Annotated in this window: 47 protein-coding genes and 7 pseudogenes (2 of these 54 only partly in view); 33 read left to right on the top strand and 21 right to left on the bottom strand. The window is 39.1% G+C overall.

The window, feature by feature from the left end; translation table 11 throughout:
• Nucleotides 1-232 (bottom strand): annotated as a pseudogene (locus tag VSAL_RS20955) (ABC transporter ATP-binding protein) (its annotated part extends 434 nt beyond the left edge of the window); the annotation flags it as partial.
• Between the two features lie 239 nt (nt 233-471).
• Here VSAL_RS20955 and VSAL_RS20950 point away from each other — a divergent pair.
• Complete coding sequence (locus VSAL_RS20950) at nt 472-732, top strand: hypothetical protein (protein ID WP_231850943.1); 261 nt, start codon at nt 472-474, stop codon at nt 730-732.
• Here the strand turns inward: VSAL_RS20950 and VSAL_RS20945 are convergent.
• Nucleotides 725-1,612, bottom strand: a complete 888-nt coding sequence (locus VSAL_RS20945; RefSeq protein WP_012552198.1) for a DMT family transporter — start codon at nt 1,610-1,612, stop codon at nt 725-727. The genes VSAL_RS20950 and VSAL_RS20945 overlap by 8 nt on opposite strands.
• 124 nt (nt 1,613-1,736) lie before the next feature.
• Here VSAL_RS20945 and VSAL_RS20940 point away from each other — a divergent pair.
• Together VSAL_RS20940 and VSAL_RS20935 are read left to right on the top strand one after the other, a co-directional pair.
• Nucleotides 1,737-3,154: pseudogene (locus tag VSAL_RS20940) on the top strand (aminotransferase-like domain-containing protein).
• A gap of 105 nt (nt 3,155-3,259) precedes the next feature.
• Nucleotides 3,260-4,057 (top strand): RecX family transcriptional regulator, encoded by a 798-nt coding sequence (locus VSAL_RS20935; RefSeq protein ID WP_012552197.1) that lies wholly within the window; start codon nt 3,260-3,262, stop codon nt 4,055-4,057.
• 160 nt (nt 4,058-4,217) lie between these two features.
• Here the strand turns inward: VSAL_RS20935 and luxN are convergent.
• The 5 genes and pseudogenes from luxN to VSAL_RS20910 form a co-directional block, all read right to left on the bottom strand.
• Nucleotides 4,218-6,796: pseudogene (gene luxN / locus VSAL_RS20930) on the bottom strand (quorum-sensing autoinducer 1 sensor kinase/phosphatase LuxN).
• A 433-nt stretch (nt 6,797-7,229) separates the two neighbouring features.
• Nucleotides 7,230-8,453 (bottom strand): HlyD family secretion protein, encoded by a 1,224-nt coding sequence (locus tag VSAL_RS20925; protein ID WP_012552196.1) that lies wholly within the window; start codon nt 8,451-8,453, stop codon nt 7,230-7,232.
• Nucleotides 8,446-8,799: an MFS transporter gene (locus VSAL_RS20920; protein ID WP_012552195.1), complete on the bottom strand. Its 354-nt coding sequence runs from the start codon at nt 8,797-8,799 to the stop codon at nt 8,446-8,448. The genes VSAL_RS20925 and VSAL_RS20920 overlap by 8 nt, the downstream gene beginning before the upstream one ends.
• A 130-nt stretch (nt 8,800-8,929) precedes the next feature.
• On the bottom strand, nt 8,930-9,940 hold the full coding sequence (locus VSAL_RS20915; RefSeq protein WP_012552194.1) for an AraC family transcriptional regulator: 1,011 nt from the start codon (nt 9,938-9,940) through the stop codon (nt 8,930-8,932).
• Nucleotides 9,941-10,175: 235 nt separating this feature from the next.
• Nucleotides 10,176-10,466, bottom strand: a complete 291-nt coding sequence (locus VSAL_RS20910; RefSeq protein ID WP_012552193.1) for a hypothetical protein — start codon at nt 10,464-10,466, stop codon at nt 10,176-10,178.
• 274 nt (nt 10,467-10,740) lie between these two features.
• On the opposite strand from VSAL_RS20910, the gene VSAL_RS20905 reads away from it, so the two are divergent.
• Nucleotides 10,741-11,211, top strand: a complete 471-nt coding sequence (locus VSAL_RS20905) for a YhcH/YjgK/YiaL family protein (protein ID WP_012552192.1) — start codon at nt 10,741-10,743, stop codon at nt 11,209-11,211.
• A gap of 80 nt (nt 11,212-11,291) precedes the next feature.
• Here VSAL_RS20905 and bcsG read toward each other — a convergent pair whose 3' ends face one another.
• Genes bcsG through bcsE form a run of 3 tightly spaced genes read right to left on the bottom strand, consistent with a single transcriptional unit; the run spans nt 11,292 to nt 14,642 of the window.
• The gene (gene bcsG, locus VSAL_RS20900) at nt 11,292-12,917 is read right to left on the bottom strand and encodes a cellulose biosynthesis protein BcsG (protein ID WP_012552191.1); all 1,626 of its coding nucleotides are present in this window, start codon (nt 12,915-12,917) and stop codon (nt 11,292-11,294) included.
• Nucleotides 12,914-13,090 carry a hypothetical protein gene (locus tag VSAL_RS23695; RefSeq protein WP_012552190.1) on the bottom strand — a complete coding sequence of 59 codons (177 nt, stop codon included), beginning with the start codon at nt 13,088-13,090 and terminating at the stop codon, nt 12,914-12,916. The genes bcsG and VSAL_RS23695 overlap by 4 nt, the downstream gene beginning before the upstream one ends.
• Nucleotides 13,091-13,094: 4 nt before the next feature.
• Entirely contained in the window at nt 13,095-14,642 is a 1,548-nt protein-coding gene (gene bcsE / locus VSAL_RS20890) for a cellulose biosynthesis protein BcsE (protein WP_012552189.1), read from the bottom strand.
• A 280-nt stretch (nt 14,643-14,922) separates the two neighbouring features.
• Between bcsE and VSAL_RS20885 the strand changes: the two genes are divergently transcribed.
• From VSAL_RS20885 to malF (VSAL_RS20850), 8 genes and pseudogenes are all read left to right on the top strand, one after another.
• Nucleotides 14,923-15,159: a hypothetical protein gene (locus VSAL_RS20885; RefSeq protein ID WP_012552188.1), complete on the top strand. Its 237-nt coding sequence runs from the start codon at nt 14,923-14,925 to the stop codon at nt 15,157-15,159.
• Nucleotides 15,159-15,929 (top strand): cellulose biosynthesis protein BcsQ, encoded by a 771-nt coding sequence (gene bcsQ / locus VSAL_RS20880; RefSeq protein WP_012552187.1) that lies wholly within the window; start codon nt 15,159-15,161, stop codon nt 15,927-15,929. Before VSAL_RS20885 ends, bcsQ begins: the two co-directional genes overlap by 1 nt.
• Before the next feature lie 4 nt (nt 15,930-15,933).
• On the top strand, nt 15,934-18,552 hold the full coding sequence (gene bcsA / locus VSAL_RS20875; RefSeq protein WP_012552186.1) for a UDP-forming cellulose synthase catalytic subunit: 2,619 nt from the start codon (nt 15,934-15,936) through the stop codon (nt 18,550-18,552).
• A complete protein-coding gene (locus tag VSAL_RS20870; protein ID WP_044583606.1) occupies nt 18,543-19,022 on the top strand; it encodes a cellulose biosynthesis cyclic di-GMP-binding regulatory protein BcsB in 480 nt (159 codons plus the stop codon). The genes bcsA and VSAL_RS20870 overlap by 10 nt, the downstream gene beginning before the upstream one ends.
• A 77-nt stretch (nt 19,023-19,099) precedes the next feature.
• The gene (tnpA, locus tag VSAL_RS20865) at nt 19,100-19,414 is read left to right on the top strand and encodes an IS66 family insertion sequence element accessory protein TnpA (RefSeq protein WP_012548925.1); all 315 of its coding nucleotides are present in this window, start codon (nt 19,100-19,102) and stop codon (nt 19,412-19,414) included.
• Nucleotides 19,411-19,758, top strand: coding sequence for an IS66 family insertion sequence element accessory protein TnpB (gene tnpB / locus VSAL_RS20860; RefSeq protein WP_012548924.1), 348 nt, complete (start codon nt 19,411-19,413; stop codon nt 19,756-19,758). The genes tnpA and tnpB overlap by 4 nt, the downstream gene beginning before the upstream one ends.
• A 71-nt stretch (nt 19,759-19,829) precedes the next feature.
• Nucleotides 19,830-21,317: an IS66-like element ISVsa2 family transposase gene (locus VSAL_RS20855; protein ID WP_012549818.1), complete on the top strand. Its 1,488-nt coding sequence runs from the start codon at nt 19,830-19,832 to the stop codon at nt 21,315-21,317.
• 22 nt (nt 21,318-21,339) lie between these two features.
• A pseudogene (gene malF, locus VSAL_RS20850) lies at nt 21,340-22,287 on the top strand (maltose ABC transporter permease MalF); the annotation flags it as partial.
• 5 nt (nt 22,288-22,292) lie between these two features.
• On the opposite strand, the gene VSAL_RS23085 reads toward malF (VSAL_RS20850), so the two are convergent.
• The 5 genes from VSAL_RS23085 to VSAL_RS20830 form a co-directional block, all read right to left on the bottom strand.
• Nucleotides 22,293-23,299 (bottom strand): IS630-like element ISVsa8 family transposase gene (locus tag VSAL_RS23085; RefSeq protein WP_085941784.1). Its coding sequence is split into 2 segments (ribosomal slippage): nt 22,293-22,921 and nt 22,921-23,299, totalling 1,008 coding nucleotides; the frame shifts between segments, so codons are not numbered across the junction.
• Nucleotides 23,300-23,400: 101 nt separating this feature from the next.
• Nucleotides 23,401-23,724 (bottom strand): hypothetical protein, encoded by a 324-nt coding sequence (locus VSAL_RS23080; protein WP_083799323.1) that lies wholly within the window; start codon nt 23,722-23,724, stop codon nt 23,401-23,403.
• A 55-nt stretch (nt 23,725-23,779) separates the two neighbouring features.
• Nucleotides 23,780-24,658 carry a hypothetical protein gene (locus tag VSAL_RS23075; protein WP_083799322.1) on the bottom strand — a complete coding sequence of 293 codons (879 nt, stop codon included), beginning with the start codon at nt 24,656-24,658 and terminating at the stop codon, nt 23,780-23,782.
• A 6-nt stretch (nt 24,659-24,664) separates the two neighbouring features.
• Entirely contained in the window at nt 24,665-26,641 is a 1,977-nt protein-coding gene (locus VSAL_RS23070) for a T6SS effector BTH_I2691 family protein (RefSeq protein WP_083799321.1), read from the bottom strand.
• A gap of 388 nt (nt 26,642-27,029) precedes the next feature.
• On the bottom strand, nt 27,030-28,223 hold the full coding sequence (locus VSAL_RS20830; RefSeq protein WP_044583605.1) for an acetate/propionate family kinase: 1,194 nt from the start codon (nt 28,221-28,223) through the stop codon (nt 27,030-27,032).
• Nucleotides 28,224-28,534: 311 nt separating this feature from the next.
• Between VSAL_RS20830 and VSAL_RS20825 the strand changes: the two genes are divergently transcribed.
• Both VSAL_RS20825 and VSAL_RS20820 read left to right on the top strand, forming a co-directional pair.
• The gene (locus tag VSAL_RS20825) at nt 28,535-29,518 is read left to right on the top strand and encodes a response regulator (protein WP_012552184.1); all 984 of its coding nucleotides are present in this window, start codon (nt 28,535-28,537) and stop codon (nt 29,516-29,518) included.
• The gene (locus VSAL_RS20820) at nt 29,515-30,483 is read left to right on the top strand and encodes a sensor domain-containing diguanylate cyclase (protein ID WP_012552183.1); all 969 of its coding nucleotides are present in this window, start codon (nt 29,515-29,517) and stop codon (nt 30,481-30,483) included. The genes VSAL_RS20825 and VSAL_RS20820 overlap by 4 nt, the downstream gene beginning before the upstream one ends.
• 215 nt (nt 30,484-30,698) lie before the next feature.
• Here the strand turns inward: VSAL_RS20820 and malG are convergent, their stop codons facing one another.
• Together malG and malF (VSAL_RS20810) are read right to left on the bottom strand one after the other, a co-directional pair.
• Complete coding sequence (malG, locus tag VSAL_RS20815) at nt 30,699-31,589, bottom strand: maltose ABC transporter permease MalG (RefSeq protein WP_012552182.1); 891 nt, start codon at nt 31,587-31,589, stop codon at nt 30,699-30,701.
• Between the two features lie 23 nt (nt 31,590-31,612).
• Nucleotides 31,613-32,206 (bottom strand): annotated as a pseudogene (gene malF, locus VSAL_RS20810) (maltose ABC transporter permease MalF); the annotation flags it as partial.
• 107 nt (nt 32,207-32,313) lie between these two features.
• Here malF (VSAL_RS20810) and VSAL_RS23065 point away from each other — a divergent pair.
• Nucleotides 32,314-33,320, top strand: a protein-coding gene (locus VSAL_RS23065) for an IS630-like element ISVsa8 family transposase (RefSeq protein WP_085941784.1) whose coding sequence is annotated in 2 segments (ribosomal slippage) — nt 32,314-32,692 and nt 32,692-33,320 — 1,008 coding nt in all. Because the reading frame shifts where the segments join, the coding sequence is not laid out codon by codon here.
• Between the two features lie 22 nt (nt 33,321-33,342).
• Nucleotides 33,343-34,074, top strand: coding sequence for a hypothetical protein (locus tag VSAL_RS20795; RefSeq protein WP_012552181.1), 732 nt, complete (start codon nt 33,343-33,345; stop codon nt 34,072-34,074).
• A 221-nt stretch (nt 34,075-34,295) separates the two neighbouring features.
• On the opposite strand, the gene VSAL_RS20790 is transcribed toward VSAL_RS20795, so the two are convergent.
• The gene (locus VSAL_RS20790; protein ID WP_012552180.1) at nt 34,296-35,231 is read right to left on the bottom strand and encodes a LysR family transcriptional regulator; all 936 of its coding nucleotides are present in this window, start codon (nt 35,229-35,231) and stop codon (nt 34,296-34,298) included.
• A gap of 236 nt (nt 35,232-35,467) precedes the next feature.
• Here VSAL_RS20790 and VSAL_RS20785 point away from each other — a divergent pair, with 236 nt between their 5' ends.
• From VSAL_RS20785 to VSAL_RS20715, 15 genes and pseudogenes are all read left to right on the top strand, one after another.
• Nucleotides 35,468-36,655, top strand: coding sequence for an MFS transporter (locus tag VSAL_RS20785; RefSeq protein WP_012552179.1), 1,188 nt, complete (start codon nt 35,468-35,470; stop codon nt 36,653-36,655).
• 78 nt (nt 36,656-36,733) lie between these two features.
• Nucleotides 36,734-37,831, top strand: coding sequence for an alkene reductase (locus VSAL_RS20780; protein WP_012552178.1), 1,098 nt, complete (start codon nt 36,734-36,736; stop codon nt 37,829-37,831).
• Entirely contained in the window at nt 37,821-38,354 is a 534-nt protein-coding gene (locus VSAL_RS20775) for an outer membrane beta-barrel protein (protein WP_012552177.1), read from the top strand. The genes VSAL_RS20780 and VSAL_RS20775 overlap by 11 nt, the downstream gene beginning before the upstream one ends.
• Before the next feature lie 243 nt (nt 38,355-38,597).
• Nucleotides 38,598-40,193 carry an ABC-F family ATPase gene (locus VSAL_RS20770; RefSeq protein ID WP_017021398.1) on the top strand — a complete coding sequence of 532 codons (1,596 nt, stop codon included), beginning with the start codon at nt 38,598-38,600 and terminating at the stop codon, nt 40,191-40,193.
• 205 nt (nt 40,194-40,398) lie between these two features.
• Nucleotides 40,399-41,295, top strand: a complete 897-nt coding sequence (locus tag VSAL_RS20765; RefSeq protein ID WP_012552175.1) for a helix-turn-helix domain-containing protein — start codon at nt 40,399-40,401, stop codon at nt 41,293-41,295.
• Nucleotides 41,296-41,439: 144 nt separating this feature from the next.
• The gene (locus VSAL_RS20760) at nt 41,440-43,590 is read left to right on the top strand and encodes a TonB-dependent siderophore receptor (protein WP_012552174.1); all 2,151 of its coding nucleotides are present in this window, start codon (nt 41,440-41,442) and stop codon (nt 43,588-43,590) included.
• A gap of 129 nt (nt 43,591-43,719) precedes the next feature.
• Nucleotides 43,720-44,487, top strand: a complete 768-nt coding sequence (locus VSAL_RS20755; protein WP_012552173.1) for an ABC transporter ATP-binding protein — start codon at nt 43,720-43,722, stop codon at nt 44,485-44,487.
• Nucleotides 44,481-45,424, top strand: a pseudogene (locus tag VSAL_RS20750) (ABC transporter substrate-binding protein). Before VSAL_RS20755 ends, VSAL_RS20750 begins: the two are co-directional and overlap by 7 nt.
• Entirely contained in the window at nt 45,417-47,432 is a 2,016-nt protein-coding gene (gene fhuB, locus VSAL_RS20745; protein WP_012552172.1) for a Fe(3+)-hydroxamate ABC transporter permease FhuB, read from the top strand. The pseudogene VSAL_RS20750 and the gene fhuB overlap by 8 nt, the downstream one beginning before the upstream one ends.
• Before the next feature lie 76 nt (nt 47,433-47,508).
• Nucleotides 47,509-48,276: a DUF3450 domain-containing protein gene (locus tag VSAL_RS20740; RefSeq protein WP_012552171.1), complete on the top strand. Its 768-nt coding sequence runs from the start codon at nt 47,509-47,511 to the stop codon at nt 48,274-48,276.
• 1 nt (nt 48,277) lies between these two features.
• Nucleotides 48,278-49,639, top strand: coding sequence for a MotA/TolQ/ExbB proton channel family protein (locus tag VSAL_RS20735; protein WP_012552170.1), 1,362 nt, complete (start codon nt 48,278-48,280; stop codon nt 49,637-49,639).
• Entirely contained in the window at nt 49,639-50,172 is a 534-nt protein-coding gene (locus VSAL_RS20730; protein ID WP_012552169.1) for a MotA/TolQ/ExbB proton channel family protein, read from the top strand. Before VSAL_RS20735 ends, VSAL_RS20730 begins: the two co-directional genes overlap by 1 nt.
• A complete protein-coding gene (locus tag VSAL_RS20725; RefSeq protein WP_012552168.1) occupies nt 50,169-50,573 on the top strand; it encodes an ExbD/TolR family protein in 405 nt (134 codons plus the stop codon). The genes VSAL_RS20730 and VSAL_RS20725 overlap by 4 nt, the downstream gene beginning before the upstream one ends.
• Complete coding sequence (locus VSAL_RS20720; protein WP_012552167.1) at nt 50,573-51,196, top strand: energy transducer TonB; 624 nt, start codon at nt 50,573-50,575, stop codon at nt 51,194-51,196. Before VSAL_RS20725 ends, VSAL_RS20720 begins: the two co-directional genes overlap by 1 nt.
• Nucleotides 51,193-52,410, top strand: coding sequence for a tetratricopeptide repeat protein (locus VSAL_RS20715; RefSeq protein WP_044583604.1), 1,218 nt, complete (start codon nt 51,193-51,195; stop codon nt 52,408-52,410). Before VSAL_RS20720 ends, VSAL_RS20715 begins: the two co-directional genes overlap by 4 nt.
• An 88-nt stretch (nt 52,411-52,498) precedes the next feature.
• Here VSAL_RS20715 and VSAL_RS20710 read toward each other — a convergent pair whose 3' ends face one another.
• Together VSAL_RS20710 and VSAL_RS20705 are read right to left on the bottom strand one after the other, a co-directional pair.
• Complete coding sequence (locus VSAL_RS20710; protein ID WP_012548955.1) at nt 52,499-53,692, bottom strand: IS91-like element ISVsa9 family transposase; 1,194 nt, start codon at nt 53,690-53,692, stop codon at nt 52,499-52,501.
• 200 nt (nt 53,693-53,892) lie between these two features.
• Nucleotides 53,893-55,783 (bottom strand): annotated as a pseudogene (locus VSAL_RS20705) (fructose-specific PTS transporter subunit EIIC).
• Between the two features lie 214 nt (nt 55,784-55,997).
• On the opposite strand from VSAL_RS20705, the gene VSAL_RS20700 reads away from it, so the two are divergent.
• Nucleotides 55,998-56,297, top strand: a complete 300-nt coding sequence (locus tag VSAL_RS20700) for a PTS fructose transporter subunit IIB (RefSeq protein WP_044583603.1) — start codon at nt 55,998-56,000, stop codon at nt 56,295-56,297.
• A complete protein-coding gene (locus VSAL_RS20695) occupies nt 56,294-57,085 on the top strand; it encodes a PTS sugar transporter subunit IIA (RefSeq protein WP_012552165.1) in 792 nt (263 codons plus the stop codon). The genes VSAL_RS20700 and VSAL_RS20695 overlap by 4 nt, the downstream gene beginning before the upstream one ends.
• 64 nt (nt 57,086-57,149) lie before the next feature.
• On the opposite strand, the gene manA is transcribed toward VSAL_RS20695, so the two are convergent.
• On the bottom strand, nt 57,150-57,671 hold the end of the coding sequence (manA, locus tag VSAL_RS20690) for a mannose-6-phosphate isomerase, class I (protein ID WP_331386584.1). 678 nt of this gene lie beyond the right edge of the window; the window shows 522 of its 1,200 coding nt (coding positions 679-1,200); the start codon falls outside the window, past its right edge; its stop codon occupies nt 57,150-57,152.

Here is a 57,671-nt window from a genome sequence, read left to right as displayed (position 1 = left end):
GCATTAACTCAGCATGTTGGTCGATGGGGTGTAACCCATTAATGCGAATATCACCTTGATAGCGGTGTGCGCCGAGCAAGGCATTAATCAGTGTCGATTTTCCTGCCCCATTGTGGCCGAGTAAGCCTAAGACTTGCCCTGCATTAAGATCAAAGCTGATGTCATTAATCGCTTGCTGACTTGAGTCAGAATATTGTTTAGATACGTGCTTTACATGAACAAGAGAAGTCATTTTGTGCCTTTCATTGTTGAAGTTGCTTACTGCTATGGAGTAGCAATACCATGATAAGTTCCGTAAATAAAGGGATGGATGGTAATTATCAGTATTTCAAAAGGGTAGAACCTCTATTTAGCATCCTTGTTTCGGATCTCGTTTCTATGTGCTAATCATTACTTAATCGGTTTATGGCAAAGTAGTGAGACATGTTAAACAGCACGAGTACTTTGGTCGTTAATATGACCAGTTCATTTATGAGTAATAATAATTATAAAATCAAACGGTTTGCAGACCGACTACAAAAAACCTACCAACGTTTTGGCTACGTGTCACTCGATTCAATCGTAAAAAGCTATTATGAACACCGAACTGAATATTCAAATTTCACACCATTTAAACAACATGATTATGTGACCGTTAGTTATCATAAAACGGCGATTTCTCCTCAGCGATTGGACCAAATGCTGTCTTCATTAGAGAAAGCAAACGCGGCCAAGAAATCCCAATTTATTTAATGGCTTCCACTAAGTGTACTTTGGGTTTTCTTATTACTAAATAGACCGCAATAGCCGCAAGCGCGAACCCTACTGCCCCTTGCGTATCAAAGTGTTCACCAAAGATTATCCATGCTTGAAATGCCGTCATTGGCGGAATGAGGTAAAAGGTAGAAGCCACACTTGAAGAATCACCTTGTTTGATCATATAAAGCAACAATAGAATAGCCGTAACTGAGACAACTAACACTAACCACATTAATCCAAAAATGAATTGCGCATTCCATGTCACTACCATCGTTTCATTTAATAACGCGACAGGTAAAAAAACCAATGAGGCAGCGCTGTATTGCCACACCATACTGCCAATGAGATCTGAATTCTGGCAGTATTTCTTTTGATATAACGTGCCAAAAGTAATACCAATTAAGGCAATGAAGGCAAAAAGATACGCTGTGTATTGATTGCTTGTGTCTTGCCATTCCATGTTACCTTGCAGTACCAACGTGATCCCTAGTAAGCCAAGGAATAGACCGACCCATTGCAGGGGAAGTAAACGTTGTTTACCAAAATTAACCAACAATACAGCGGTAAGAATAGGCTGAATACCCACTAATAACGCACATAAGCCAGCCGACATGCCAAGAGAAATCGCTTGGTAGGTGCCACCCAAATAGAACCCATGAATTAATACGCCAGCAATCAAAGAGTGAATGGCTTCTTTTCCTCTTGGAAGGTGAGATTTGAATATGAATAACAGAGCAATGAAAATGATAATATTCGCGATCATTCTAAGAAGAAGGAAAGTTGCAGGCTCTGCAAACTGTAGTCCATACTGAGCACCGATAAAACCAGTACTCCATAAGGCAACGAAGATAAAAGGGACGTATTTAGTTAGCATGAGGATTCCTATTCATTGGTGTCTTTTGCGTACTTTAACTAGGCACAGCTATTGAGGTAAGAGACAGTTTCCTTTATTTTATTGGGTACAGATTGTGGGTTATATTGGGGATCAGGCAGGGACGATGAAAAAATACCAGCAAGTGAAAGCGCATATTCTACAAGGTATTGAAAAAGGATTGTATCTTTCAGGAGATAAACTGCCCTCCATTCGAGAGTTAAGTGAAACGTTGTCGGTAGGAAAAAACACGGTTATTCGAGCCTATGAAGAGCTTGAAGCAAAGCAGGTGTTGGTAGCTCGTGATCGCTCTGGCTATACCGTGGCAACTATTAATTTTCATCGAGAATTTCAAGCAAAGACGTTAAATGCGCCGTCTGACATTGATTTATTATCTCTTAGCAAGGCCATTTTAAGTCAACCGAATGAACATAATTTATTATCAATGGGCTCTGCTCATCCTGATATTGATTTCCCTGCGATACGAACTTTATACGCAGAGATTGGCCGTCACAGCCGTCAACAAGCGAATATTCCAAGTTGCTATCAAATGCCTCCGGGTAATGCCTCTTTACTTAAATACATTGCGAACATCACTCAGGATTTGGGTATTTCTGTATCGACTCGTGACGTGTTGATTACGCACGGTGCTCAGCAAGCCATCAGTTTAAGTTTGCAAGCGCTAACAAAGCCTGGAGACATTGTTCTTGTTGATTCTCCCTGCTATTTCGGTTCATTGTTATTGCTTGAATCATTGGGATTAAAAGTGATAGAGATTCCAAACCATTTTAATTATGGGTTAGATATTGAGGCAGTAGAACAAGCGATAAAAACGTGGGATGTGAAGGCGATTTTAATCAACCCTACGTATAATAATCCTACGGGTTATACGCAATCTGAATCTGCTCGCAAAGCCTTATTAAAAGCGACAACGGGCATTCCTTTTATCGAAGAAGATGTGTTTGGTGGGTTATCTTATGAAGGGACGGTAAAAACGTTCAAAGAATTGGATACCGAAGATCGAGTGATTTATTGTAATTCATTATCTAAAACTCTCGATTCACGGTTACGGATCGGGTGGATCCTCGCTGGGAAGTATCAAGCCAAAGTAGAAAAGCGATTGATGTCTGAAAATATGGGCAGTGTAAATCTGATTCAATCTGCGGTGAGTGATTTCTTGAAAAAAGGCAAATATAAGCAGCATATCCATAGAGCACAGCGCAGCTATAAAAGTAATCAAAAGCGAGTGTATCAACAATTAACAGAAGCTCTGGATAGCTATGCGAAAGTAAAGCAGCGTTATTATCTTTCTCAACCTGAGGGGGCTTTTTATGTTGGTTAACCTTGCCGCTTGGAACCGATGGTACAGAGATTTACCAACAAGCGTTGGGTGAAAAAATCAGTGTACTACCGGGAACCATGTTCTGTACTCAAGATCAATTTAAGCATTGCATCCGTATTAGCTTTGCCTCTTATCGCGATAATGAAAAATGGAACAACGGGATAAAGACATTGGCTAAAATTATTGCGGAACACTGTAAATAAATCCCCTTAACCATCATCTATGACGTAATTAGCGTAATAGATGGCATCTTAGTTTGAGATACGTTAGATTCGGTTCTCATTAGCTCACCAAAGTCAGAGGTTACCATGTTCAGTCAACGTCCCGTTAAGCCAGCTAAAACCATTGATAATGTCTATGGCAGCGCCTTTTATCACCTTGAAGCTAAAGATCGAACCATAAACGAATTACGAAAGAAATTGATTGCGAAAACGGATAATCAAGAATGGATTGATACGGTTCTGAATGACTTAGTTGAACGCGGTTATTTAAAACCAGATAACGATTTTGCCATTAAATTTGTTGAGATGGCTTTTAGTTCTGAAAAAGGCAGTCAGTTCATTTTGTCTAAGTTGAGAGAAAAAGGGATCAATGAATCGATTGTTAACGAGGCGATTGCTTATGTGACTAATCGCGATGAAATTTGCGAAGTGACTTTACTTAATAATCGATTAGCGGATATGAATTTAGAGTCACTCTCTAGTGATAAATTGTACGCAACCTTAACCAAATATGGGTTTAAATCAGCAGACGTTCGAGAAGCGATAAAATCTCACCCAGTGGCGTCAACGTTGTCATCAAAAATGCAAATTAAAGCCGATAAAGCTGACATTGTAAAAGAAATAGAAAAGCTGGCTCGTAAGCTAAAAGGTAAGTCAATTATCAAACGAGAGCTAAAACAAAAACTGATTGATATATCGAATTTTGATGAAGAAATTGAAAAGTTAGAATTGGATGGAACCATTGATTTCTACGAGAACTGCCAAGCTAGATTGGATAAAAAACGCTTTGATTTAAGTAAATCAAAAGAAAAAAGCAAAGCGTATGCCTACCTTTATTCTCATGGTTTTAGCTCTGATGAAATCAAAGAAACCCTTTCTAGCTAAGACTAGAGGTCATTGAATAACCGTAAAAAGACAGATTTATAATGGTAAGTCGTTAAATACTTAATAATCTATAATGAAATGCGTCACATTTAAGTTTGGGAATGACGATACCAAATCAAGTGTATAAAAAAAGCCAAGTGCACGCACATTTAGCTTTCAATTAAAAATCGTCAACGTATTTTAGGAGGAGACCCCCACTCTTCACTTGAAAAGCGTTGGCGGGTGCTTCTCTATTCAACCAAGTGTCGAGTACACGTCGCAGTGTATGTAATGAGATTGGCTTATCTAGACGGTCATCCATAAAATTGTTAATCATATCTAGTTCACGCTCTCCTGACTCCCCTGATAATGCAATGATGGGGGTTTTGGGAGAATACGCTTTAATTATTTTACTCGCATCAAAGCCATTCATTATCGGCATTTGTACGTCCATCAAGATCAAGTCTACCTGGTTCATTTTAACGATTTCTACGGCATGTTCACCGTTGTTTGCTTGTAAGCTATTAACGCCAAGTTGGTTTAGATAGATTTGAACAAGTGTCCGTTGTACTTCTTTATCATCGACGATGAGCACTGTGGGAGCTTGGTTTTCTATTTGTATATTGGTTTCGGTTTTATGTTCATTATTTGTTTGGTTTTGCATCCTGTCGTTGATATAAGACGTATGGAATGTTTCTGCTTTTGGAGCATTGTGCACAACAGGGAAGTACAAGTGGAACTCAGTAAACTCACCAAGCTTAGATTTACACTCAACTCTGCCGCCAAATGAACGCATTACGCGTTGGCAATATCCTAGCCCTAAGCCGCTACCCCCGCTTTTTTGGTAAGAGAAAAAGTCATCGAAGATCTTATGAGAAATGGTTTCATCAATACCTGGGCCAGAATCTCGGAATATTAAAACATTTTCATAGATGTCTGTTTTGGTGCTAATTTCAATTTGACTGTTTGGATAGGAGTCAAAATAGTAGATCGCATTGCGTATCAGATTAAAAATAATGAAGTTGAATAAGGTTTCATTCAGTTTTACAACAAAATCAGCGAGTTGTGGTAGGCTAATTCTCTCAATAATAGTTTCATTTTCAAAGCCGTAATGACTTACTGCCTGATTCACTGCTTTATGGATTGAGGTCATGGAAATTGCGCCATGCATAGGCGAACTATCACTGACTTCTCGCAAGATGATATCAATTAACTGTCGTCCGCGTTGAATTGCCGCTTGACCATTCTCAATATCAAGTTTGATCTGTCTTACTGGTGCCTGATCATCAATGTGTCGTTTTAAATATTCAAAATACAATTGTACTTGAGCAAGCGGATTACGCATTTCATGAGCAATAGAATTAGCGAGTGCACGGCTTTGATGGATGCGTTTATCTGCGTCAATGGTACTTTGTATCTGAGTTAACAAGGTCTGTAGCGCAGAGATTTCTTCATAAGAGAACATTTTTTATTGATCTTATGCGGCGACACTAATAAATGCGTGAGCGATTTTCCTTGGCTGAACAAAGGCAAGACCAATGCTGTGTCGCTAGAATTCATCTTGTCATAAAGTGTTCTCATTGAGTGTTTAGTTGAAACTTTGTTATCCGATTCTTCTGAAAGCTCATCAAACAAGATCACGGATTTGTTCGATGAAAGGTAATCTTCGTAGAAGATCTCACTGTAGTTACTGCTGACGAGACGCAGCTTGTCGTTTGGGATTTGTAATAGGTTTCCTAAATGGCGTATTCCATCATCAATCGATAGTTTGAAATCTTCTTCTAATGCTAGAATTTTCTGAACTGGTGTTTGATTACTTCCATAAATCAAAAAAGAGGTGAAATGACTCACGCGTTTGTAGAGTGGGTGCCAGGTAATGCCAATAAGCGCACAGATTGGTATTGTCATTAACCATTGGTTACTGTCGGTAAGCGGAATAAATATTGTGCCGAAAGGTAGGGCTAAAATTGCACACACCAACAGTGCATTGAGACATAGGTAAGTGAGATACTTGATACTGTAGAAGCGAGAGGTCAACAGGGCATAACCAACAAATAAGATCTCACTAATGGAGAGTGTTGGTGGCAACCAAGTCAGTGAAAAATCACCCATGAAGTAAGTGATAGCAATGTGAATGGTTGCAGTAGAAAGCATGAACACCAATATGCCAGCAATCATGTAGTTTGTTTTAGCCAATGTTAGCTTACTGCTGTTGGTTCGCATTGAGATTAAGTTGATCAATGTAAGTGAAAGCAAGCTTATCAGACTAATGAAGAAGTAGGATGTATGAGGACCAAACTCGATAACAAATTGACTTGGGCCTGTAATATCGACGCGTTCAATGGTTAAAGCTGCGTGTAAATTGATATAGAGAGAATAGGCCGTTAGGCTGACAAAAACCACTTGTTGCCACAGGTGGACTTTACCTTTGCGTTGTTCAGCTGCAAGCTGGCAAGAAAAGTAGTAAGCAAAGGCAAAGGCAAAGAAAGAAGCTAGGTTGGCAAATTTTGCGGCAAATACCGCGGCTGAATTTCCGAATTCAGGTAATAAGTCAGTATGGAAATAGGCATTGCTACTGATCCAAGCGATAATACAGACCGAGTATGCGATGTAAGTTATATGGTGTGTACCAAAGATCACTGCGTTCTTTTTTTTAAGACTATAGCAATAGTAAAGTAACCATATGCTCATCACGACAACGGTCGTAAGAAGCACTATTGCTTTGGCATATAAAATAGCGCTTAGGTTGAAATCAAACATATGGACTCTCTTTTAGTGAATCGTGTTTTCTGTGCTCTTACGAACCGCACGTTTATAGTCTATAAAATCAGTGAGACTGAATATGTTGGACATCATTTTGAAATATAAGCACAATCTATGCCAGTTAACTTAAGGCTGACTCATTATTATTGGAAAATAACCTCTACATTGAATAAACAATTATAAAAGCAGATCTTTTTTGCACTATTGTGTTGGGTTCGTTAATTCTTTGTTTTTCAAATTAAAGTCCTAAGTGTAAACACATTTCAGGACGAGACAAGATTGAAGAACCAGTCACAACAACAGTTAATTAGTGGCATAAAATAAAAAAAGGCCAACCGTCATTTGTAGCCGGTTGGCCTTTTATTTTTATTAAGAATAAAAAGCCTCGTGATTTTAGAGAGATAAACCACAAAGCATAAAGGGGAGAAATTTACAAAGAATAGAAGAAGTAAATTTGTGATTTCATTCGAATAATAATACCTCGAATAACATCTAAGAAAGCCATAAAGCCAACGGGTTTTTCTCCAGAGATCCACGCTAAGCCAACCGACCCAACAGGAATATCATAACCTTCGCCTTCTTCAAGTTTCAAACGAACAAAATGGTGCTTGTTATTGACGTTTAATCCTGTGGTTTGACGAACATTGGTTTCACGACCAAGTAAATTAGCTTGTGCTTCTCCTGTCGCTTCGATAATACCTTCTACTTCCGCGATGAATACTTTACCAGGGTAAACCGCACTTGAAAATTCAGCAGGGCGACCCACTTTGACATTACGAATAGCTTGGTGGTTAACTCGCATCAATACATATTTTTCATTTGTGTACATTTGCATACGAGGAACAGTACCGACATATTGCCCTTCACGAAGAATGAAGTTGGTCACATAGCCATCAGCAGGCGCGTAGATCTTCGTATTGTCTAAATTCCATTGTGCTTGAGTGACGTTTTCTTTCGCATTAGCCAATTCACTTTCTTTGGCTTTTACACCGAATTTTGCATTGTCTAAATCCAAAATCGCTTTTTCGTTTGCTAATTTTGCTTTGTCTAATTGAGCAACGGCACTAGCAACATCGATTTCACCGATAGAAACTAACGTGCCTTGTTCATCTAATGCGCTTTGTGTAATCGTATTTTTTACTTTACGATTTTGGTCTACGTAGCGTTTTAGCGTGATTTGTTTGTATTTTAAATCTTGGTTTTTAGATTCGATTTGTTTTTGACTTACGACAATGTCACTCTCAGATGCTGAAATTGCTTGGTGTGCGAGTTTTACATTTTGTTTGGCTACATCAAGACCGACTTCACTGGCTTCTTGTGACACATTCGCCTTATTAAGCGCGATTTGATAAAGCTCGTCATCCAGTTCATACACCAATTGACCTTTCTTCACTTCTTGATTTGGTTTGATATAAATGGTTTTGACTGTGCCTTTAATCTGGGTACTTGCCGGTCGTAATTGAATGTGAGGAGATTGGACGACGGAACCACCAGATAAATCCATTGGCGTATAGTTTAATAAACCAGCCCATACAAACAACAACCAAGATCCGCCGCCAATGTAAGCAAAACCTTGTGTGAATTTATTCCAAGGCATACCTATCATTCGAAGCAAATAAATAAACAGTGCCCATACGGCTAATCCCTCAAGCATTATGGCTCTCCTCTTGAGTGGATTGAGTCTCGGCGTTTTTAGTCACCGGTGTTGTTGGTTGACGCCAAATATCTCGGATTTTGATTAAGGCTTTTTCTGCATCAACAAACGCACAAATTACGGCTAATACCCAGACCCAATGCCAGACAAAACCTATCCAGGTGAGAGCGGTAATTAACCCTATTTGTTGATGTTGTTTACTGTGTGCTTTATTGATTGGTAATTCATGAAGTTTCCAGAAACCATAAGCGAGAGCGATGATGCTTCCTAGCATGACGACGCTTGCAATAACATGTAGCCCCAGATCCTGACCTGATCCAACAAAAGGCATACTGACTAAACTCATAAATGACTAACCTCAAATAATAATGAACGCACAGCATGTGTTTTATTATGTGAAGACACGATGGTTTGTGTTTGTTTATATCAATAATTGTTTATAAATGATGTATTAAAATTTTTATTGAACTTAACCGTTAAAGGTTTTCTTTGCGGTAATGCTGAGGAGTGACTCCATAGAGTCGTTTAAACGCGACTGAAAATGAAGCAACATTTTTATAACCAACCCGTTGTGATATTTCTTCCATGCTAAGTGGCGAGGTCATTAATGTAATGGCTTCATCGCATACGCTGTGCTGAACAACATTGGTAAACGAAATGCTTTGCTCTTGTAATCGACGTTGTAGAGTGAGTGGTTTCATACCGACTTTATCGGCAACGAACTCAAGTGTTGGGTAACCAAAGAAAAGAGCGTATTTTGTGAGCTCAAAAACCACTTTTATAAGGTCTTGAGGTTGAGGAATAAGCATATAACTCATTGCTTGTTCTACCGTAAAGGCTTTTACTTGCGGTGTTGGTAGTGTGAAACGTCGTGGACAAGTAATGTCTTTTACTGGAAACCAAACTTGAGTATTTGGGCTGTTCCATGTAATAGGGCAATTAAAAATGGCTTCAATTTCACCGTGTTTTCCTATTGGGGTTCCTGCTAGATGAATAGCAATAGGTTGGTAATCGTCTCCATGAAACAGTTTGAGTAAACGTAAGAAAGAGCCCGCCGCCAAAATGCTTTCATGGATGCGAGCTTGAGGGAGAAGAGTCGGTGTTAATATTCGCCATTTAACGATCGAACCGCTCAACAGCATGTTTACTTGAACTCCCGATTGCAGTGCATTATGAATGGTGTTCATGCATTTTATTGCCATACCTAAATTGGTTGAGCTTGCTAATAATTGCACAAAAGGACCAAACTGTTTCAGGCTGTTTGACTGAGTTAATTTAGCGGTGTAGGCCGGATCTTGAGTTAAATTTTCTATCTTACACAGTAAGGTTTCAAGATCTCGAAGTGGCATTAATTTCAGTTCGTAGTTAAATAAACTCGGTGGCATATTAAAATCAGTGACGGCTAAGCCATAATGCTTCATCGCGTGGTCAATCAGCATTTTTGCTGTATGCACTCGAACGAGGTAAATTGCGTTTTGTTTTGCCATAACTGTCTTATTTCTCGAACAAATAAAGAGGATTATAAAGAAGGATTAAGCTTGAAACTAGAGGGGATTGGAGTTGATGAATGATCAAAGACTGATTTAGAAGGGGATTCTCTTTTTTTTACTATGAAAAAAGCCTATTTAATTAAAAAATAGGCCTAATATTTAGGGCTCATCTTGGGCTAGTTGAGTCGTTATTAAAAATTAATTAATACCCTAAATCCTTGGAGTAAATGAATTAACAAGCAAGCCATTCATTTACTGTTTGTCCTGCAATGACATTATTGGTTTGTTTCAGCAAGGCTAAAAGGTAATTTTCTCTTTTTATATCAATGATATTGTGGATGGTTTTATCCAAGTGTTTCTCGCCAAAATGCTTACGTTCTTCTCGGATCTGTGAGCGATCTCGGTAGCTTAAATTATAGACTTCACAAGACAATAAATTGAGCGCTTCGTTTTTAATAAACCCCCTTGCCTGAAGTAACGTAATTATTTTTCTATCTAAGAATGTCAGTTTGCTCGATTTCATGGTTAACCCTTATTGTCAGCTAAACACATCCATATGAATAATTAATGTTATCTTGCGTTTATTTCTTAATAGTGAATGTATAACAAATAGATTGGTGATGAATGGGCATCTGAATATTAATCAGGGTAAGAATGCCGTGTGAGATGAGAAATTACGGGTAAATAAGTGAGGGATAAATGGAATAGATCATAGACATTAAAGGAAGAGAGTAGCAAAATGTAGACAACATTGAGACAGATAAATTAGTTATTTTTCAGTATATTAGGGGGTTACCGTGTTTAAAGGAAAGTGGAATGACGATATTCAAGGTACAGCGTTGCATCCTGTTATTATTGAAATTATTCAATACGTGAAAGCGAAGACGGCAGAGAAGGTTGAAACAGGTAATTATCCATTGCCTTATGATGAGTCAGTCTATTTTATTGTCGATGATAAAACCGAGTTAAGAGAAAAACGTCGCTCTGAAATTCATCACAAATACCTTGATGTACAATTGATATTAGAAGGCACAGAAACCTTTGGATACAGTAACTATCCGTTACTGTCGATTGAAGATGACTATCTTGCAGAGAAAGACATCGCTTTTAGCAATGATGTTCAAGATGAACAATTTGTCACATTAACGGCGGGAGAGTTTATTGTCTTTAATCCTAAGCAACCGCATCGACCATTAGTGGCCGTTGATGATAAACCTGCGGCGGTGAAGAAGCTGATTATTAAAGTGAATAGTGCGCTGTTGGTGTAGTTAATTACATTAAAAAACAGCAATAAAAAAAGCCCATGTATCCACTGAAAAGTATTGAGAGCATGGGCTTTTTTAATGGTTTACCTTGTTGGGTATTCAGACCATGTTGTGCCATCAAGAGACACGTAAGGTTTGTTGTTGTATTCCATTACTGTTGTGCCAGAGTTCTGCGCCACCATTTTTGTTTTTGGTAGTCCTTGAGTTAAGGCTTTTGGATCAAACGTTGTCTTGCTGTAAATATTCTGCTCTAAAATTCGACTCACCAATGTTGATACGGCGAGATAACTCGATGCCGCATTAATGTGAACCGTCTCTCCTGTGCGAGTAATGTTCTCGCCAAAGATCTTCATTCCTACTGGTGTGTGAACAATCGCTGATGATGGAATTTCACGCATGCCTGCTATTTGCATTTTATCACCACGCATCCCCGCACCATGTTCTGGTACAAGCATAACAACTACATTTCGCTTTGAGGCTTTAAGCGTTTGGAAGAAACCGTATAAATCATCAAGTAGGTTTTTCAATCGAAGTTTGTAGCTCACTAATCCGACTTTGCCACTGGCTTTGATAATACGATTACCATCATGCAATGAAATGGTGTTATAAAGTGCCACCGTCGATCCATCTTCTGCGTTTTCTCGTTCTCCTAACCAGCGATTAAGGACATCTTTATCTCGGTATATTGGCGAGCCATCGAACGCGGATTGATATTGAACTAATCCTGCTTGTGACATTAATGGGGCTTTTAAATCACCATCTTCTTCAAGCAACCCTAAAAAATCATCAAATTTACCATCGTGGTTTAACACTAGGTTTTCTTGGTAACCTAGTTTTGCAAGATCATCAAATAAGAAGCATTGCTTAGAGGATGGTGGAGAAAATAGCTCTTGGTGTGTTTCTTGTCCACAACTGGCTCTCAATAAACGAATAACGGCTGGGCCACTGTAAGAGGTTGCAGCACTGAAGTTATCAAACATCACATCAAACTCTTTAAACAGAGGGTGATTCTCTAATCCGGCAATTTCAATGTCATCCCAAGCGACAGAACAAATACTTAAGAAAAGAAGATCAAACTTAGCGGAAGGTGCCGTGGTTGGAAACGTCACTTTACGTTGCGCTTCATTTTTAAAGAATAGCTCTTTGGCTTGGTTTAATACGGCGTCATTCACAGGGCCACTTTCATCGTTGTTGGATAGAGAAGGTGTTGTTGTTTGTGTAATGACCGGTTGCTGAGCGGCAAGAGGGATTTCTTGTTGTTCAGCAAAAAAATGTTGAGGAAGGCTCATATAAATTAGAGCAAGAACCACAAAGACAGAGATGCGGAACACTTGATTTAAAAAGTAGTACGCAAAGAGTAATACAAAGAAACCAAGTAATGCCTGTGTAGAGATAAAACGACCCGATAACTCGATAAGGTAGCTGAGATTAAACTGCAATAGCTGCCCCATCTGGCTCCATAAGCGATCTAAAGGGGGGAGGAAAGAGTCAAAGTGCAGCAACCATAATCCAGCAGGAATCGCGATGCATTGGCGCATTACCTTTAGTGCTTTAGGGGTTAATGGAATAAGTAAAAAAGCAACGAGTGCGAAGTTCTCTAGCGGGTGAAAGCTGATAATGTCTTGTGAAAACAAGCCTATCTTAATGATGAAATAAATATTCCACCAGCCAAGGCCATAAATAGGGGGGTGCGATGCGTTTGTTTTCATTTATCTGAACTTCCATTATCTTCAAAGTGATATTTAACTAAGTGTTTTGGCTTTCGGATGTACGTGGTATATAAGCGCCATACTGCGGTCGCGATATCTCGTAAAAAATAGCCAATAAGTAAACCAGAAAGACCGCTGAACAGAGCGGTGAGTATAAAGTCTTCAATATTCATCGTGTTAAAACTCCAGCGGTTTATGCTGCGCAAGAATAAGTTGTGCTGATGAAGCCGACGAGGTGTAAGGGGGGCTATCGGTGGGAGTTAACTCTTCATCAATACTGACGCTGTGTTCAAGTATATTCGGCAATTCATGCTCCACTCTTCCTGATGTGGTAAAACTGGTTTGACTTGAGAAAATATCCCGAATTGGTAATGTGAAAATATTGTGTAATGCGATAGGGAGATCACTCATGCGTACCCCTTGCAAGAAAAGGTAAATGGCATCGTGGCATAAGGTCATTACATCTCCCTCTCTTTGTATGTTGCACATGCTCAAATAAGAGTGAGGGTTAATATTGGGAAGGATCTCTAATTTAATCAATGCAAATTCAGTTTGAGCCACATCGAAGTGCTTAAGAAGCTCTCTAGTATAGCTTATAAAAGCGTCATTGTTAATGTAGCCTTTTATTTCTGTGGTTTGAAAACTGAAATTAAGCAGCTCTTCTGTCGTACTTGGAAGTGGGCGAGTCAATACTTGGCCGCGTAAGATCTCAATGGAGCTAAGCATGCTTGAGAATCGAGTCCCAAAGTGAACAATAAGGTTGATGCCAGATTGAAGTAAGTACATCTCATCGGAATAGCGTAAGCAGGAATGCATTTCTCTTACGATAATTTTTATATTTTGGCCAAAGCGTTTACGTAACAGATAGATCCTGACTCCTAACTGGCGAACTTCGTCTTGTTTTGAACAGCTAAATACGATAGTTGCTCGAGACACGCCACTTAAGTGTCGATCTAACTCTTCATTTGTTGGAGAACATATCATGGTGTCGGCTATTTTTTGATTGTTCTCAATGGCTGTTTTTGAAATATAAATGGCACTCTCATCATCTATATTAAGAAGCGTTGTTGGTTGATCTGTATTTATTTTTGACTGTACAACGAGTGAATTTTTATCACTGAGGGTAAGGTAAGTTTCACTCTCGCTTTTCATTCCGGAGTCCAATCCCCAATAATAAACGTGATACAAATAGGTGTTTTTGTCTATGTTTTGTAAGGTTGAATAACCGACACATAAATCAGGGCGTTGACTAAGTAGTTTTTTTATTAAATGAATGTCTCGGCCATATATTAATAAATTGATAGTGAGTTTTTTGTCTATAGCGAATTGTTTCAGTTGTTCAAAAAACACAACGTCCTTATGTTTCAAATTTGTTGCTAATATGCTGTCGGGAATAATGATTATGACTGACGTATTCTTTTTTATATGTAATTCTTTTATATCGTTATATACATGATTCAGTGAATTAGAGTCTTTATTCTTATTGAAAAATATGTTTGTACAATCTGTATTTAAATTATGTTTAAAAGTGAATACGTCAGACTCTTTCAGCGAGCTTGTGAATGAATTGAGTGAGGATGCACATATAAATGTATGAGTATTTTCTTTTTTTATTAACGTTGATACATGATTTAAGATAGGCGCCCTAGTGCTAAATGTAGTTGTATAGACACTTGATTTTAGTTTTTTATCTTTATTTTCAAGTGGGTAGTTGTTTGTTATCATGATTGCTCACTCAGATTACATCGTAGTATAATATATTGCTAAGATAATTTTATAACAAAATAAATACAATTTTGTACTAATATAATGTCATATTTTGTGTTGAGAAAATTAGTTTATATTCTTTTTTTTAATATGTATTTAATCTTAAATTTATAAGTCTATCTATTTATATTCAAATCTCATATGTGAGACGTTTAGTGAGTATTATATTCGTACGTTAATGTAATAGAATTAATTGTTCGTTAAATGCTATTACATCACTAATCAAGGATACTACTTTATGGCTAAGCCCTTTAGTCAGGATATAACGGTTTTATTTTCAGCCTTTGATACAAAAGAGCGTTCATACAATGAGTTAAGTGAAGAAGAACGTTATAGAGAAATAAAAAAATCATGGAATGCATTAGAGTTACTGTCCAAGAGTCATATTGGAAAAAATAATAAAATTCAAAACAATAAAAATTATTTAACTCCAGATTTTAATGATAATTCTATTAATAATAAAGTGTCAGCGTAATGAAAAGAATAATTATCACGGGTCTACGTGGTGGTGGTGGTGCAACAACCGTCGCGGCAAATTTAATTCAATCGGTAGTGGCACTTGAACAATGTGCTCATGTCATTGATATGCGTCCTGAAAATTTAATGCGTCTGCATTTTGCGTTAGATTTATCGACCACTGATGGATGGGCGAAGAGATGGCTTTCTGGAGAGTCATGGAAAAATGCCGCTTATATAAGTAGCGGTGAACTGCCTTTTGTTCCTTATGGGGCATTAACGGTGGATGAAATTGATAGCGTGACACAAAGATTGGCTGAGTTACCTCATGGTTTGCTTGATGTTTTTCCGAGTCAACCTGAGGTTGCGGATGAATGGCAGTTGATTTTATTGCCAAGTGTTAATGAGCTTAACCATCGCTATACCGCGTTGCTTGATAGTGCCGATATGGTGCTGTGTGTGATTAATGCCGATATTCAAAATTATACTTACTCTCAGCAAAGTGCTTTTTTCCAATGCTTCAATCAACGTCATCATCCTTACTTCTTAATTAATGGTTATCAGCCGCTTAGTGAGAACAGTGTTGATCTTTCTTTGGTATTTAAACAAGAAGTTGCTGAGCAGTGTTTACCCATGTTATTGCATCACGATACGTCCATTCCTGATGCCTGTTCGCAATTAAGTAATGTGATCGATTATGCGCCACACAGTCAGATATCTCAGGGGTTTAATGAACTTGCGTTTTGGCTTCTAACTCATTTTTCCGCGAAAACCATGGAAGGTATATAACACTATGTTTGGCTGGCTATCTCTGTTTTTCCAACCCATATTTATGAGTCAATTTCGTAAACAGTTGCATTTCTATACTCAAGATAAAGCGCCTTCTTATGCGAGTCAGCTTATTCTGTCTGTGTGGTTTGTGGTGTGTTTTTGCTTTTTAAAATCAAAAATAGCAGGAATAGACAGCTGGAAGCTACCTCACTTTTTATACCCGCAAATTGATTTTTCACACATCAAACTTTTTGATCCTTTGCGTATGTCCATTCAGACGGTGTGGTTTTTAATCACAGAACCTAAAAAATTGACGGGAACCATTTCTCTTACACAAGGGATCAGTATGGTGTGGAAACAAATAGGACGTCTCTTCTATTTGCCACTCAAAGGATTGACGTTTGTTGTGAGTTGGTTAGAGAGTTATTCAAGCCGCCATGCGATTGTCTCTAAAGAAAAGAGATTAAAAAAGCCGTCGTTATCAACTCGTGTTTTAAATGTCGCCATTGGTTTTGTTGTTTGTGTTCTTGCGATATTGTGTTTCACCATTCCTTTTAGCTTAACGGCTCAAGCGTTCTTTCTGGTTGCCTTATGGTCACTGGGTATGATGTTTAGACGCATGCCAGGTCGTTTTCCTACCATCTTATTAATTACCTTATCGGTAACCGTGTCTTGTCGTTATATATGGTGGCGCTATACGTCTTCTTTAAACTGGGATGATCCCTTTGCTCTGTTTTTAGGCTGTGTGCTGTTAATGGCTGAAACCTACGCGTGGATCGTTCTTATTCTTGGGTATTTTCAAAATATTTGGCCGTTAAATCGTCAGCCGGTGTCATTGCCTACGGACCAATCAACGTGGCCAACGATTGATATGATGATCCCAACATATAACGAAGATCTTGATGTGGTTAGAGCCACGGTTTATTCGGCATTAGGCATTGATTGGCCGAAAGAAAAACTGAATATCTTCATTTTAGATGATGGTAAAAGAGAGTCATTTAAAGAATTTGCTGAAGAAATTGGGGTGGGGTATATCCGTCGACCAACCAATGAGCACGCGAAAGCCGGTAATATTAATTACGCATTAAAACAGACTTCAAGTGAATACGTTGCCATTTTTGATTGTGACCACATACCGACTCGTGCTTTTTTTCAAATGACGATGGGCTGGTTTTTAAACGATGAAAAATTGGGGTTGATTCAAACGCCTCACCATTTTTTCTCTCCGGATCCATTTGAGAGAAACTTATCTAATTTTGGGGATGTACCGAATGAAGGCAGTTTGTTTTATGGCTTAATTCAAGACGGTAATGATTTATGGGATGCGTCATTTTTCTGTGGGTCGTGTGCCGTATTACGTCGTGAACCATTAGAAGAAGTCGGTTGTATCGCGGTTGAAACGGTAACAGAAGATGCACATACGTCGTTAAGAATGCACCGTTTAGGTTATCGTTCTGCGTATTTAAGAAAGCCATTGTCTGCGGGGCTTGCAACCGAAACGTTATCGGCTCATATCGGTCAACGTATTCGTTGGGCACGAGGCATGGCTCAAATATTTCGTGTGGATAATCCATTATTAGGTAAAGGGTTAAAATGGCAACAACGCTTATGTTATGTCAATGCGATGTTGCACTTTTTATCGGGGATCCCTCGGATCATCTTCTTGCTTTCTCCTCTCGTATTTTTGCTTTTACATACTTACATCATCTATGCGCCTGCCCTTGCGATTATTTTGTATGTATTGCCCCACATGGTTCACGCCAGTATGACGAACTCCCGTATGCAGGGAGAGTATCGTTATTCATTCTGGGGCGAAGTGTATGAAACCGTATTGTCTTGGTACATCGCAAGACCCACTACCGTGGCTTTATTTGCTCCTCATAAAGGAACATTTAACGTGACCGCAAAAGGGGGGCTAATTGAAAATACTCATTACGATTGGACGATCTCTAAGCCTTATTGGCTATTGGTTATTCTCAATGTTCTTGGCATTGGTTTTGGTTTGTACCGTTTAGGATGGGGTCCAGACGATGAACTCGGCAGTGTGGTCGTGAATTTACTGTGGGTATTTTACAACTTACTTATTCTTGGCGGTGCGGTAGCGGTGGCTGAAGAATCAAAACAAGTGAGGAAGGATCATCGTGTGGTGGTGAACATACCCATGTCGATTCATTTACCGTCAGGACACAAAGTACGTTGTGATATTAAAGATTTCTCATTGGGTGGTTTGAGAGTGGAGTTGCCAACGTCCGTTGAGCTGTTCTATGGGCACAAGTTAGACATTATTTTACAACGAGGAGAACATCATTTTGTTTTCCCTGCAAAAGTGACTTACAGCAGAGGTAGGGCATTAGGTTTGCAACTCGAACCATTTACAAAACAACAGAATATTGATTACGTGCAATGTACGTTTGCACGTGCCGATGTATGGACGAAATGGCAAAACAGTTACCAAAGCGACAAGCCTTTAATGAGTATGCTTAGCGTATTTAAAATTGGTGCAAAAGGCTACAGAAATACAATCGCTTACAGCCCTAAAGGGGTGAGAGTTATCGCTCAATTTATAACAATAATAAGTGAATTTTTGCTCACGTTTAAACCAAAAAAAGTCAACCTTCAGAGTGCAAAATTATGTGGATGAAAACTAAAATAAACGTCATAGCAATGGCGATAGGCTTGGTCAGTTTGAATACGAGTGCGACGACGCCTTCTATGGCAAACGAGAACCGTTCGGCACAAGCAATGAATGGCGAAATGGTGACCGCAATGGTATCGCCAACCATTACCAAGAAGACATTCAGTTTTAACGATCTTGGTTATGGGCAATCGATTCAATTAAAAGGCAGCGAAAGTACCGCGTATATTGGCTTTGGTTCTCGTTTAGATGAAGTGGTTTCACAGGCGTCACTGCATTTTGAATTAACCCCATCGCCCGCATTATTGTCGTTGGTTTCTCATATTAAGGTGTATTTTAATAACGAGCTGGCTGGTGTTGTGGCCATCAATAATGGGATGCAAGGAAAATCGTCTGCGATTGATTTGAACTTAGACCCTCGTTTATTTACCGATTATAACCAACTTAAATTTGAGTTAGTGGGTAATGCATCGTAAGCGTGCGGGGAACTACACCTAACAAATAAAATTCATTATGCGTATCTTACGATCTTTCATTTAACGAGAACGTAATTATGCAAAAAGATAAAAAGAGAACACCAGAGCAATGGCACGCTCTATTTGAATCTCAGCAATCTAGCAAGCTTAGTGCCGCTGAATTTTGTCGTAACCATAATATTCTGCCAAAGACATTTAGTGCACGTAAAGCACGATGGAAACAAAAGATTAACGCTTCTACTTTCTTGAAAGTAGAAGCGTTAACATCAACTATCATCGCCACTCCACAATTACCAGATATTCAACTTTCTATCGGAAAATTGCGATTAACATTGCCAGCTAATACTGAACCTCACTGGATAGGACTCTTATTAAAAGGGTATCAATCATGAATGTATTTACTGATGTTTCCACCATTTATCTTCATCGTGATTTTGTCGATTTTCGCAAGGCCATTAATGGCCTTGTCGTGATTGTTGAGCAAGAAATGCAACTATCACCGTTTAGTGATGCTCTATTTATATTTTGCAATAAGCCTCGTGATAAACTCAAAATATTGTATTGGGATAAAACAGGATTCGCTTTATGGTACAAGCGATTAGATGAAGACCGCTTCAAATGGCCACGAAATATAAATAACGATACGTTAGCATTATCAGAGCAGCAACTGACACTGCTATTACAAGGTTTTGATATCTTAGGACATCAACCGGTACATTATCAAACAACCCTTTAAATAGTTGATTCTCAGTCAAGAATAGGAGGCAACCGATTGATTACCTGTATTATCGTTATATAGTCATCTACATGATTGATAAAATAAAACCACTTCCTGATACCATTGACGAGCTGAAAGCACTTGTGCTTCAGCTTGAAAATAAATATAACCGTCTTCTAGAGCAATTTCGACTGGCTCAACATCAGCGCTTTGGTAAAAGCAGTGAATCTGACTCGACTCAATTTGATTTATTCAATGAAACAGAAGAAGAAATCATCATTGAAAATGATGACACACAAACGATTACCTACACTCGTCAAAAGCCAAAACGCCAACGCTTACCTGAAGACTTACCGCGTACTGTTATTATCCACGACATAAAAGATAAAACTTGTAAGTGTTGCGGTCTAGAGATGCATGCGATGGGTAAAGACATCAGTGAAAAGTTGGAATTTGTACCAGCTAAAGTGGAAGTTATTCAACATGTTCGTCCTAAATATGCTTGCCGAAATTGTGAAAAAAACAATACTTCAGTAGACATTAAACAAGCCCCAATGCCAGCGTCACCAATCCCTAAAGGGATTGCGACCGCAAGTTTACTTGCTCAAATTATTACGGCTAAATTTCAATACAGTCTTCCACTTTATCGTCAAGAAACGTTATTTCAGCAATGGGGTATCATTATTGGACGGCGAACGATGGCGGATTGGTTAATAAAATGCTCGGTACTATTTACCCCTCTTAATAACGAGTTACATCGTATTTTGCTTGAACAACCCACTCTGCATTGTGATGAAACAACGGTAAATGTGTTGGATGTTGAAAAAGCAAAATGTTATATGTGGGTCTACTGCTCTGGCTATGATTCTCCAGGCTCTGGTGTTTTGCCTGGAATTGTACTTTATGATTATCAATCTAGCAGGCATGGCTACCATCCAGTTAACTTTTTAAAAGGTTATAACGGGTATTTACATACCGATGGTTACCAAGGTTATGAACAAACTGAAGCGATTTTAGTTGGCTGTTGGGCACACGCACGTCGACGATTTATTGAGGCTCAACGTGTTCAAGTAAAAGGGAAAACAGGGAGTGCAGATTGGGTATTGAGTAAAATCCAAAAGCTATACCGGATCGAATCGTTATTAAAAGAGGCTTCCCCTGAAGCCAAGTATGTTGCTAGGCAGACAGAAGCCCGCGATTTACTTAAAGAGCTCCGTGATTGGCTTGATAGCGCAGTTAGTCGAGTATCACCTAAAACAAAATTAGGTGAGGCGATTAGCTATACATTAAATCAATGGGATAAATTAGTTCGTTATATTGATGATGGATTGTTATCTATTGATAACAATCGAGCAGAGCGAGCGGTTAAACCGTTTGTTATCGGCCGGAAAAACTGGTTATTTTCGGGTTCAACGGCTGGTGCAGATTCAAGTGCAATGCTTTACAGCATTGTAGAAACAGCAAAGGCAAACGGATTAATCCCTTACGATTATATTAGGTATTGTCTAGATCGTTTATGTGTTGGATCGCCAGATATCGATTCACTTTTACCTTGGAATGTAAAAGACAAGGTGTAGTTCCCCGCACGCTTACACAACAATTGCTTCGCAAACAAACTATAAATTAATGGCTAAGTGGGGATTGCTTTCAGCCATCGCTGCGATTAATGGTTATGTTTGCGTACTTATGTACTCTCGTGGCGAAACTGCATTCGCAATGTTAACGTTAGTATTAACATCTCTTGCCGTTTACGTATTTGGAAGTAAAAAAACATACGCTTATCGTTATACTTACCCTGGTATCGCAGGGATGATTCTCTTTATTATTTTCCCTTTGATGTACACTATTGGGCTTGCGTTTACCAATTACAGTGCGACAAATCAGCTTTCTCTAGAGCGTTCTCAGGCGGTGCATTTAAGCAAAACATTCCAAAGTGGAAAAAGTTATCCTTTTACTTTAATGGATCAAGGTAACGGTTATGCGTTAACGATAAAAGATGCAGGGCAATTATTGGCAACAGAGTCATTTGACCTAAACCAAGATGCAGATAGAACTCTGGCTTTGGCACCAGTTGAGTCTATTCGGGGCAAAAAAGCAAAGATTAAACAGATTATTGCTAAGCGTCCTTACCTTAATTTAATCTCATTATCACTGCCTTCTGGTGAGCAAATTAAAATGAGTGGCTTGCGTAAATTTGCAGCGGTTGGACCTTTATTTACTTTACAAGAAGACGGTGAAACACTGTTTAACAATAAAACAGAACAGTATTTCAAAGCGAATCATGAAATTGGTTTTTATCAAGAAATTAATGATAACGGCGAGTACGTAGGTGATCCTATTTCACCTGGTTTTGTTGTTAATATTGGGACAGCAAACTTTGAACGTATTTGGAAAGACGATGGCATTAAAGAACCGTTTATCAGTATCTTTATCTGGACGGTTCTGTTTGCAACATTGACCATCGTATTTACTTTAGCGATAGGTTTAATATTAGCGTCTGTTGTTCAATGGGAAGCGCTAAAAGGCAGAGCGGTATATCGTTTACTAAGTAGTCACGCAAAAGTTATTGTGAATTTTTCGCCGTAATAATTTAATATGTTTTTGATGTTAATACTGAGGTCTTCAAACGTTTTGAACGCTTCACATGGTAACCATTCATATTTTACTTTCTTCCACAATATCTCAATGATATTGAGCTCTGGAGAGTACGGTGGTAGATAACAAACTAATACATCATTCATCAACCACTCATGCAATTTTTGTTTAAATTTTGCTGACCTATGAAAAGAGGCATTATCTAAGATAATAAAGCATGGCTTATCGTTTTTTCGTGCGTTGATAAAGTGCTCAAATGCATCAATTACTGTATCGGTAGTTACTCTTCCTTCCGTTGTTTGAAAACTCAATTTACCTTGTCTACTTAAGAAGCCAAGAACATTGAGCCGTTTGCTGTGTGAATGAGCAGGCCTTAGCGATTGAACACCGATAGGTCCCCAACAATAAGGAAGATTAGATTTCTGACTAAAGCCTGACTCATCAAAATAAAAGAGTTCACATTTATTCGTACGTTCCATTTCAATCAATGAATTCAATATATTACTGAAATTATTGAATTTCATATCGTCACGCTTTAACTTTAATGAGTGTCGGGCTCTTTTGTAACTGTAATCACTTTTTTTATATTTCGTTTAATAGTGTCTAAGCTGGATTTTTTACCTGTTTCTTCTTCAAGTATTGCTTGTGCTCGTTTAAGTTGATGTGGCTCTTCATCAACCAATGACTTCAAACGATATACTTCTGCTTCTGTGTAAATAGGTTTTCTACCTATACGAACAGCGTCATACAATCCGAGCATTCCACAGGCTTCCCAATGGTCTATCCATGACGATATGGTCTCAAATTTAGCGTCTAAAATATCAGTTAACGCTAAAATAGAGTAGCCTTTATCACTGAGAATAATCGCATGTGCTCGTATTCTTACTCTATTTTTTGGATGATTAGCGATCGCTTCTTTTAGGGTTATTTTTTCATTGTCTGTTAAAGGATTAACTGCTTTCATTATGATATAGACACTGACGTTAAAATACTCATTTTAATACCATATGGATATATGGATATATGGTAAAGGCGAAATCTTCATTCTCGAAAACTTATCATTAACTACTTAGTGCGAATAACGTTATCTTTCCTTGCTGGCAATATAACAAGCTCACCTTGACTATTACCTGAAGCGATATAGCCTAACTGATCATGATCTGATGCTTGCCAGTTAAAAGGTAAGCTAATGAAGGCCGTAATACTATCTTTGGTTGTACCACCTAAATCTAAACGATAGACAGGGTTTCCCGTTCCATCTTTACTCCAAATACCATTTTGTTCGTTTACAAACACCGCAGGTTTTGGTGAAGAAGCCACATAACTGTAATTATTTTGCACTGGCGTGCGCGTAACTTGTAAACCAATGGACTTACCTTTTGTGTGCATGGACAAAGATATCTCTAATTGCCATTGTTGCCCCGCAACGGAACCGTATATTGCTTTAGAAGGAGAGCCAGAAAATACTTTGTTGAGGCTTATGAATAATCTGCTCCAATCGGGTCAACTCATCAACGACTTCCCAATCTTTTGCATCTTTCCCCCATGTGGAATGCAATAACCACTTTTCTAGTTCGGTACGCTTAAAAGCATTGATAATTATAATTGAGATAAATAAGAGAATTGAACTAACCATAAATGTGGTCAGCATCCAAGGAGCAATAATAGAACTAATACTAGTTCGACCTATTAAACTATAAATGTTTGACCTAAATTGCATAGAAAATACAAACAGTTGGGCTGCAGTAGATGCCCCTTTCAGCCCATACCCAAACCGCTCCATTGGTGAATGACTCGTATCTTTAAATTTATCATGGCTCTCCCACGTCTCTAATCCTGTCGCGATTAAGCCAAATAAAGATACCGCAGCGGTTGTTTTGGCAAAGGTTGCTAAACTTTGTCTAAGTTCGTATGAATGAGTATTACTTCGCAATGCTATTTTCAGTGACTCTGAAAGCAAAGATTGGTTAGTCGCCATCTTGCCCCAGGCTACATCTCTCCACATTGCTGTGACAGCTGATACCGCATAACTCGTCGCATAGGTTGCTTCTCTAACAGCAGGGTCGGTCCATAAATCACTCTCTGGATGTTGCGCTGCTTTATGATGGATATTTTGAAGCACTGCAGCCGTATTCCAAAGGTTAAGGATGGCGACAATCCCACCCATCTTGCCCATTTTATTCCAAGCTGCTTGAGTGGATTGTTTGCCTTGCTGCCAACTGCGCTCTATTGCTTCATTGAGCATTTGCTTAGCGGCATTATTGACGCCTTCATACTTGAGCATCACCATCACAGGAAGTTCACTACTCAATAACTTTTGCATTCTTTGTTAAGCGCTGCGCATGGTTTGTATTTGATGGTTTTTCGGTGTCGGTTGCCCTGATGGTAGCTGACTAATTTGACGAATGATCATCATTTCTGCATTCATCTTTCGCTGCCACGCGGCAAAGTGTGCAGGATAATCTGGGTTATGTATCACAATTGCCTCGGGGTTAACCAACGCTTCTAATATGACCAACCTTAAATTACTGATCACCCCCTGAGGTGTTGTTGCTGTGTTCATTTGATGTGAAAACAGTAAATTCGCGATCCCTCGCCAACTCTCTTTAGCTTGGCCTATCACCGCATTTTGCAGAGCAATGAAACTTAACTGTACAGGCTCAGCTAATGCTTTAAACCATTTATTATCTTGAATTCGAATATCATCAGTAAAACCTCCCCAACTCGCTATCGCTCCCGATAATGCCCCCATATCACCTGTACTATCCATAGAAAGAAGGTGATTACTCAGCTCTTCCACATGATCATTAAGCGCTTGTAAATTGTCGTTTGAAAAACCTAATGATGCTAATCCAAATAGTGTTTTTGGGGAGTCAAGGGAAAGTGCGGTTTCTAGGGTGGCGAGCTCCTTCTCGGTATTAACCGCTTGTTTTATTACCTGTAAATATTGGCTAATTAAACTTAATAAATAAGTGAGGTGGGCTTCATCTTGATTATCAATACCAATGACTAATGGATCAGTTCCCAGCAGCTCAAACGCCTCCATAAAATCTTGATAGAGCATGGCAATACGCTTATCTTGATCTTTAAGTTGGGTGTAATGTTGAGTAAGAAACTCATCTAATTCATTCCAATTAACCTCATCACTGAAGAGAGTATTCTTTTCCCAAGCGGTTTTCTGCTCATCACTGGGCGTAAAATCGTACTTCTCTTTTAGTTCAGAGTGTTTCTCTAACGCTTCTTCTTGAAGTGGGGTAAATGGGGTATTGCCAATGCTTGGGTTTGAATCAAAAGCAGCAGACTCTTTATCTGCCAGAGATTGAATGGCTAGATATTCGGTTAACTGGCGTTCAAATTCCAATACCTTCATTGGATCATCGTTAATTTGCTCAGGTAACTCCTCAGGCTTTAACCTTACTCGACCAAGATTACGTGTAATTTCAGCCATTTGCAGTTTATGGATATTATCTTCATCTTTGTGTATTGCACTGCGTAGTGTGATTTCTTCTGCAAGTGGTAAGAATAAATCGGATACATCCGCTAAAGGATCATCAAGCGCAATAAACATCCCACAATCTTGAGCTGGTAAATCGACTCGATAATCGACATCCCAACACCCTGGCTTATCTGCTACATGTTTAAAGCTGTCGGTTTGAGTTTGAGCTTCAGTTGAAGTTAATGGTGTGCAAGTCGAATCAAAAATCCCTGTTGGAGCACCATTTACTCCAATATCTGCTGCATAGTGACCAAGCTTAGAAGAAAGTCCTGCATGAGGGTGAGCTAAAGTCGATTTAAATTGTTTTAAATTAATCTTACGCATCCATAATGAGCGATTAGTTTCATGGGAGCGCATATGCTCACACAATCGCCATGTCCAACGTTGATGGGCAAATGCCATATAGATCGTATTCTTTGCAGGGTACACTAAGCAACTCTTCGTTTCACCTTTGCTACCTCGTTCATTAGCGGGCTTATCGGCTTCATCGCTTGACCAATCAATTTTAGTAAACTCATACCCTTCAATTTGATATTCATGAAACGTTGTATCTGTTTCATCATACACATACAACCAACCATCACGGAGTTGTCTTAACGTATACCGACGCTGCTTAGACGTAAATCGACCTTTCCATTGTGGGTCAGAGGCTGGGAATGGGTGCATCTGTAGCCCTTGCTCATTCATATCGTCCAAGGCATAACGAACGGGAATAATACCGATATCACTACGCTGAAAGGGGCACAAGCCAGCAGGACTTTTTGCGTCACGGGTTGATGCGCACATAGCAGCTTTGCTGGCAGTACTCATTTAATACTCTTCCTTATAATGTATTTAGCATTTACTCTGACTGGTGGTTGCTTACAAAAAACCAACAAGTAAGATTTCTTGTAAAATCGAGATGTGAAAACTCTATATAGGTGAGAAATAAGACACAATAAAATTACACATTTTTAGGTCTAAAAATAAAATAGGCCCGAGAGGAGTCACATTTAAATGAAAGACATTGTAGGAAAATGATTAATTTTCATTTATAAGATTGGATAGGAGTTATCAATAATAAAATCAATAAGATGCAAGAGTAAAGATTAATTATCAGCAAGTATTTCCTTTGTATTTATATGCCATAACAAAACGAAAAAACAAAAAAAGCGAGCCATCATAGCTCGCTTTTCAATATTCTATATTTTAGAAGAAATTACAGAAGCTCAACCGACTGCTGAGCAATAACGAATTCTTCATTGGTTGGAATCACCATCGCTACTGCGTTTAGCATTTCTGATTTAGCGATGATTCCTGCACTGCCAAAGCGAGCAGCTTCATTGCCTTTTTGATCTTCCACAAACCCTAGAATTTTAAGGTTGTTTAAAATTTCACGACGAATTGGTAACGCATTTTCACCAATACCACCCGTAAAGATAATGCCGTCAAGTGAATCTAAAGCCGCTAGGTATGACGCCACGTATTTTGCTACTCGGTAAGTAAATACTTGGAAAGCAAGAGTTGCGCCTTCGTGGCCTTCTTCCATTGCCTCAAGAATACCGCGAGCATCACTTGTTAGGCCAGATACACCTAAGAAACCTGAATTCTTATTTAGAGAATTAAATACTTGATCTTGTGACCAACCTTTCTTCAATAAATATTCAATAATACCTGGGTCTAAATCACCACAACGCGTTCCCATCATTAAACCAGAAAGCGGGGTAAAGCCCATGCTTGTATCTACACTGTTACCATCTTTAATTGCACATACTGATGCGCCATTACCTAGGTGTACAGAAATAACACTTAATTCTTCTACTGGTTTATTCAGCATTTTTGCTGCTTCACGGCTAACGTAGTAATGGCTTGTGCCGTGGAAACCGTAACGACGTACACCAAAATCAGTGTAAAGCTCTTTAGCAATAGCACCTGTGTATGCGCGCTTTGGCATTGTTTGATGGAAAGCCGTATCAAAGACTGCGAATTGAGGAAGACTTGGGAAAGCTTCAATCGCCGCACGAATACCAATCGCACCTGCTGGGTTATGAAGAGGTGCTAAATCAGATAAACTTTCAATTTCTTTTGTTACTTCTTCATTAATGCGTACTGTTTCTGTGAATTTCTCACCACCATGAACAATACGATGACCGATAGCAACGATACCATCGGTAAAACCAAATTTTTCTGTTAAACCTACCAATTTGCCAACCGCAATCTTATGATGGTTTTCTTCGCCTTCAATGGCTATCTCTGTTTTCTCTCCCTGATACTTCCAGCTCATACGAGCATCTTCAAGACCGAAGCATTCACCAAGGCCACTTAATACTGCATCGCCAGAAACGGAGTCAATAATAGCAAACTTAAGTGAAGAGCTGCCTGAATTGATAACTAATACGTATTCGTTGTTCATCATTATTCTCTTTTTATAAATCGTAGGTTGCACGTATATTCGTGCCCTTTTGTAACTAGTACCATTATTCAACTATTTTTTAATGATTCAACTTTTGTTTTGCGCCTAATGTGAATTTTTATGAATAACATGTCTTAGATCAATTTTTTAAAACGTATTTTTTATCTATGGAAACCTTATTCTCGATAATAATTTACAAAGTTAATGTTAAGCAGATCGTAGTTAAATGAGCAAAAGCAGGATAAAAGTTGATTTGCTGCCCATATAAATTAGGATGGTGTACTGCCTGTGATTAATCAAATATTATAATAATGAAAATTCTGATTTGCGATGACTCAACCATTGCCCGTAAAGCGCTTGCTAGCAACATTGATCCTTCTCCTAATATAGAGATTTTCTATGCTGAAAATGGAAAGGAAGGATTACAAATATTAAGTCAACATTCTATTGATGTACTTTTTCTTGACCTTACAATGCCAGTAATGGACGGTTTTGAAGTTCTGAGTGCCCTCCCTGTTAATTCTCACCACACAAACATCATTATTGTCTCTGGCGATATCCAAGAAAAAGCTAAGCAACGGTGTTTTAATCTTGGCGCTAAAGGCTTTATTGAAAAGCCGTTTAAAAAAGAGGAAATTTCGAGTTTATTTTATGAATACCGTATTCCTTTTTTAGTAAAACCCCCCTATTTATCATCGGTGACACCTGCTATCGATGTGATCGCTAGTATTCAAGAAATCAGTAATATTGCTTTAGGAGTCAGTGCTTCTCTTATTTCTGAACAATTTGACCGTTTTATTGATATGCCTTTACCTAATGTCGCCTCTTTACATCATTCAGAATTAAGAATGGCACTGCAAGATGTTGTTAATAACTCTGAATATCGCGCTATTTCACAACGTTTTGTAGGTAATGGTATTAATGGAGAAGCATTAGTTTGTCTGCATGGTAATGATTTAACTGAATTAATTACAACAACAAATGAAACAGAAGTGACGACAACCAATGAAGCGATTCTTGATATCTCAAATGTATTAGTTTCTTCTTTCCTTCTATCTTTCAGTAAACAACTAGACATCAGTATTTCTCTAAGACAACCAATCGTGCTAGATACTGAGCATTTAAAAGTCGCCTTAAAAGATAAGCATTCTTTTTTAGAAGATTATGATAAGGATATTTTCACTATCGAATTTGTGTATTCCGCCGAAAGTTTAGATTTAAAGTGTGATGTAATTTTTCTTATGGATAATGACTCTTTAGATGCCATTAAAACAGTCTTGGAGCATCTATTATGAATACGAAAAATACAGCAATGAATGACTTTCATTGGGCAATGCAAGTCATTGGAGATTTAGACGCTGGCTTAATCGTATTAGATAAAGAATATCGAGTATGCGCTTGGAATTCTTTTATGCAATCTTACAGTGGCGTCACTGCTGATTCGATTCTTGGTCACGTTATTTTTGACATCATTCCTGATTTGCCAGCCTCTTGGCTTAGAAAAAAAGTAGATGCATCTTTTAGTCTAAAAACTAGAGGCTTTTCATCTTGGGAAGACCGTCCTTATTTATTCAAATTTAAAAACTTTACCCCTATCTCTAGCGGCTTGACTGAAATGCGTCAGAACATTACTTTCTCACCACTGACTTCGTTAAATGGACTCGCTTCACACGTCAGTTTGGTTATTAATGATGTTACAGACATAGCCAAAAACAAGCTTCACTTACAAGAGTCAAATCAACAACTCTCTAACCTAAGTAAAACAGATGGATTAACAAACCTATTTAATAGGGCTTATTGGGAGTCTTGTTTGAAGAAAGAATTTGAGACGGCACAAGTGTCTGGCGCCGTATCATCAATCGTCATTTTTGACATCGATCACTTCAAGCAAGTAAATGACACTTATGGACACACTGTGGGTGATGACGTCATCCGAAACGCATCAGATCTACTTCGAAAAACATCACGTAACACCGACATTTGTGGTCGTTATGGAGGGGAGGAATTTACCGTTATTCTTCCAGGTACCAATGCAGAACAAGCATTGTATTTCACAGAAAGGCTCCGCAAGCGCATAGAGAAAGCGGTTGTAGTTTGTGAAAAAGCAAACGTTAGTTACCAAGTTAGCCTGGGTGTATGTGAATTAGCTCCTGAACATACTGATTATTTATCTTGGTTAGAAATGGCCGATAAAGCACTTTATCACTCAAAAGAAAATGGACGAAATAGGTCAACGGTTTATCATCCTGACCTAGCCTAACCCTCAGATTTACCTACCTTACAGACAGAAAAAAGCCTGAGAAATAAACTCAGGCTCTCATTACAAAAAGTAAAGTTGCATCCTGCAACACTTACCCAGCTATGCGTAATGCCAATACTGCGTTGAACACTTTACCAATCGGCGACCAAACCATCATAAAGCTCTTTACGCAAAGGACCCTGCCCATAAAAATGTACGGGTCCGTATTATTATCGTTATCCTTTTACACCACCGGCTGTCAAACCACCTACGAGAAACTTCTGCGCGAGTAAGAAAACCAATGTAATAGGTAATGCTGATAATACTGCAGCGGCCGCAAAATCACCCCATAAGTAGTTCTGAGGGTACAAATATTGTTGCATGCCAACTGCTAATGTGTACGAGTTTACATCAGAAAGTAGTAAAGATGCTACAGGAACCTCCGTTATTACCCCAATAAATGACAAAATAAATACAACAGCTAAGATTGGAACCGACAATGGCAATAGCACCAAACGGAATGCCTGCCATGGTGTTGCACCATCTAATGCTGCTGCTTCTTCAAGTGAATTATCAATCGTTTCAAAGTATCCCTTAATGGTCCAAACATGAAGCGCGATACCACCAAGATAAGCAAAAATAAGCCCTCCATGAGTATTCAACCCTAAAAACGGTATGTACTGCCCTAATTTATCAAACAATGCATACAACGCGACAAGGGCTAATACCGCGGGGAACATTTGAAAAATCATCATTCCTTTAAGTATAGTTTCTTTTCCTTTAAAACGTAGTCTTGCGAACGCATAAGCACTGGTTGTCGACAATGCAACGATTAATATAGAACTTATACCTGCGATTTTTATTGAATTCCACAACCACGTTAATACAGGAAACGGCGGTTGAGTAGATGAGCCATCAGCGTGCTCAACGGCAATACCTAGTGCCAATTTCCAGTGCTCTAGAGAAGGATTTTCTGGAATAATACTTCCCGTTGCAAAGTTACCTTCACGAAATGAAATAGTAATAACCATAAGTAATGGAAAAATAATCATCGCCAAGAAAATCCACATAGCGACATGCGTTGCCCATACACGATATTTTAAGTTTTTACCTTGGACCATTGGCATAACAATGACTCCTTATTAAATAATTAGTTATTTGATAATTTAGTGAAACGTAGGTTCAATAGCGCTAACCCACCAACCAATAAGAATATAAGTGTTGCAATTGCACTGGCTAAACCAAAGTCTTGACCACCACTGCCTTCAAAAGCAATTCGATAGGTGTAGCTCACTAATAAATCGGTATAGCCTGCGGGCTCTGTTGTACCAATCATGTTCGGGCCACCTTTTGTTAATAGCGCAATCATTACGAAGTTATTAAAGTTAAAGGCAAATGCCGCGATTAATAATGGGGTTAATGGCTTCACCATCATAGGTACCGTAATATAAAAGAAATTCTGAATCGGGCCCGCACCATCGATAGCGGAAGCTTCGTATAAATCTTCAGGGATAGACTTTAATAGCCCCATACATAAAATCATCATGTACGGAAATCCTAACCATGTGTTCACGATTAATACCATGACCTTGGCGGTAAATGGGTCAGAGAACCAGTTAGGTTGAATCCCGAACATACTATCAAGCAGCATGTTAATCTCACCAAAACTTTGGTTAAAAAGACCACGGAATATCAAGATTGAAATAAACGCTGGGACCGCATAAGGAAGGATCAATAAGTAGTTAATGATAAGTTTTCGAGAATGAAGATTTCGCCTTTACCATATATCCATATATCCATATATCCATATGGTATTAAAATGAGTATTTTAACGTCAGTGTCTATATCATAATGAAAGCAGTTAATCCTTTAACAGACAATGAAAAAATAACCCTAAAAGAAGCGATCGCTAATCATCCAAAAAATAGAGTAAGAATACGAGCACATGCGATTATTCTCAGTGATAAAGGCTACTCTATTTTAGCGTTAACTGATATTTTAGACGCTAAATTTGAGACCATATCGTCATGGATAGACCATTGGGAAGCCTGTGGAATGCTCGGATTGTATGACGCTGTTCGTATAGGTAGAAAACCTATTTACACAGAAGCAGAAGTATATCGTTTGAAGTCATTGGTTGATGAAGAGCCACATCAACTTAAACGAGCACAAGCAATACTTGAAGAAGAAACAGGTAAAAAATCCAGCTTAGACACTATTAAACGAAATATAAAAAAAGTGATTACAGTTACAAAAGAGCCCGACACTCATTAAAGTTAAAGCGTGACGATATGAAATTCAATAATTTCAGTAATATATTGAATTCATTGATTGAAATGGAACGTACGAATAAATGTGAACTCTTTTATTTTGATGAGTCAGGCTTTAGTCAGAAATCTAATCTTCCTTATTGTTGGGGACCTATCGGTGTTCAATCGCTAAGGCCTGCTCATTCACACAGCAAACGGCTCAATGTTCTTGGCTTCTTAAGTAGACAAGGTAAATTGAGTTTTCAAACAACGGAAGGAAGAGTAACTACCGATACAGTAATTGATGCATTTGAGCACTTTATCAACGCACGAAAAAACGATAAGCCATGCTTTATTATCTTAGATAATGCCTCTTTTCATAGGTCAGCAAAATTTAAACAAAAATTGCATGAGTGGTTGATGAATGATGTATTAGTTTGTTATCTACCACCGTACTCTCCAGAGCTCAATATCATTGAGATATTGTGGAAGAAAGTAAAATATGAATGGTTACCATGTGAAGCGTTCAAAACGTTTGAAGACCTCAGTATTAACATCAAAAACATATTAAATTATTACGGCGAAAAATTCACAATAACTTTTGCGTGACTACTTATTAAAGTTGAGGTGAATGATGAGTTCTAAAGACCAAATAATTAAATTAAAAGAAGAGTTATATAGTGCAGATGTTATTTATGCATGGGATTATGAAGGGGCTGGATTAAGATATAATAATCTATTTAACTGGGGGTATTCGGTATTTATTGGTTTACTTATCTTGTTATTTCTTTGGTCTGTTTCTGAAGATATAACCTTAAATTCATATTCTTTTTGGGTGATATTTACTTTTCTAACTATGATGGTATTGATTTCAAGATATCTTTTTACACCAGATAAGCATCGTTGTTATAACTTAACTCCAATGGGTATTCATTATACTGAACAAGACATGATCCCAGAAGTGGCTTATAAAATTGCGCGAGGCTTTGCTTGGATTGGCATTGTGGTCTGTATTATCGTTGCCTTTATGTTTGGCCCTTTAGCTTTTGTTGGAGCAGGGGCCTTTGCGCTCATGTCATTTGGGATGACAAATTTCCAGTCAACCGTAGATAAGAGCTATATATTCATTGATGAGCGTAGTGTTGTTTTTCATATAAGGAATGATGGAGTAGTGTCATTTACGATCCCAGAAAAATGTAAGCTTCAATATAAAGGCCTTGTATACACTTCGACTCTCGAAGAAAAAATGGAGTTACTTACCAACTTACAATCACTTTCTATAAATATGGAGATCATGGAGATCAAAAGATTAAATGATCAATACAAGCACCCAATTTATCAGCAAGATGAAGTTGCAGAGTGATTTATTGAACCTAGATGTCTGAACGCTGAAATTTATAGCATCATAAAATTAGGAACATTTAAGGTGCGAGACTTTACCAACCCCAACCAATGAAGAATTCGTGATTGCTCAACAATCTGTTGAATTACTGTAATAATTCAGTAATTACCTATTTATATTAAAAGGCTCAGACTTAGGTTTGAGCCTTTTTTGTTAATGTAGTCTGTGAAATTTGAGAATACTTACTTCTTACTTCTTTCTGGTTGTTCTATTAATTCATTGAATCGTTCATGAAGAAAATCCAGAAACAGTCGGATGCGCTTTGGTTGATATTTTTTACTGATGTATAGCACATGTAAATCTGCGCTTGATGTTGATGAATTAAAGTTTTTCATGTGTCCATTGAGTAAGGTGACTAATCGTTTATTCTCAATGTCTGCTTGCACGTCTAAAGCTGATTTTAAAGCAACGCCAACGCCTTCCAAAGCCCAATGCCTAATGACTTCGCCATCATCTGAGAATCGCTTGGGAATAATAGTGATGACACTTTTTTGGTCTTCATCTTGAAAATGCCATGTTTTCAATTCTTCATTGCTGCGAATCATTGCTAGGCAGTCATGATTCACCAAATCTTGAGGTGTTAATGGCGTGCCATGTTGTGCTAAATATTCTGGTGAAGCACACAATACTCTCTTACTTGGTGATAAACGTCGTGATATTAAACTGCTATCGGCCAACTCTCCATATCGGATCACGATATCGATACCTGATTCAGCGATATTAGAGATACGATCGTTCAAATATAAATAGGGAACAACGTTGGGGTGTTGTTTACAGAACTCAGATAATATAGGAAGGATATATTGTCTACCGATGTCCTTTGGCGCTGATATTCTTAATGAGCCTTTGACTTCTTTAACCCCGTTTCGGATTAGATTTTCTGTTTCATTAACGTTATCCAATATCTCGATACAGGCTTTATGGTAAAGCTCTCCTGAATCAGTGAGTGATAAATGCCTCGTGCTTCTATTAAGTAGCTTTACACCATACCTTTCTTCAAGAGCTTGAAGCCTTGCTGTCATTGTGGCCGGAGAAAAACCAAGTTCACGCCCTGCAGCGGCTAATCCTTGATGCTTCACTATACTCACAAACATCGTCATATCAGAAAACTTATCCATTTATCCTCCTGCTATTCCATTGTTCATCTCAGCTGAATAATGAGTTCATATTTTACCTAATTATCAAAGTATCATGAATGAATATAATAGCAACCATAGGCCAGAGGAGAGGGCGAAATAAAGAGTCGAAGTGATGATGGATAACACTTAGAGGCCTTTAACTAATAATGAATACGATCTTTATAGGTACTTAATGTTAGGCCATTAAAGATCGACATAAATAGAGGTAAATCATCATGAATAAAGAAAAAATGCCATTTCAGGTGTGGATATTAACCTTAGCGGCGTTCGCTATTGGAACTGCTGAGTTTGTTATTGCCGGTATTCTTCCTCAAATAGCGGTATCACTTTCGATTACGGAAGGTCAAGCTGGCTATTTAATCAGTGCTTATGCGCTTGCGATTGTGATTGGTGGGCCAATCTTAACGATTTATCTCGCACGTTTTAATAAAAAGATTGTACTCATCGGGTTAATGGTTCTGTTTATTATTGGCAATATCCTATCTGCATTAGCGCCTAATTATAATTTACTTTTAGTGAGTCGTGTTGTCGCTGGTCTTGTGCAAGGCCCGTTCTATGGTATTGGCGCAGTAGTCGCAACGAATCTAGTCTCAGAAAAAATGGCAGGGCGTGCTGTGGGACAAATGTTTGCAGGATTAACGTTGGCGAATGTGTTGGGAGTACCTGCGGGGACTTGGATAAGTTTACAGTTCGGATGGCACATCACATTTTTTACTGTCGCCGCTTTCGGTGCGATTGCGATGGTATTTATTTTAACGTCTATTAAATCAACAGGTCATAGTGAAGCTAAAGATATTAAAACTCAGCTTGTGGCATTTAAAAATCCAATGTTACTTATTAGTTTAGCGATCACTGCGTTGTCATGGTCTGGATTTATGACGCTATATGGTTATCTTGCGCCGATTGCTATGCATATCACTGGTTACGGGGAGGCTGCGGTTACTTGGATCTTAGTGATTGTGGGGGCAGGTCTGATTATTGGCAACATACTTGGGGGCCGATCTTCGGATAAAAATCTCGCGAAAGCATCCATGTTTTGGGCGGTAGCGATGCTTATTTCACTGATTCTTGTTGGTTTATCTGTTGATAACAAAATATTGTTTGTGGTTACGGCTTTTGTGTTCGGTATTGCTTCATTTGCAAATGTACCAGCGATGCAACTTCGAGTGATGAAACATGGTGGTGAAGGTCAAGAACTTGCCGCTACCGCAAATATTTCAGCGTTTAATTTAGCGAATGCTTTTGGTGGGTTACTTGGTGGTTTGGTGCTTGATAGCCATGTAGGGGCGAGCATGATCCCTTATGCCGCTGTTGTTGTTCCAATCATCGGTTTGTTCTTTATTGCCAAAGCAAATCGAAATGAAAATGCATCGAATAAATTAGTGTCTAGCTTAACGAGTTAATAAAAGAATGTTGATTGCATGGTTTCTTTATCAAGAAATACGAAATTAATGATAAATGGTTTTAATAAGGTGAACAGAATGAGCAAATTACTTCAGAAAACAAGTTTAAAAGGATTGGTTCTACAAAACCGTGTAGTAATGGCACCAATGACTCGCGCTCGTACAAGTCAGCCCGGGAATATACCAAACGAAATGATGGCTACTTACTATAAACAACGTGCGAGTGCGGGGCTAATTATATCTGAAGCGACTCAAGTTTCAGATGATTCACAAGGGTACTCATTCACTCCGGGTGTTTACACTGATGAGCAAGTAAAAGGATGGCAATTCGTTACTAAATCCGTTCAAGAGCAAGGTGCTGCTATGTTTTGTCAGCTTTGGCACGTAGGACGAGTCTCTCATCCTACTTTCCAAAAGGGAGAGTTGCCTATTGCGCCTTCTGCATTATCTCCAGTTGAAACTAAGGTTTGGATCTCTGATGAGAAAGGCAATGGCAATATGGTGGATTGCATTCAACCGCGAGAAATGACTCAGGCGGATATCGATCGAGTTATTAAAGATTTTGCTCAGTCAGCAAAGAAAGCGATAGAAGCGGGCTTTAATGGCGTAGAGATTCATGGCGGCAATGGCTATTTGATTGATCAATTTTTACGTACAAATTCAAATAAGCGCACGGATAACTACGGCGGGACGCGAGAGAATAGAACCCGATTCCTTCTTGAAGTGGTTGATGCGGTAATTGAAGCCATTGGTGCTGACAAAGTGGGGGTTCGTCTTGCTCCGTTTATTACGTTTAAAGACATGGATTGCCCTGATATTGTTCCTACTATTCTTGATGCATCAAAAGAGCTTCAGGCTCGTGACATTGCTTATATGCATTTATCTGAAGCTGATTGGGATGATGCTCCCGTTATCCCTGAGAGTTTTCGCATTACATTACGAGAAATTTTTACAAACACTATTATCGTGGCAGGCAGTTATACGCAAGAGCGAGCTGATGAGATATTAGATAAAGGCTATACTGACCTAGTCGCTTTTGGTCGCCCGTTTGTTTCTAACCCAGATTTAGTGTCACGATTAGAGAATAATTATGAATTTTCTGGATTAGATGGTGCGACGTTGTTTGGTGGCAATGAATTTGGCTACATTGATTACCCTATGTTTGATGAAAAATAATGAACTTATTGGAGATCAAAATATGAAAATAGTTAAATTATTGGCTATCACTCTAATTACAATATTACCTATGGTATCACAGGCTCAAGACGTACAGACCTATGTTGGTGCAAATTACGAACATGGGAGTATCAAGGTTGGAACTCATCGCTCTAACGTTGATGGGATTAAATTTCAAGCTGGCAGTGATTTAGAGTGGGGATACCTTAAAGGCACAGCAGCAACTTTAACGGGAGATGGTGTCGATTATGATAACTATACGTTTTCGGTTGAAAAAATAGTTAATATTCAACAATCGCATTTCTTCGTTTCACCAGAAGTTGGGCTTACTTATTCTCGTTATGATAATGGGAAATTAAAAGAATCTGATTTAGGTCCGATGGCAGGCGCATCACTCGGTTACAACATTAATAAGCAATTTCAAATTGTGACAAACTACAATCATTCATTCGGAATGAAATCGAATCAGCATAATATTGAGGGAGACAGTTTTAGTGCAGGGCTGAATTATCGATTTAATTGATGGTTTGAGTGTGTCGATTAATTCCATTAAAAATAGTGGTAATTTGCTCTTTATTTAATCGAATAATGAGCCATATGTTGTGGTTTCACTGGCAAACGTATTGGGGTAAGTAATTGATAAGTAATAAGGCAGAATAAAAAGTGATGTAAATCACAAATGCTGCTATAATCGGCGCAAATTTGAAAAGCTGGACATTCGGGCCAGCTTTTTTATGTCTATTTGAATAACTAATTGGAATGTACTGTGCTAACGACTGCTAACATCACAATGCAATTTGGCGATAAGCCTCTTTTTGAAAATATTTCTGTTAAGTTTGGTAACGGTAACCGTTACGGTTTAATCGGCGCGAACGGCTGTGGTAAATCTACCTTTATGAAGATCTTAGGTGGCGAGTTAGAACAGTCTGGCGGTACAGTTTCAACAGATCCAAATGAACGTATGGCTAAATTAGGCCAAGATCAGTTCGCATTCGAAGAATACACAGTAATCGATACTGTAATCATGGGCCATAAAGAGCTATGGACAGTAAAAGAAGAGCGTGACCGTATTTATTCTTTACCTGAAATGTCAGATGAAGATGGTATGCGTGTTGGCGATTTAGAAACTCAATTCGGTGAAATGGATGGTTACTCAGCTGAAGCTCGTGCTGGTGAACTTCTACTAGGTCTAGGCCTTCCTGAATCACTACACTTTGGTTTAATGAGCGAAGTTGCTCCAGGTCTTAAAGTTCGTGTTTTATTAGCACAAGTTCTATTCGCTGAACCAGACATCATGCTTCTTGATGAACCAACGAACAACTTGGATATGCATACTATTGCGTGGTTAGAAGACATTCTTCTTGCTCGTAACTGTACAATGATCATCATCTCGCATGACCGTCATTTCTTGAACTCAGTATGTACGCACATGGCTGATGTGGATTACGGAAATATTTGCCTATTCCCAGGTAACTACGATGAATACATGACAGCAGCAACACAAGCTCGTGAGCAACTTCAAGCAGACAATGCGAAGAAGAAAGCACAAATTGCTGACTTACAAACGTTCGTAAGCCGTTTCTCTGCAAACGCATCAAAAGCGAAACAAGCGACTTCTCGTCAGAAGCGTTTGGATAAAATTGAACTTACAGAGATTAAAGCATCTAGCCGTCAATCTCCGTTCATTCGTTTTGACCAAGAAAAACCACTTTTCCGTAATGCATTAGAAGTTGAAGGTCTAAAGCAAGGTTATGGCGAAAACATCTTGCTTAACGGCGTTAACTTGATGGTTGAAGTGGGTGAGCGCATTGCGATCATCGGTGAGAATGGTATTGGTAAATCAACACTATTGAACACGCTTGCTGGTGCAATGGAACCAATGTCAGGTATGATCAAATGGTCTGAGAACAACAATATTGGTATGTACGCGCAGGATCACGGACATGATTTCGCTGAAGATCTAAATCTATTAGATTGGATGGGACAGTGGAAACAAGAAGGCGATGACGAGCAAGTTGTTCGTGGTATTCTTGGCCGTATGCTTTTCTCTCAAAGCGATATCAAGAAATCAGTTAAAGTGATTTCTGGTGGTGAACAAGGTCGTATGTTATTTGGTAAGTTGATTATGCAACAACCAAACATCCTATTAATGGATGAACCAACAAACCACATGGATATGGAATCAATCGAAGCATTGAACTTGGCGCTTGAGAACTACAAAGGCACATTAATGTTTGTATCTCATGACCGTCAGTTTGTATCTTCAATTGCAACACGCATCATTGAAATCACAAAAGATGGCGTTAACGACTTCCACGGTACATACGAAGAACACCTAATCAAACAAGGTTTAAAAGGCTAATTTAGCTAAAAACCTAAACAGATAAAATAAAATGGAAGCTTATTAATAAGCTTCCATTTTTTATGTCTGGACTATTATTCACCAAGTTGGATATGTTTTTGAGTTGTGTTGTGACTTAAAAAAGAGAGAGGATATCAATTGTGTTTTTGATAACTACCTCTACTCAATATAAGCTATGGTTCACCTTAAGTACTGGAGATAAGTTATGTCGGTAGATATCGATAATGATAAAACATTCAATCGAATTGATACTATTTTGGCGTATATCCATGAAAATATGGATAGCCCATTATCTGTTGAGATACTTGCAGAAATGAGTTGCTGGTCTCGTTGGCAATTACAACGAGTGTTCCTAAGCCATACCGGAATGAATGTTGCTCAATACGTACGAGAGCTACGTTTAAGCATGGCGGCTCTTGAAGTGCTTAATAAAAAGTATCGTATGTTAGATATAGCTTATTTATATGGCTTTACCTCAGAGATAGCCTTTAGCCGTTCTTTTAAGCAATACTTTAAAATGTCGCCGCGAGAGTATCAAAAACAAGGTAAAAAAATAGGTATTCGTAAACCGTTTCTAAAAAGTCAAAGTCTGACAGAGATCCAAGGCTCAGGTTTCTATCAAGTGCGATTAGAATATAAAGAAAGTTTCACGTTAACGGGATTGCCTATCACGCTGCAAGGTTTGTTTTCAGATGCTCCTGATTTCTTAGATAAAGTTCCTCAAGTGTGGGAAGAGCTTGATGGGTATTTAAGCCAGGTGTCTTCATTTCCAGAGAGTAAATATGGCGTTATTGATACTCGAAATGATACCGAGTCCCTAATTTACTGGGCAGGTGTTATTGAAGATGAAAGTTTATCATCAGTATTAATGTCATTAAGTGAAAACGTATTGCAAGTTATTATCCCATCTCAAGAATACGCAGTTCTGCCTTATATAGGTCCTTCAAGTGGTTTGGCGAAGTCTGTTGAATGGTTGATCTCAGAATGGTTGCCGTTTTCAGGCCATCAAGGCATTGAAGGATTTGATCTTGAGATTTATCATCTGAATGAAAGTGAAGAAATCATTGATGTTGAGTATTGGTTGCCGATCCGTAACTCGTAGCTTTTGTTATAAATCAATTTATCAGTAAAAATATGTATTCATGCCCCAAATTGTTAACTTTTCATAAAATAAATCATTATACTCATGCGCAAGAGAATCATTCTCATTTGCATTCAATTTTAAGAAATTGTAAACAGGATTATAATGAACGTATCTACAAACCATTCAACATTTAATGTTTCGTTACTTGCAACGGCAATTGCTGCTTCTTTTTTCTTTCCTATTTCAGCAATGGCTAATGACAATAACTCTTCTGGTGACATTGAGACTATTTCAATATTTGGTCAGGCTTATCGTAATACCGCAACAAAAACATCGTTAGAGCCAGAGGAAACCCCTCAGGGCATTACTATTCTCGATGGTGAAGCATTAGAACAACGCAGTGTTAAATCTCTTAATGAGGCACTACGCTATGTTCCTGGTGTGACAACCGAGCAGAAAGGCGGTGCAGTGACAATGTACGATACGTTCAATATTCGTGGATTTGATGTGAAGCAAAGCTATTACGATGGTTTGGTTTTACAAGGCTTAAATGGGTGGAATTTACAACCTCAGATTGATCCTATTGCGCTTCAACAAATTGAAGTATTTAAAGGCCCAACGTCAGTATTATATGGGTCAATGCCACCGGGTGGTATGGTCAATATGATCGCCAAATCACCACAAAAAGAAAAAAGTACAGATGTAAAATTAGCAACAGGTACTGGTAATTTAGTGGAAGCCTCTATTGATACGACAGGGCAGTTTGGAGACAGTGATTTCTCTTATCGTTTTATTGCCCTTGCTCGTCAAAAAGATGGTCAAGTTGATTACACAAAAGAAGAACGCTACGTTATTGCACCATCAGTTGATTGGCAAGTCAGCGACCGAACGCTGATCAACTTTAATATGTATTATCAGAATGATCCATCAATGGGCATGAACTCTGCCATGCCATCTTCTGGAATGATTTACGACAACCCAAATGGCAGTACGGATCCATCCACATTTGTTGGAGATAAAAACTGGAGTACGTTTGAGCGTGAATTCTTCATGGCTGGCTATAAGATCAACCATGAGTTCAATAATAACTGGTCATTCTTACAAAACTTCCGTTACATGAATGCGTCGTTGTATCAAGAGAATACGTATCATCTTGAAAGTAATTTTGATGCATCAACGGGTAATCTTGATAGAAATATTTACAGTACCGATGAAAGCTCAACGGGTTATACGATTGATAACCAACTGTCTGGTCGTGTGATGGCGGGTGGCCTTGAGCATAATTTATTGTTTGGTATTGATTACCAGAAATTGGACGGTGATTCACTTTATCAAGAGTTTGGTACGACCAATCAGTTTGGAAACTTTAATATTTTCAATCCAAACAATGACATGATTGATAAAAGTAAGTTAACCAAGTCTTATGAATCGAAAGAAAAAATCAGTGTTGAACAACTGGGATTCTATACTCAAGATCAAGTGCGAATTGATCGTTTAGTTTTGATTGCTGGCGGTCGTTTCGATCAATATAAATCAAGCAATACAACAAGCACAGCGTCTAAAGATGCTGACCAAAGTCAATTCTCATACCGTGTTGGTGCATTGTATGAGCTTGAAAGTGGTTTCTCACCATTTATTAGCTATGCAACCAGTTTTGAACCAGCTGCCGGTCTTGATGGAAAAGGCAACGCCTATGATCCTGAGCTGGGCGAGCAGATAGAAGCGGGTGTGAAATATGATTCAGCTGATTATACAAAAACAGCGTCAGCGTCTGTGTTTAGAATCGTAAAAAGTGACGCATTAATGTCAGATCCGACAGACCCATGGGGACCTCAATTGCAAATTGGTGAAATCCGTTCTCAAGGTGTTGAGCTGCAAGGTCAGTGGATGATTAATGATCGCTGGGACGTCGCTGCAAACTATACGTACATTGATATGGAAATTACCAAAGACAGTGGTAATGACTTAGAAGGTAAAACACCAATTTATGTACCAACCCATGCTGCTAGCCTTTGGTCTAACTACTATATCTACGATGGTATTCTAACGGGAACACGCATTAGTGGTGGTTTACGTTATGTGGGTGAAATGGAAATGGATGCGAACAATACAGACAAAGTGCCTGATTATACGGTTGCTGATGTCTCTATTGGTTATGAGTTGGATGGATTAAGTGAATCATTGGCTGGTGCAACGGCGCAACTAAGTGCAACTAACCTATTTAATACCGAATATTACAGTTGTTATGACTCGGCTAACTGTTGGTACGGTGCAGAGCAAACGGTAGAATTGAGTGTTAATTATAACTTTTAAGCTTAATTAAGAATAAAGGGGGAAGTGCGTATCATTTTACGTGCTTCTTTTCTTGCGTTTTTGCCATGAAAGAAATGAATTAGGCATGACATAAAGAAGTCCATTTAAACACATAAATAATGTAGCAGTATGTATCAACTAAACAATATAAAAGTGGTCAGGGACGAACGTACGATTCTTGATATTGATGAATTAACAATAGATCCAACGGCTTTAACTGTCGTGCTTGGCCATAATGGATCGGGTAAATCGACCTTGGTCAATTTGTTGGCAAATCAATTTTCACCAGAAGAAGGTGAGGTGAGCTTAAATCAACAACGACTGTCTACGTTAAATTCGAAAAAATTCGCTCAAAAAGTGGCGTTTTTACCTCAAAAATTACCAGAAGTCGCAGGGCTTAATGTTGAAGAGCTTGTTCGCTTAGGCCGTTATCCTTGGCGTGGGGTTCTTGGGCGTTTTAATACAGAAGATGCTCAGATTATTGACGAGTCGATGATCAAAACTGGTGTTGAAACTTTTCGCTCAACATTGGCTGACCAACTTTCTGGTGGGGAAAGACAACGAGCGTGGGTGGCGATGTTATTAGCTCAGCAAGCGGATATTTTGATTTTAGATGAGCCAACATCCGCATTGGATATTCATCATCAATATCAACTCATGGGACTATTGAGTGAGTTAAACCAACAGACCAAAAAAGGGATCATTGTTATTCTGCATGATCTTAATTTAACGCTTCGTTATGCGACACAAATCATTGCACTTAAAGGCGGAAAAGTGGCCTTTAAAGGAGAAGCTACTCACTTACTTGATGATGCGTTATTGTCTGATTTGTATGGCACACCGATCACCTTAATTGATCATCCTATTCATAACCACAAAGTTGCTATCGTATGTTAAAAAATCGTATTCTTTCGTTTATCACTCTTCTATTTTTGATGGTAAGTCACACTGCATCGGCTCAATTTGTTGTGCAAGACAATCGTGGTGAACAAGTTCTGGATTCCATACCTCAGCGAGTTGTCGCATTAAACTGGGATCTTGCAGAGCAACTGATAGAACTTGGTGTTACGCCTGTCGCAATCACAGATACGGCGGGGTACCGTGAGTGGGTAGTACAACCTGCACTGTCGAGTGATATTGAAGATGTAGGTACTCGCGCAGAACCAAATTTTGAGAAAATAGCGGCGGTAAAACCGGATGTGATTCTTGTTGCTTCTCCGCAGGCCGATTTAATTCCTCAGTTAGAAAAAATAGCCCCTGTGTTGTATTTTCAAACTTACTCTGCGGATCATGATAATAGCTTGATGGCGATTAATAACTTTAAGCCATTGCCCTTGTGTTAGGAAAAGAGAAAGTCGCACAAGAAAAGTTAATTGAGATGGATACCGAGATAGCAGAATTAAAGCAGCAGTTAGCTGACGCGTATGGTAATGCGTTACCAGCCGTGTCTGTGTTTCGATTCGCAACTCTGACCTCGGTCTTTATGTATGGTGATAATTCAACAGCGCAATACGCGTTAAATCAGTTAGGGTTTACCACCGCGTTACCTCAAAAAAGTAACCAATGGGGAGTAACACAACTTCGCTTAACAGATCTTCGTCATATTGATGATGGCATTGCGTTGTATATAGAACCGTTTAATGAAGAGAGTAAATTAAACAAATCAGTGATTTGGAATGCGATGCCTTTCGTACGTGCCCATCGAGTGAATAGTGTTGAATCGGTATGGAGTTATGGTGGCGCAATGTCGATAAAATACACAGCGCAAGCATTGGCAAAAAGCCTACTTGAGGTAGCACCTAAATCAATCAATGTTAGTGGTAATAATGAGTAGTCAGTTGAAGGGCGTTTCTTTCCGTTATCTATCGGTACTTTGTGTATTGATTGGGTTGGTGGTTGCTACGTTTCAATTTGATGCTGTATTGAGTTTATCTCAGCAATGGCAAGCAATAAGCCAAGCGAGTGTTGATCTCACTTTACTTGATGACTTTGATAAGATCATCTTTGTTGAGTCACAATTGCCTCGTTTAATCATGGCACTTTTGGTTGGTGGAATGCTTGGGTTAGTCGGTAGCTTAATGCAACAATTGACTCAGAATGCCCTCGTTTCCCCAATGACACTTGGTACGGCATCTGGTGCGTGGCTAGCCTTAGTCATTATGAATGTGTGGTTTGCTGAGTATGTGGCTGATTATGCGTCTATGGCGACACTCGTTGGGGCATCGCTCACGTTTGGTTTAGTCGTTGCTATTGCTGGTATTCGAAATTTATCAGGCTTACCTATCGTATTATCTGGCATGGCTGTGAATATTTTTCTGGGTGCTGTCGCCACCGCTATTATTTTATTAAATGAGCAATACGCAAAGAACTTGTTTATTTGGGGAGCTGGGGATCTGGCTCAGAATGGATGGGATCAAATTGTATGGTTATTACCTAAACTATTAGCAGCTGTACTTATTTTTATTTTCGCGCCCAGAGTCTTAGCGTTATTACGTTTGGGTAATGTTGGCGCTGCGGCTCGTGGGCTTAATGTTATTCCTGCTTTCTTTGGGTTATTTACTGTTGGTTTATGGCTGGTTTCCTCTTCGATTACTGTGGTTGGCGTGATCAGTTTTATTGGTTTACTTGCACCGAATATTGCGCGCCATTTAGGAGCTAGAACTCCAAGAGATGAATTGTTCTTTAGCTTATTATTAGGCGCTACGTTATTAGTTGGTACTGATTTATTGGCGGTAGTGCTCAGTCATTACACAACAGATATGATCCCAAGTGGAACAGCGGCGGCATTCATTGGCGCACCTGCACTTATTTGGTTTACTCGAAGAAACATGAGCTCGCAAGATCAACTGTCGATCAGTTTACCAAAAGGGAAATCGTATTTACCAACAGGGTTAATTACATCATTGATTGTGGGTCTTGTGGTCGTCGCGGTTTTAGCTGTTGTGATAACAAAAGATTCAACCCAAACACTTGATCCGTGGGTAATGATGATCCCAAGTGAGTTCAGTTGGGAGTTAAAATGGCCAAGGCTACTTACCTCTTTATCTGCAGGGGCTGGATTGGCAGTTGCAGGCGTATTATTGCAACGATTGATTTATAATCCTTTAGCAAGTCCTGATATTTTAGGTATCTCAGCGGGAGCGACATTAAGCTTAATTGGTGGCAGCGTTTTTTTAGGGTTTAATATCTTTGAAGCCGCGCCTCTTGTGGCTTTTTGTGGAAGTTTAGCGGTATTAGTGCTGTTACTGGTGCTAGGGAAGCGTCATCAGTATGCGCCTTCGATGCTCATTCTTACTGGGATAGCATTAACGGCGTTAATCGACGCTTTAGTCCAATTTTCATTAGCAAAAGGGAATGAGGATTCATATTCATTATTGAATTGGCTTGCTGGTTCTACTTATCGAGTGTCTCCCGAATCTGCTTTTGTTTTGTTCTTTTGCGTCGTTTTATTGGTGGCTTTTGCGTTATTAACCCATCGTTGGCTAACTCTTATTTCAGCAGGTCGTTTGTTTGCACAAGCCAGAGGATTAAACGTAACTAAGAGTTTTATCGCATTGCTTATTTGTGTTGCGTTACTTTGTGGTGCAGTAACTGCTACCATGGGGCCGATTGCATTTATAGGCTTACTTGCTCCCCATATGGCGGTTCTTTTAGGGGCGAAAAAAGCATTTGAACAGATTGTCGTAGCGGCATTAATTGGCGCTTGGTTAATGGTGATTGCTGATTGGTTAGGTCAGCATATTTTATTTCCATCTCAAGTGGCGGCAGGAACGTTAGTGTCAGTGATTGGTGGCATTTACTTTATTGGTTTGCTGATAAAAGGCCAACGCTCTACACATTAAAAATAGACGTTCAATAATGGTTAGCCTTGCATTGATATTGGCTAGATGAATTTAATTAATTAGCGATTTGATTATGATGAAAATGACGAAAAAAGCATGGCTATTGGTCATGATGGCACAACCAATGGCGGTATATGCCAGCGATTTAGGAACGGCTCAAGCCATTCAAAATAAGACCAATACGGCTTCAGCCCAAAGCCAGACTCGTATTAGTCATAGTGCCGATTCTACTTTATCGTTGCGTTCTGATATTGAGCAACTGGAAGAAGAAGTTAAAAACCTCGATGTTTACCGCAAGCATTTAGAGGCATTAGTAAAAGATCAACACAGTGAATTGAGTAATATTGATCAGCAAATTTCAGACATTGAACAAACTCGTCAAGGGGTCGTGCCTTTGATGTATAAAATGATTGATGGTCTAAAACAAACGGTTAAAAACGATAAGCCTATTCGTATTGAGCAACGTAATCTTCGCATTGAAAAGCTAGAGACCATGATGACAGTGGCGAATGTCAGTGATGCTGAGAAGTATCGTCGTATTTTAGAAGCGTATCAAATTGAACTGGATTACGGCATTAAATTGGGTGTTTACCAAGGTAAAATCACGCTTGATGATGATAAAAGCATTGAAGCAAATATTTTGTATTTAGGTCGAATTTCTTTAATTGCACGTAACTTTAACCAAGATAAATATTGGGCTTGGGATCAAAAAGAAAAGTCATGGACATTATTAGATTCTTCACTTAATTCGGATCTTAATCATGCGTACGCGGTAGCAAATAAAGAGGTAGCCCCAAGCTTGCTTACATTACCTGTATCACTGAATGTTACTGAGGAGAAATAAGATGAATTACGTATCCACACTTCTTAGTGTTTTATTATTAAGCCTTTCTTTTTCAGTGGCAGCTCAAGGTGATTTAGCAAGCAGTGCACAAACTCAAAATAAATCACAAAAATCGCATGATGTGCAGCGAGAATCGGGGTTTAAGCAAACAGAACAAACGTATCTACAACAGAAAAAAGAACTTGCAGAACGTAAACGCCAAGTTCAAAAAAAGATTAATGCATTGACGAAAACCTTCAGTGAAAATGAAGGGCTATTAGCAAAACGAGAAGAGAAACTGCGCTTAGATACTGGCAGTTTAGGTGAATTGTTTGGTGTGGTTCGTCAAGCTGCGAAAGAGTTGAAAAGCGAAAATCAAACCAGTGTTACCGGTGCGGATAATCTTCAATACTCACAATCGGTAAACACCATCGTATCAGCTAAAACGTTGCCAACCTTACCACAGTTAACTGAATTATGGATGAGCATGGATGAACAAATCCAGGCCAGTGGTGAGCTGAAAAAAATTAATACCAATGTGATTGATGGTGAAGGTCAAACCGCTTCTCAAGCGTCGTATCGCTTAGGATCGATAGGCTTAATTGCCGATCAAGGCTACTTGAATTGGAATGGCACACGTAAAGACGCCACTTATTATGTTAAGCAACCAGATAATGGCCCAAGCTTGAGTTCACTGTCTGATCTTGCAAGTGGTGATATGGAAACGATGGTTGTCGATCCGTCTCGTGGCTTTATGATAGACCAACTGGCATTAACACCAACCTTGGCTGAAAGACTGCAAGCGGGTGGTGTTGTAGGTAAAATCATTCTTGCGTTATTAACGTTAGGATTGGTGATTGCGATTTTCCGAGGCGTTAAATTAGCGATTATTCAACAACAAATAAAAACACAGTTGAAGAACCCAGATGCACCAACCGACAATCCGTTAGGCCGAGTGTTATCTGTTTACGATGAAGAAAAACACCGAAGTGTTGAGTCATTAGAGTTGCGTTTATTAGAAGCGATTGTTGATGAGCAACAAGGGTTAGAAAAAGGCCTTTCAATGCTGAAATTACTTGCGGCCCTTGCACCAATGCTTGGTTTGTTAGGCACCGTGACTGGCATGATTGAAACATTCCAAGTGATTACTCAGTTTGGCAATGGGGATCCAAAAGTCATGGCTGGAGGGATTTCGATGGCACTGGTCACTACCGTTCTTGGCTTAGTTGCTGCAATGCCGTTGTTGTTTGCTCATAATATCTTAAGCACTCAAGCTGAGAATATACGCAGTATTTTAGAGAAACAAGGCATTGGGTTAGTGGCAATGCAGGCCGAAAAGCAACCACAGTCGGTAGCGAAAACAACGGTAGGAAGTAACATCTAATGGCAATGTCATGGCTATCTAATTGGCTTGATACGTTACTGCAATTTATGGCACAAGGCGGTCATATCTTGTGGTGGCTGGCAGGGGTTGTGGTTGTATGTTGGTTATTTGTGGTTGAGCGCGTGATATATCTTGGTTTTTATTTTCCAAAGCACCGCCAGCAATGGGTAACACAATGGCATCAACGCCATGAGCATGAATCTTGGTATGCTCATGCGATTCGTGACAGTTGGTTAAATCAGGCCCACATAGAATTAAATCAGAACTTAAACCTAATCAAATGGCTAGTATCAATTTGTCCAATGTTAGGATTATTAGGCACTGTGACTGGAATGATCTCTGTTTTTGATGTGATGGCGACATTAGGCAGTAGCCAACCGAAACTGATGGCCTCAGGCATCTCATTGGCTACGCTACCAACGATGGCGGGTATGGTTGCCGCCCTTGCTGGATTATTTGTTCATGCACGTTTAGCAAAGACGTGTCGTTTACGTGAATTGAAGTTAGAAAAATCATTAAGGAGTCCAACATGAGACTCGGAAGACGCGATACAAAAACAGAAGAAGCCCAAATTGATTTAACCTCAATGTTGGATATTGTCTTTATTATGCTGATATTTTTCATTGTGACGAGCTCATTTGTGCGTGAATCAGGGGTTGAAGTGAATCGGCCTCAAGCATCAAATGTGACGAGCCAGAAAGACGCGGGCATCTTTGTTGGCATTAACGCATCAAATGATATTTACATCGATAAACGAATCGTAGATGTAGAGCGTGTGCAAGCGACGTTAGAGCATCTGTTATTAGAGCAACCTGATGCCTCTCTTGTGATCCAAGCGGATGAACATGCGTATAACGGCACCGTAGTTAAAGTGATGGATGCAGCAAAAGGCGCGGGCGTGAAGCAAATTGCATTGGCTGCGGAGAAAAGATAGTGCTTAGGTTATTGATGGCGTTACCTATTGCACTGGCTATTAGTATTGCTTTATTTTCCGTGATGGCATGGATGGTAGACAATGGTAACCAAGGAAAACCGGAAGCCAGTGAAAATCTAAGCTTTACTATGATGATGGTTGAACCTGAAAGTGATCTTCAACGTCGTCAACGTTCTGTTCCTGAGCAGCCTAAACCGCCAGAATTACCACCAGAAACGAAAATATCTCAATCGCAATCAGAGATGTCTTCGGTGATGCCTGTAACACCAATGTCTTCGGCTGGTTTAGATACGGCGATTAACGGATTCAAAATAAGCGCTCCAACGTCGTTCGGAAGTTTTACGACGAATCAACAGGCAATGCCATTGTATCGCGTAGAACCACGATACCCGAGTAGAGCATTAAAACGAAAAATTGAAGGCTACGTTATTATGTCTTTTTCTATTGATGAAACGGGCGAACCTTTTGATATAGAAGTCAAAGAAGCGGAGCCAAAACGAATATTTGATCGTGATGCGGTTCGGGCACTAAAACAATGGAAGTACCAACCTAAATTGGTAGAAGGGAAAGCCATTGTTCAGCAGAATCAAACCGTTAGATTGGAGTTTAAATTAGCCAAATGATGAAAAAAATTGCGTTAACGGTTCTTTTTATATTGCACATACAAGGTGTGATGGCGGCGGAATTGAGTCGATATACCGCCACAAAAGTACAAAGAGCACAAAACCTTCAGCAAAATGAAAAGTTGGATGAAGCCATCGATATTCTTGCGGATGTTGATACATCGAAAGTCTATGATAAAGCATTCGTGGCTCGAATGTTGGGTGTGTTTTATTGGCAGAACAATCAAAAATCACAAGCGATTAAAAAGCTTGATTATGCGGTTTCGAGTGGTCAATTACAGGATAAACAAGCGTGGACAACCCGAAAGATGTTGGCCGATATCCTCTTAATGGAACAAAAGTATAAAGCGGCACTACCTCATTACTATCAATTGGTTAAAACGGTACCAAAGAATGAAAAAGGGGATGAGTTATGGCTTAGGATCGCTCAGATCCATTATCAGAGCTCAGAGTTTGCACCAACCCTTAAAGCGATTGGTCGATATGAATCGTACCGCAAGCCTGATGAATTAACGCCATTGTCGTTAAAGTTTGGTGCGCAAGTTCAACTCAAACAATGGAAGCAAGTTGTTCCTACCTTAGAGCGGTTAATTGTTCTACAACCTGAAAAATTAACGTGGTGGCGTCAGTTAGTTACGGCTCACTTGCAGTTAGGTCAAACCAAGCAAGGATTAAATGTATTGGTGTTAGCAGATATCAACAAATTATCTCTTCCTGAGCAAGACATTAAATTGTTGGCTCAGCTATACGCAAAACAAGGTATTCCAGAGCAAGCCGCACAGACATTAGGACGCTTATCAACAGCAAATACCGATGTCGATTTATTGGTAGAGCAAGCCGTGCATTGGCAAAATGCGAAAGAGTGGGATAAATCTATTCAATTCTGGAGTAAAGCCGCAAAAATATCGTCTCGTTATTACTGGCAAGAATCTCAATTACTTCTACAGCAAAAACAGTATGAAGCCGCATTGAAATCGTTAAATAAAGTGAACGATCCCAAGAAAAAACAAGCGGTGTTATTGGCGAAGGTAAAAGCGTATTACAAACTGGATCGTTTAGAAGAAGGGTTGATTAATGCGAAAAAAGCCAATGATATATCTGCGTCTAATGAAACTAAGGGATGGGTTAACTACTTGAAGGTAAGGAATTTGAATGTTGCTGAGTTAGCATTGGCCCGTCTAAAAAAGCCAATTTCACCATCGCTGTTTTTTTAAAAGGTATCGAAAATATAATTATCGGGGATTTTATAACTGTTTTAGCCCTATTTCATGAGTTTTAGATACACTTATCCTACAAACCTTATTATGCTGCCCTCAATTCTGACTGAACTATCGCATGGGTGACTAAATCATTGACCGAATTTCCGACTCGGAAATTCGTAAACACCAGACGACTTTCACATAAAATACATTCGTACGGATCTACTTTTACATATCCTTTTAACATTGCGGCATACCCTGGCATTTTCGGCTCAGCTTCTATTGTCATACCTAAAGCTGCATAAACTCTAGGCAGAGCTTCTCCACGACGACGCATTGATAAAAAACCGTAGTATCGGATCATCTTGAAATGTTTATCAGGATAGTGCTCTACTATCCGTCTTATCATCTCTTCTGGTGATAATGTTAGGCTGTCTGTTGTTCCTGTTCGATGGTCTAAATAATTAAACGTTATCATTCCGCCTTTGGCGTAATGACTTAAACGTGACGCTGAAATTGGGGGCCGTTTTAAATACCGACCAAGATAGTTCATCGTCGGTTTTACATTATTTGTCTTTTTAGCAAAATGAAGCTTCCAACGACGATTATATTGACTGCTTAAAAAGCGTGACCAATCCGTTTTATTACGGATATAGGGGCATTCTTCGCTTGATAAATCAAGCTCATAATAAGCCTTACCCAATAAACTGACGATAGCCGCTCTCCAACAAGGCTCTGTCGTTTTCATTTGGAAGTAAATGGGTTTCCATAAACCGGTACGTTCACAAATTCCCCCACGAGTGACCGATAAATGTAAGTGCGTATTCCAATTCAGTTTTCGACCGTAAGTATGAAGAGCACAAAAGATACCGACATCTATTCCTTTATCTTTTGCCCATCCCAGCAGAATGTTTGCAGCACATTTGAATAATTTATTTAACAGCCAACGGTTATGACGAAAGATAGGCCATAGCGTGTTTGGAAGGGTAAAGGTGATGTGTTGATATTCGCATTCAGGGAAGACATGTTGTTGCTTTTGTATCCATCGCTCTGTGGCTTTCATGCCACAGCTACTGCACGCTCGAGATTTACAGGTTTGGTGAATATATTTGATATGGGTACAGTCAGGGTTGCAACAATGATATTCGCGAGAGCCAAAAGCCGCTGTCCCACAGGACAGCATCTTTGTGACATTTTCAATCACGACCGCTCTTAGGTTAGCTTTGTTATTATGAAGAAATTTAAGCCAGTTATTTTGACTATTAAATAATTGTTTCAGGGGTTTATATGCGTGCATGGCGATAGGATAAACGATTTATTGGCAACAATGGAAGAGGTTGAGTCCTTTTGATTTGCGCCGTAGGCGCCTATTGTTCTCTAATTTGAGAAAACTAGAGTCTCAATCGTAACGAAATGCTTGGTGATTAGGCATCCATAAAAACTCTAGGAGCAAAGTTCAGGGGGGATATGGATGCCTAATCGGTTATTTATGGTGGTTTATACCGTTGATTTTCTGAATAATCGGTTGGTACTCGTCATATTCGCTTTTAATAATTGTTCACCATTGTGCATTGCTTCTTTTGTTCCAATATCAATAGATCGCATTCCTGCAAAACGTTGCGGCTCTTTGATTGCCACATCATGTGCAAAAATAACTAACTTTGCGTTCTTCACATCTAATGGGGTGATTCTATTATTAATCCCATCTGCGCCTTGTGTTTCTACTTTGATTTTAAGCCCTAGGCGGTGCGCTGCTTTTTCTAAACTTTTTGCGGCTAAGAAAGTATGAGCAACACCTGATGGGCATGCCGTGATAGCTAAAATATCGGCTTCACCTTCACTCTTTATGGATTCAAATACTGTGTTTTTTACGTCAGATTCATCGTCTTCGATTACTGTTTTCTTTAGTAAAATAACAATAACTGCGGTGGTTAATGCGCCCATTAATGTGCCGACGATATAACCAAACTTACCATCAACGACAGGAAGCACAATCCACCCACCCCAAGGGGCATGGTTGAGTACGTTAAATAAGAAACCAGTGATGTTACCGACAATACCCCCAGCGACAATCGCAGGGATAACACGAGCAGGATCAGCCGCTGCAAATGGAATCGCCCCTTCAGTAATCCATAATACCCGCGGCTTTTCCGGCTTCACGTTCTTCTCGTTTGAATTTCTTAGGGGACAGTAATGTGGCTAATGCCATGCCTAATGGTGGAGTACAAATTGCGATACCAACGCCACCCATTAGCCAAGGTTGTGTATTTACCTGAGTTTGAGCAAACAATGTCGCGACTTTGTTGATTGGGCCACCCATATCAAAGGCTGTCATACCCCCTAAAATTGCACCTAAAAGTATTTTCCCAGAACCTGCCATGCTTGCTAACCACTCATTCATAGAGGTCATGGCATTCGCAATAGGAGCACCAATCAACCACATTACAGCGGCGCAGGTAATAAAAGTACCGAGAAGAGGGTAGATAAAAATGGACCCCAATGAGGTCATGCTGTCAGGTAGCTTTATTTTTTTTAGAGTAAGAACGACAAAGCCGGCAAAGAAACCAACTACGATAGCGCCTAAAAAACCGGTATTGTATTGTTGAACTGCAATCCAAGAACCAATCATACCGGGAGCGAGTCCCGGTTTATCTGCAATTGAGTAAGCAATATAACCGCCAAGAACGGCTGTGAATAACGTTAACCCCGCAATGCCCATTTTAGCAATGTCAGCCAATACACCTTCAGTGGGTACCGCGCCGTGTCCTGAAATCATAACCGAAAGAGAAAGTAAAACACCGCCAGCAACAATAAAGGGGATCATGTGAGACGTACCAAATAACAAGTGTTCTTTTGTACGGCCAAGATTTCGTTTAAATTCACTTTTTTCTATTTTTGGTGTTGGGGCAGGAGATGAACTGTATTCTGACTCTAACTGAATATTGTCTGTGAATAAGGCCAATGCCTCTTCTGGTGTCGCGACTGCTTTAAGTTTGTTTGTAAAGCCATCTTCGATTAAACGACTGGATATTTGTGCCAATACTTCGATGTGGTGAGTATCGTCGCCATCTGGTGAAGCAAGCATGAAAAAGATGTCTGATTGTTCACCGTCTTCTGCACCATAATCAATGCCATTACGACTAATACCAACCGCAACTGATGGAGTCGAAACCGCAGAACTTTTCGCATGAGGAATCGCGATACCATCTTCAAATCCTGTATTACCAATGTCTTCACGCGCCCAAACATCTAATAAAAATTGTTTTTTATCAGATAGTTTGCCTGCATCATCTAAAATCTGGACCATTTCTTTAAGAATGCCATCTTTAGATGTCGCTTTTAGGTCTAAACAAATGACCTTGGTATTTATCAGAGATGTGATATCCATAACGACTCCATTACCTAACGGTAATATATTAACGTAGTACTAATGTAAGGGGTTAGTCGATTTTAAAGAATAGGATAAAAAAGCCATTTACTGGATTATTGTACCATCAATCGTAAAGTGTGATTTTAATCGTTATTCATTGATATTAATCCGGTTTTTTAATTAACTAATGGTATATTGTTCCCCTATCAAAACAGTCTATTTAAGAGCAAACATGAAAATTGTGGCAGTTACAGCGTGTCCTACAGGGATCGCACACACCTATATGGCAGCTGATGTATTAAAAAAGGCCGCGGTGAGATATGGAGTATCAATTAAAGTTGAAACTCAAGGCGCGATGGGAATTGAAAATGCGTTAACACCGGTTGATATTGTACAAGCGGATCTTGTGTTAATCGCTTCAGACATTGATATAGAAAACAGCAGTCGATTCATTGGTATTAAAACACAGCAGCACAGTATTGAACTGATTTTGACTGATGTTGATAGTGTGTTGAAAAAATACATTTCATGATTGATTCACCTACTATTGATCATCGAATTACCTTTTTTGTTAAAGAGAGCATGCTTGGACCACAAATTAGTGCCCAACTGACTCAATTAGCAAAGAAGTTTAAATGCATTGTTTATATCGATAATATTACACGAGCCCGTTGTGCAGATATTTCTTATTCTTTAGGTTTATTGAAAGTAGGTTTACAGAAAGGGGATTTTTGCCAATTAATTACGGTAGGGATTGATGCGGAACTCGCGAATTTTGTGTTAACCGATTTATTATCTTCTACGTTCAATTTTGTTGCTTCAGACCGGTTGTGTCATTTCTCTGATTCTATCGTAACCCAATACCCGCAACTAAAGCCGATCTGTGATGTTGACTTCCATTACGTAAAAGCTCAAACGCAATTATCAAAATTTGAGATGCTAAAAGGAGTGTCTCAATTAATTTGCCCAGAACAAACCGATGAGTTATTACTGGCTTTTATTAAGCGTGAAGAGAAGTCATCAACGACGATTGCTCGTCAAATTGCCTTACCTCATGTCATTACGCCTTTAGTGAAAAAACCAACCATCGCGGTAATTCGATCAGATTACGCAACGGATTGGGCGTCTAAAATGGGGGATGTGAATTTAATTGTCGGTTTAGTTTTACCTAGCCCACCAACACGAGAGATGGTGATCACAGCCACTCAATTAACCCGAAGTATGTTATCTGCGGAGTTTTGCCAGCGATTAATCGCAACAAGGCAACCTGTTGGCCTTCAAGCCATGTTGTTGTACGGTATGGGTAGAGTTTTGGAATAATGTTCAATTATTATGTGATGAGAAACGGACTCTTAGATTATCTTTGAGTCCATTTTATTATTATCTAGTTGTAAGCTCTTGCCACTTTTCCTGAAGAGGTAAGAATGTATTGACCAGTATACGCTGGGATAAATACAGAATGACCTTTCTTCACAATAACCGTTTGCCCTGAAATATGGGTTACCGTCATGTCACTGTTGATAGCAAATAACACTTCGGCACTTGTGGTATTTAACGGTAATGCGTTTACCATTTCTAAAACAGAGAAGTTAAAATCGTCTACCGGAATTGGGTAATTTACACCACCAGCAATCACCTCTGGAGTCATCAATAAAGAATCAAATGGGGTGACATTAAATAAAGTACAGGCCATTAGTTCATCTATGTCCATGTATTTTGGTGTTAATCCCGCACGCAATACATTGTCTGAATTGGCCATGATTTCAAGACCTGTCCCTTTAATGTAAGCGTGAGGAGTACAAGCGTGTAAGTACATCGCTTGTCCAGGCTTTAGCGTGATAACATTTAACATTAGAGGTGTAAATAAACCGATGTCATTTGGATATTGAATTTCTAAATCAACAAG

Source organism: Aliivibrio salmonicida LFI1238, assembly GCF_000196495.1.
Classification (GTDB): domain Bacteria; phylum Pseudomonadota; class Gammaproteobacteria; order Enterobacterales; family Vibrionaceae; genus Aliivibrio; species Aliivibrio salmonicida.
This window is presented reverse-complemented; position numbering and strand designations above follow the sequence as displayed.

Excerpts from the sequence above, each read along its gene's own strand:
- VSAL_RS20735 (WP_012552170.1), top strand. The coding sequence starts at position 48,278 with ATGAATTACGTATCCACACTTCTTAGTGTTTTATTATTAAGCCTTTCT.
- VSAL_RS20780 (WP_012552178.1), top strand. The coding sequence starts at position 36,734 with ATGAGCAAATTACTTCAGAAAACAAGTTTAAAAGGATTGGTTCTACAA.
- VSAL_RS20925 (WP_012552196.1), bottom strand. The coding sequence starts at position 8,453 with ATGCTTGAGGGATTAGCCGTATGGGCACTGTTTATTTATTTGCTTCGA.
- bcsQ (WP_012552187.1), top strand. The coding sequence starts at position 15,159 with ATGAAAAGAATAATTATCACGGGTCTACGTGGTGGTGGTGGTGCAACA.
- tnpA (WP_012548925.1), top strand. The coding sequence starts at position 19,100 with ATGCAAAAAGATAAAAAGAGAACACCAGAGCAATGGCACGCTCTATTT.
- VSAL_RS20870 (WP_044583606.1), top strand. The coding sequence starts at position 18,543 with ATGTGGATGAAAACTAAAATAAACGTCATAGCAATGGCGATAGGCTTG.
- VSAL_RS20715 (WP_044583604.1), top strand. The coding sequence starts at position 51,193 with ATGATGAAAAAAATTGCGTTAACGGTTCTTTTTATATTGCACATACAA.
- bcsE (WP_012552189.1), bottom strand. The coding sequence starts at position 14,642 with ATGATAACAAACAACTACCCACTTGAAAATAAAGATAAAAAACTAAAA.
- VSAL_RS20945 (WP_012552198.1), bottom strand. The coding sequence starts at position 1,612 with ATGCTAACTAAATACGTCCCTTTTATCTTCGTTGCCTTATGGAGTACT.
- VSAL_RS20820 (WP_012552183.1), top strand. The coding sequence starts at position 29,515 with ATGAATACGAAAAATACAGCAATGAATGACTTTCATTGGGCAATGCAA.
- VSAL_RS20760 (WP_012552174.1), top strand. The coding sequence starts at position 41,440 with ATGAACGTATCTACAAACCATTCAACATTTAATGTTTCGTTACTTGCA.
- VSAL_RS20725 (WP_012552168.1), top strand. The coding sequence starts at position 50,169 with ATGAGACTCGGAAGACGCGATACAAAAACAGAAGAAGCCCAAATTGAT.
- VSAL_RS20730 (WP_012552169.1), top strand. The coding sequence starts at position 49,639 with ATGGCAATGTCATGGCTATCTAATTGGCTTGATACGTTACTGCAATTT.
- VSAL_RS20710 (WP_012548955.1), bottom strand. The coding sequence starts at position 53,692 with ATGCACGCATATAAACCCCTGAAACAATTATTTAATAGTCAAAATAAC.
- VSAL_RS20915 (WP_012552194.1), bottom strand. The coding sequence starts at position 9,940 with ATGGCAAAACAAAACGCAATTTACCTCGTTCGAGTGCATACAGCAAAA.
- VSAL_RS20765 (WP_012552175.1), top strand. The coding sequence starts at position 40,399 with ATGTCGGTAGATATCGATAATGATAAAACATTCAATCGAATTGATACT.
- bcsA (WP_012552186.1), top strand. The coding sequence starts at position 15,934 with ATGTTTGGCTGGCTATCTCTGTTTTTCCAACCCATATTTATGAGTCAA.
- bcsG (WP_012552191.1), bottom strand. The coding sequence starts at position 12,917 with ATGAAAACAAACGCATCGCACCCCCCTATTTATGGCCTTGGCTGGTGG.
- VSAL_RS23695 (WP_012552190.1), bottom strand. The coding sequence starts at position 13,090 with ATGAATATTGAAGACTTTATACTCACCGCTCTGTTCAGCGGTCTTTCT.
- VSAL_RS20700 (WP_044583603.1), top strand. The coding sequence starts at position 55,998 with ATGAAAATTGTGGCAGTTACAGCGTGTCCTACAGGGATCGCACACACC.
- VSAL_RS20785 (WP_012552179.1), top strand. The coding sequence starts at position 35,468 with ATGAATAAAGAAAAAATGCCATTTCAGGTGTGGATATTAACCTTAGCG.
- VSAL_RS20830 (WP_044583605.1), bottom strand. The coding sequence starts at position 28,223 with ATGAACAACGAATACGTATTAGTTATCAATTCAGGCAGCTCTTCACTT.
- VSAL_RS23080 (WP_083799323.1), bottom strand. The coding sequence starts at position 23,724 with ATGCACACAAAAGGTAAGTCCATTGGTTTACAAGTTACGCGCACGCCA.
- VSAL_RS20885 (WP_012552188.1), top strand. The coding sequence starts at position 14,923 with ATGGCTAAGCCCTTTAGTCAGGATATAACGGTTTTATTTTCAGCCTTT.
- fhuB (WP_012552172.1), top strand. The coding sequence starts at position 45,417 with ATGAGTAGTCAGTTGAAGGGCGTTTCTTTCCGTTATCTATCGGTACTT.
- VSAL_RS20790 (WP_012552180.1), bottom strand. The coding sequence starts at position 35,231 with ATGGATAAGTTTTCTGATATGACGATGTTTGTGAGTATAGTGAAGCAT.
- VSAL_RS23070 (WP_083799321.1), bottom strand. The coding sequence starts at position 26,641 with ATGAGTACTGCCAGCAAAGCTGCTATGTGCGCATCAACCCGTGACGCA.
- VSAL_RS23075 (WP_083799322.1), bottom strand. The coding sequence starts at position 24,658 with ATGCAAAAGTTATTGAGTAGTGAACTTCCTGTGATGGTGATGCTCAAG.
- malG (WP_012552182.1), bottom strand. The coding sequence starts at position 31,589 with ATGCCAATGGTCCAAGGTAAAAACTTAAAATATCGTGTATGGGCAACG.
- VSAL_RS20825 (WP_012552184.1), top strand. The coding sequence starts at position 28,535 with ATGAAAATTCTGATTTGCGATGACTCAACCATTGCCCGTAAAGCGCTT.
- VSAL_RS20740 (WP_012552171.1), top strand. The coding sequence starts at position 47,509 with ATGAAAATGACGAAAAAAGCATGGCTATTGGTCATGATGGCACAACCA.
- tnpB (WP_012548924.1), top strand. The coding sequence starts at position 19,411 with ATGAATGTATTTACTGATGTTTCCACCATTTATCTTCATCGTGATTTT.
- VSAL_RS20755 (WP_012552173.1), top strand. The coding sequence starts at position 43,720 with ATGTATCAACTAAACAATATAAAAGTGGTCAGGGACGAACGTACGATT.
- VSAL_RS20855 (WP_012549818.1), top strand. The coding sequence starts at position 19,830 with ATGATTGATAAAATAAAACCACTTCCTGATACCATTGACGAGCTGAAA.
- VSAL_RS20920 (WP_012552195.1), bottom strand. The coding sequence starts at position 8,799 with ATGAGTTTAGTCAGTATGCCTTTTGTTGGATCAGGTCAGGATCTGGGG.
- VSAL_RS20910 (WP_012552193.1), bottom strand. The coding sequence starts at position 10,466 with ATGAAATCGAGCAAACTGACATTCTTAGATAGAAAAATAATTACGTTA.
- VSAL_RS20795 (WP_012552181.1), top strand. The coding sequence starts at position 33,343 with ATGATGAGTTCTAAAGACCAAATAATTAAATTAAAAGAAGAGTTATAT.
- VSAL_RS20935 (WP_012552197.1), top strand. The coding sequence starts at position 3,260 with ATGTTCAGTCAACGTCCCGTTAAGCCAGCTAAAACCATTGATAATGTC.
- VSAL_RS20775 (WP_012552177.1), top strand. The coding sequence starts at position 37,821 with ATGAAAAATAATGAACTTATTGGAGATCAAAATATGAAAATAGTTAAA.
- VSAL_RS20950 (WP_231850943.1), top strand. The coding sequence starts at position 472 with ATGAGTAATAATAATTATAAAATCAAACGGTTTGCAGACCGACTACAA.
- VSAL_RS20695 (WP_012552165.1), top strand. The coding sequence starts at position 56,294 with ATGATTGATTCACCTACTATTGATCATCGAATTACCTTTTTTGTTAAA.